Origin of the sequence: Brucella sp. TWI432 (assembly GCF_039674445.1) — a bacterium.
GTDB classification, from domain to species: domain Bacteria; phylum Pseudomonadota; class Alphaproteobacteria; order Rhizobiales; family Rhizobiaceae; genus Brucella; species Brucella chromiisoli.
This window is the reverse complement of the sequence record NZ_JBDJNL010000016.1, coordinates 1-57671: the sequence shown is the minus strand read 5'-3', so window position 1 is coordinate 57671 and position 57671 is coordinate 1. Positions and strand designations below refer to the sequence as shown.

The window sequence follows — 57671 nt, the reverse complement described above, 5'->3', positions numbered from 1 at the left end:
AGTGCGCGCAGCGTATAAGTCGAACAAGCAATTAAGATTATGTGAGACAGCACCATCACCACATCACAATCCCTGCTGATCCGATCAAAACTCCCGCAACCGTGACCGATGCCCTCAAGCGGAGCCATCGCAAAGACGCACAAAGCCCGGCTCAGCCGGAAAACAATCTTCATCATAAGAGGATTTGAATGAACAATCGCGACAACGCTGCTCTTACTGACATTGGCGGCTACAAACTCAACAGCCTTCTTCTCCCATCCAAGTCATTGCAATCGAGCGGTACGGTCGTTTTTATCCATGGTGCAAGCACCAGCCTTCTCGACCCGCTTTACACATTTCACGACAAGTCTCCCGAAAACATCCAGATGCTTTTTGTTGACCGACCCGGACACGGAAGATCGGAGTTTGGCCCCGCGCAAAACATTTGCCCCGATGCCCAGGCTGATGCGATCGCGAAACTCATGCAAATACGCGGGATAGAAAGCGCGACGATCATTGGTCACTCTTACGGCGGCGCGGTGGCTGCAGCTCTGGCAGTTCGCCACCCCGATAGAGTGACAGGTTTGATTTTCATCTCGCCCGCTGTCTATCCTTGGATCGGCGGTATCGCATGGTACAATACCGTTGCGCGGATGCCATTCGTCGGAGCAATGTTCAGCTTATTCGTCGCTCCAGCCTTCGGCCTTTTGAGCCTCAAAATGGCGATGAGGTCAGTTTTTACGCCAAATACATATCCAGAAGATTACGTAGAACGAACAAAGGCATGGCAGGCGCTGCGCCCCCGCACATTCCGACATAATGCACGCGAGCTTGGCGCATTATGCGAATGGGCAGAAAATTCTTATAAAAACTACAAACATATCGTTGCGCCGACAATTATCATCACCGGCGACACAGATGACATTGTGTCACCCGATATTCATGCCAAACAACTGGCTAAGGACATCGAACAAGCATCTATATTTGTCATAAAGGGAATGGGGCACAAGTCAGACTATGTGGCGCGAGAGCTTGTTGTTGCAGCCATCGAAAGACTTGCTGAACGCGACATGGACTTAATTGCGATTGCGCGGCGCATAGAGCATCAGATTTCAGAAGAGGCAAAGATCTGAAAAAGCGCCCGTCTCATTGAGGACTTGAACATGCACATCTACACTGCTGAGAGGACCAAACCTGCCCCTGCCGCATGGGAACACCTTTATGAACGCACTTTAAAGCCTGGTGGCTGTTCACCAACCGGACGTCCAAATGGACCAATTCTCTCAAAGGGTTATACGCCCCCTTTCTGGAATTGTTCACTCAATAAAAACTTTCACGCTTACAGCGCGTCCGCCTGCATCAACGACGGTCAATGTCGAATAGCCGGTGCCATCCGGCAGCCATGTGGCCGTGCGGCGGCGATTGGGTTCGGCAATGGGTTTGCCATTGGCAAGCCAGCGAAACGGTGCGCGTCCGCCCTGTAATTTCAGCACCAGCGGCGAGGCATTGTCGGTCAGGGCTTTCAATTCGACATGCGCGCCATCCGGCGGAAACACGATGCGCGGTGCAGGCTCAATCGTGGCTTTGACAACCGGCAGAGGATCGCTCGCAGACGAAAAACGTATCTGCGTCACAGGAAGATCGGCGCGTGCCGTGCGGAATGCGCCAGCAGGCGCACGCGGTAACGGTACGGAAGCAACGCCCGAACGCACAAAGGCTTCAAACAGAATGGGCGCTGCCGAAACATAACCGGCAAGGCCGGGCACCGAGCCACCATCGGCACGACCGACCCAGACACCCAGCACATAACGCCCGTCATAACCGACCGACCATGCATCGCGATAACCATAGGAGGTGCCGGTCTTGTAAGCGAGACCGAGGCGTTTCGCGCCTTGTGGCGGCACGACACCGGCCAGAATATCGCCAATCTGCCACGATGCCTGCTCGCTCAGAATAGGGGCCGACGGCTGCACAGGCTCTGAGCCTTCCGTGCCGTCTCGAAGGGCTGCCCCTCGCCCGCTATTGGCAAGGCCAGTATAAAGCTGCACCAGATCGCGCAGGCTGATACCCGCACCACCAAGGCCGATAGCCAATCCCGGCGCTTCACCTTTCGGCAATTGCAGATTGACCGCCGCCTGACGAATACGCGTGGTGAGCCGTGCAGGACCGACTGCATCAAGAAGGCTGATGGTGGGCACATTCAGCGACATTTGCAGCGCCTGACGGATGCTGACATCGCCCTGATAGCTCATATCGAAGTTGCGCGGACGATAGCCTGAAAAATCCTGCGGGCGGTCCTCAATAATGGTTTCCTGCGCAATCAGGCCCTGCTCGAAGGCCAGCCCATAGATGAAGGGTTTGAGGGTGGAGCCGGGCGAACGCACGGCGCGCGTCATATCGATCCAGCCCTGCCGCTTGCCATCGAAGTAATCAGCGGAGCCGACTTCGCCTAAGATATTACCGTTACGGCTGTCGGCCAGCACCATGGCGACCGATACTTTTGGCCCAAGCTTGGCGGCAGCTTCACGCGCCACAACTTCAAGCCCAGCCTGCACCGACTTTTTAAGCGTCAGATGATGCCGGGCCTCGGTCGGTGCCCGCTTCAATGCGAGATCGGCAAAATGAGCGGCCAATGAAGGCAAGGGATGACGCGTCGCGGATATGCGCTCACGCGATGCCCGCTCGGCTTCTTCGCTCGTGAAAACATCCGACGAAACCATGCGTTTTAGAACGCGATCCCGCGCGGCAACCGCGTTTTCCATCTCGCGATCCGGGCGGCGGCGCTCCGGCAATTGCGGCAAAGCCACAAGAAGCGCTGCTTCCGATATGGTGAGGCGCAGCGGCTCTTTGCCAAAATAGGCTAACGATGCCGACCGTACGCCTTCCAGATTGCCACCATAGGGCGCGAGTGTCAGATAACGTTCGAGAATTTCAGACTTGCTCAGGCGTCGTTCAATTTGGACGGCACGCGCAAGCTGCCGGAATTTTGAGCCAAAGCTGCGGCTTTCGCGCGGCTCAATCAGTCGCGCCAGCTGCATGGAAAGTGTGGAGCCACCGGAAACAATACGGCCACTGCCTGCAAGCTGATACGCGGCCCGCAGAAGCGCGGTGAAATCAATGCCGCCATGATCGTAAAAACGCTTGTCCTCATAGGCGATCAGCATTTTCACGAATTTTGGGTCGACATCTTCGATGCGGGTATTCAAACGCCAATAGCCGTCCGGCGTTGCATAGGCACGCAGCAAAGCGCCGTCGCGATCCATAACTTCGGTGGAAATAGTCAGCCGTTCCGGCAAAGGCGGCGGATAAGCACGGTCGAGCCAATCAAGCCCGACCACGGCTCCGACAGCGGCGATGCCAAGAAATGCGGCACCGCCAATCGCTATTTTCCAGCCTGATTTCATTGACCAGAAGTCACCTCCATCATGCTTGTCGCCGTGCGCGCTGCAAATTGCGGACGATACATGTCCTCAACCGTTGCTGCCGGATGGGTATAAAGACCCGGCGTCACAGCACGCACCACATAAGCCAGCGTAATCGGCTTCTTCTCGCCTGCCGAACGGTCGAAAGCGGCCACAAAACGATCATTGCGGAACTCAAGATGCGCTGCCTGTGTGCTGTCGAGCCATGGAAAATTGCCAAGGTCAGCACTGGAAACAAGCCCCGGATTGTCGATCTCGAAACCAGCGGGCAGCAGATCGGTCACAAGCAGACGCGACTGCCATTCCTGCAAATCGTCGATTTTCAGAACAACCACATAGCGCTCATTCTGATTGACCCCGGTGACATTGGCCGGTTCACCATCAAGCGTATAATAGGTGCGCTCGATGTTGAAACCTTCGCCACCCGCAGGCAGCGATTGTGCAGGCGGCGCAACGGCTGTCACAACAGCATCAACTGAACCCTGACCTTTGTTGGTGACGACCAGCGGCTGCGCTTCAAGGCTTGCACCATTGAGACGCTCGGAGAACGCGCCCTGATACGCTGTGCCATTGATGTCGAGGCTGATTGCGCCATTGTCATCCTGAAGCCCGCGGGCTGCAAGCAGCATCCATGCCTGATCCTGCGTGCTTAAGTAACGCGCCTTTTCGCGCTGGAACTCGACCAGCGTAATGAGAGCGGGAAGCACTTTCGGCGCAGGCTTGGTTTCCGCAGCCAGAGCCAGCATTGCCGCGCCATCACGCAGCGGCGAGCCATAATCAGAGCGATTATAGTCAAAGCTCGACTGGCTGGTTGCAAGCTGGAGCGACGCATTGAACACGCGTTCCGAACGCGGCTGGTCACCATAAAGCGCTAATGCTGCACCAAGCTGGGCAACGGCCATCGGGCTTGCAAAGTTTTCGAGCTGGGTATCGGCAAAGTAACGCAGATCGCCAACTGAAGCCTTCTTGTTGCGTGCCAGAACATAAAGCGCATAGGCAATGTCGTTGCCGCGTTCCTTGACGTCGGTGGTGTAGCCGAGCGCATTTTGCAGGTTAGAAAGCGCTGACAGCATTGCCTGCTGCGGCACGTCATAGCCCTTTTCGCGGGCACGCGTCAGGAAGTCGGTCACATAGGCGTCCATCCAGAGATCACCCGATCCCGGCGACCAGAGGCCAAACGAACCGCTTGAAGACTGGTTGTTGAGCACACGGAAGATGGAATCCTGTACACGCTTCTTGAGTTCTTCCTGGCTTTCCAGTCCCGCAGCCGCTTCCGTACCGGCTGCCATTTCGCTCAAATAAAGCAGCGGCAGTGCGCGGCTGGTGGTCTGCTCTGTGCAGCCATAAGGATAACGGTCGAGCGCCATCAGCAAAGCGGGCACATCAAAGGCCGCACTGCGCGTCACACCAACGCTGACAAAGGCGCCATCAAGCAGGCTTTCCGACAGAAGGCCGCCATCTACCCGCACACTTCCGCCATTGGCCGTGAGATTGACGACATGACGGGTCGTGACCGGCAGATCAACCGGACGCACCGGCAATGCTAAGGTCTGTTCAACATTGAGGCCTTCATCATTGGAAAGCCGGATCGTGACGCCGCCAGCACCCGTAGCGATTGCATTGAGCGGCATGGTGATCGACTGTCGTTTGCCACCCGCGAGCGCAATGCTTTCAGGATAGGAGCCAACCTCGACGCCGAGATTATCGGTGGTCTCAAGGCTCACACGATAATCGCCATCCGGCGCATCTGTATTGGCAATATCGAAGCGGATATTGGCCTGATCGCCAGGAGCCATGAAACGTGGCAAACCAGCGGTGATGACTACTGGATCACGGATGATGACATCGGCGACCGCGTGGCCGACAGCCTTTTTGGTCCATGCAACCGCCATGACACGCGCGGTACCGTTGAACTGCGGTATGTCGAAATCGATGATCGCCTTGCCGTCGCTGTCGAGTTCAACAGGACCAGAGAACAGCGCAACCAGCTTTTCGGTGGGCGGGCTGCCTTCCGCTGCCATATTGCCACCGTCGCCACCTGTGCGCAGCTTGCCGGTAACACCGAGCGAACCGTCGATCAGGCGACCATACATATCGCGCATTTCAAGGCCCAGCTGACGCTGACCGAAGAACCAGTTTTCAGGGTTCGGCGGCTGATAGCGTGTGAGATTGAGAATGCCGACATCGACCGCTGCAACCATCACATAGGCCTGTTCGCCACCCGCATTTTCAACCGAAACAGGGATGGAAAGTGTCGAGCGCGGCGCGATCTTTTCAGGCGGGGTGAGCGAAACGGCTAGCTGCTTATCGGCTGGATCGACCTTGAGCCATTTCAGACCAATCGCACGCGCAGGCATACGGCTTTCAATAGCCTCACCTGGACGGAACAGGGTTGCGGTAACATAGGCGCCCGCACCCCAATCCTCGCCGACCGGAATATCAATGGTCGTGCCACCTTCCGGCACGCTTGCGGTGATTGTCTTAAGCAGCTTTTCAGCACCAATGGTGATGAGCAGTTCACCAGCAAAACGCGGCGAGACTTTCAGTTCAGCCGTGTCGCCTGCCGCGTAATGTTCCTTGTCGAGCGCGATTTCGAGCCCGTCCGGCGTTTCGGTCGAGGTTGAGCTGACAAACCAGCCTGCATCAAACTCATAGCTTGTGGCCGGACCTGAAGCATCGGCAGTTTCGATTTCCAGACGGTAACGGCCCCAATCGACCGGCAGACTGATTTCAGCCTCGCTATCGGTTGTAAGGTCAATCTTGCCGTTGGCAATCGCCTTGGTGAAAGTCACTGGTTCGTAGTTCCAGCTGTTGCCACTGCGATACCACTGATAATTACGCTCGATCTTGACCAGCGACCATTGTGCGCCATCAAGCGCCTTGCGATCACCCTTGCTGTCAGAGGCGATCAGGCTGAACTTCGCGGTTCCGCCCTGTGGGACTTCATCGCCGGAGAACTCAGGACGAATGCCGATGAGATCGGTTTCCGGCTGAATAGCAAGATCAATCTTGCGCTCAACCGCACGACCACCCGTTTCGCGCATACGAACCGTGACGGCTGCATTGACGAGACGCGTCGTTGACGGCATTTCTTCAACTGCAACCGGGAAAGTCGCCTTGCCATTGTCATCGACTTTTGACAGGCCATCGAGCGGAAGCCGTGTGGCTTCGCCCTGATCTTCATCAGCGAGGCCGAAATAATAGCCCTTGAAGCGGTCCCACTGACGCTTGGTCGAAAGCGTGACTTCGCCTTCTAGCGCAAGACCGGCGGCAGGCGCACCATAAAGGAAACGACCATCCACGGTGATATTGGCGGTTTCACCCACTGCGATTTCCGGCTTGTCGGACGTCAGGTCGAACTCGATCCGGTCCGGCACGAAATCTTCAACCAGAAACATTTGCGTGGCAATCGCTGGCTGCTTGGGATCGGTGTAGATCGCTACCGTCCAGGTACCGCGCATGGCGTTCGACGGCAAGGTCAGGTCGATGGCATGACCACCCGCCAATTTGCTATCGGAAACAAGACGGCGATCTTCTACGCCATCGGGGCGCGTGAAGATGAAGGTGAGCGGCAGATCATCGATTGCGGTTGCGGTGTCGTCACGCGCAAGCGCGCCCACATGCACAACTTCGCCTGCACGATAGATGCCGCGCTCTGTCCATGCATAAAGATCAAGCGCTTTCGGCACGGCACGGCCCGTCACACCACGATCGGAAAGATCGAAACCGGCGCGCGCCATATCGAGGAATGTGAAGTCTTCATCATCTCCGCTCGCCATCAGCACCGCTGGCACCATGCCGTCCGTGCCGCGTGTCAGTCCCGGTGTAAACGTCGCCCGGCCATCGCGGTCGGTGGTCGCTTCGCCCAGCACTTCGTTGTTGCGTGCAAGCAGCGTCAGCTTCACGCCTTTAAGCGGCTCTGCGCTTTCGAGCGACCGGGCAAACACATTGATGCCGTCCTGTCCGGTATAGGTCGAAAGGCCGATGTCGGAAACGACAAACCATTGCGTGGCCTTGGTGCCATATTCATTATCGGACTTCTGAACCAGCGGTTCAGCGGTCAGCACATAGACGCCGGGCTTGCGTTCTGGCAACGCTTCATCAACCGGGAAACTGGTCGTCGCTTCCTTGTTCAGCTCATTGCCAGCAACATCGATTTCGCCTTGCCAGACAGGCGCACCCATCTGATCGGAAACCGTGCTGATGTCATAGCTATCGAGTTGACGCAGGAACTGATAGCCGGAAAGAAGCTGTGCCAGCGAACGGTCGCCAACGCGGTAGAGCTTCACCTTCGCTGCATCCAGATTGACGCTGACCAGCGGAATGCCGCGACGGGCTTTCGCAGGCAGCACAAAACTGTCACCTGTAAAGCGCACGGATGGCGCCCGGTCCTGCACATAGATCGAAAGCGTGACCGGTGCTGGAAGCACTTCGCCAACAGACGATGGCAGACCCTGACGGAACGTCACATTATAATTGCGGCCATGTTCCAGACCTTCGACGCAAATCTGGCGGTCCTTGGTGTCAACAGCCTTTGGCGCACCATTATCGAGCGTAACGAAGCTCGAATAATCGACACCGCTTTTTACCAGATCTTCTGAGAACTGCGCGCAGATGCGCGGCGCGGCATTATCATTATCGACCGTATTATTGACGATGCGGAAGCCTTTGCGGGCTTTGAGATCTTCATAGACTTCACGAACCGATGCGGAATTGACGAGATCAAGGCTTTCTTCATAGGCCTGCAAAGCCGGGCGCGACGCATCGCGCTTTTCCAGCGCCTGCGCCATGATGGCGAGCGCTTGCGCACGGTCATCCTTGGTGCGGGATGTCTGGTAAGCGAACCATGAGGCCGATGTCGCATCGCGCTGAAGTTTTGCGCGTTCCTGATAATTGGAGGGTTCGATCAAAAGTGCTGACAGCGCATATCCGGCCCATAATTGGCTGTCGTCCGGCGCCATGCTTGCAGCTAAGCGGAATTTTTCCATCGCCGTTCGCGGATCGCCATTCATGCTGGCAGTGCTCGCCTCATTGCGCAATGTGGGCAGTCCTTCAGAGTTTTCAAGGCTTGCCATTTCACGCTTTAGACGCCGGGCTTCGTCAACCAGATTGGCGGCAAAGAACGAGATTGCGGGAGGCGCACCAATATCTTCAACGGCGACCGCGGCAGGCGTTTCCGTCACGACCTTGCCCGCGATGGAACCGACAGACTCGTTGAGCTTATTGAAATCGGCTTTCAGAAAGCACCATTTGACCTTTGGATTATAGGTGAAGGCCAGACAGGCATTATCGCCAAGACAGATGCTTTTGCATTGCGCGAGCGAGACATTCTTTTCGGTTCGAAGATCGAAGCCGAAATAATCGGCATCCTGCGTCGTTTCAATGCGCCGGGTTTCGGTGGCATTGGCACTCAATGATGTCGCAAAACAAAACGCAGTCGTAAAGGCCAGTAACAGCCGATTGAACCGAACAGACATGAATGTCTCTCTTCTATGGTTGTCGCTCATCCCACGCGGCAGTCTTCAAACGAAGATCCGCATGCTCTCCAGATGAAACCTTAGCAATTTCTCAAAGGCCGGGTAACTGAATTTATGCCCGAACATATCAATAAGTTCTCACAAAGGACGCTATCGAATAGCGTCCAAGAATTTCGTTCCATGTTTCCACTTTATTAGAATGATATTCTAACCTGGTTTTCAGGAATGGAATTCTGTTCGTCGTAAAGAGAGGGTGGCTTCCTTAAATTCGCACCAGCTTAAACCAAGGAATTCCCCCATGCGCCTCAGCGTCCAAAACATTACAAAAGCTCTCATTGCAGGCTCGCTCATGGCGCTTGCGACCTCCGTCTCCGCCCATGCGGACGCAACGCTGGATCGTATCAAAGCCAAAGGCAAACTAACCGTTGGCGTCATCCTTTCGGGCGCGCCCTTTGGCTATATTGATCCCAAGACGCAGGAACAAAAGGGCCTCAACATCGATATCGCCAAAGAACTCGCAAAGGGGCTGGGCGTAGAGCTTGCAACGCAGACTGTCACGCCGCCCAACCGGGTGCAATTTCTGCAGCAGGGCAAGGTCGATATTCTGATCGCCAACATGCAATATACAGAAGAGCGCGCCAAAACACTGGGTTATGTAAAGACGCCTTATGATCGCATGGGTGGTGCCGCCATTGGTCGTAAAGACAGTGGTATCAAAGACTGGAAAGACCTCAAGGGTAAGGTCGCCTGCGTTTCGCAAGGCTCCAATTATGCACAGCCGCTGGCCGAGGAATATGGTGCCAATGTTAAAGCACTGCCAAGCCAGCCGGAATCACTTCTGGCACTCAAGGGCGGCAATTGCGATGTTTCGGTGCACGTAAGCGGCACACTCGGCCTGTTGCTTCAGGATCGCGCCGATGAATGGAAGGATTACGGTCTTCTTACCCCAACCGACCTCATTCCATCGGATTCTGTCATCTGGCTCAAGAAGGATGAAAACGATACCGAAGCAGCTCTCGACAAGATCGTCCGCGATCTGCATGCGTCGGGAAAAATGATTGAGATCGCCAAGGCTAACCGACTGCCAAACCTCAGCTATCTGGAAGAAGAGCACAACAAGCTCAAGTCTCAGTGAGTTTCGACTTTATCAGGCCAGACGATTTGCGGGCGGTCGATCCGTCCGCATCTCCAGAGCGTTTACGGAAAATTACCGGATAGTTTCAATGGAAGAAGCTCTGATTTCGCGCTTTATCGAACTGACAGGCGCAATCGGCCTCAATTATGAATTTCTCAACAGCAGTTATGAACGCGGGATCTGGTTTCATGGCATGGTCACCACGCTTGAACTGGTCATCATTACGATTCCGCTCAGTCTGTTTTTCGGCTTTTTGTTTGCAGGGGCGCTAACCTCCAACAAACGCTGGCTTTCGGTGCCAGTGCGCGGCTATGTCGAACTCACCCGCAATACGCCGACACTCGTTCAGCTCATGTGTGGATTTCTCGTGCTCAACATGCTGATTTCCAATGCAATTGGCGGCGCGCAGAAAAATCCCCTGACACCGTTTTTCTGGCTGATAACAATCACGGCTCTGCATAGTGCCGCTCTTCACGCCGAAGCATTGCGCGGCGGTATTGAAGCCGTGCCCGGCACGACAATTGAAGCAGCCAGAGCCATCGGTTTTAATTCTTTGCAGGTGCTGATCTATGTGGAACTGCCGCTTGCAATCCGCACCGCACTGCCTGCAATCGTCAATAATCTCGTCAATCTGGTCAAGCTGTCCACCGTCGGGTCGGCCATTGCCGTGGGCGAAATCACCTACGCGTCGATCCTGATCTGGACCCAGCGTGACAATGTGGTCGAACTGATGCTGGTCATTCTTTTGTTTTTCAGCATCATCAATCTCTTCGTCGCACGCCTTGGCTACTGGTTTGAAAAACGCCTTGCAATTCCGGGATATGGCCAATGACGATCGCAATTGAACAAAAGCCCGGCCTCAGGCTTTCGCCAGCAACGCTCACATTCACGGCCATTATTCTTGCGGTTGCGTTCTGGTTCTATATTGATCCGTCGCTCGGACAGATTTGGCTCAGCTGGCTGCCTTATCTTGGCAAAGGCTTTGCCATGAATGTGCTTATCAGCATCTGTGCCATCACGCTTGGCTCGCTGGCAGGGATTATTCTCGGCATCATGGAGCTTGCGCCCTATAAAATCATCCGCGCACCGGCAATCACCTATGTGCAGATTTTCCGCAATGCACCGCATCTCGTGCTGATCTTTGCCGCCACCTATATTTTCCCGTTCGAGCTGGTGGTTTTCGGCAATTATGTCCCCTTCCCCGACTGGATCAAGGCGGTCGTTGGCCTGGCGATCCCGGCAAGCGCACATATTGCAGAAATTACGCGCGGCTCTATCCAGTCAATCCCGACCGCGCAATGGGAAGCGGCACAGGGCTTGGGCTTTTCGCGCCTGCAATCGCTGCGCTGGATCATTCTGCCACAATGCATCAAGCGCTCGCTGCCACCGTGGATGAATCTTTATACGTCCATCACCATGGGGACGGCCCTCGCTTCGCTTGTCGGCGTGCATGAATTGCTGCATTCGGCAACCGATGCCAGCACCGCTGTGCAGCGCAATGATTTCACCGTCATCATCTATCTGAGTGTGCTGATGGCGTTCTTTCTCTTTTGCTATCCCGTGTCGCGCTTCACACAGCGGCTCGAAAAGCGGCTCTCCTCCCGCTGACAAGGATCTGGAATTCACATGAGCGACACCACCAAAACTACATTGGTCGAACTGGAGAACGTTCATCTGTCTTTCGGGCAGAATGAAGTGCTCAAGGGCATCGACCTCAAGATCAACAAGGGCGATGCGGTCTCGATTATCGGCCCATCAGGCTCGGGAAAATCGACCATTCTGCGCTGCATCAATGGTCTGCTGATCCCACAATCAGGCAAGATCACCGTAGGTGCAACCCGCGTGGACGCGCTTAAAACCGAAGCCGAGCGCATTAAATTGCGCAAGCGCATCGGCATTGTGTTCCAACAGTTCAATCTGTTCCCGCATCTGACAGTTCTTGAAAACATCACGCTTGCGCCGGTCAAAATCCTGCGCACGCCCAAAGCCGAAGCCGAGCGCCACGCAAAAGAACTGCTGAAAAAAGTGCGGCTCGAACATAAGACCGACGCCTATCCGGGCGAACTTTCCGGTGGTCAGCAACAGCGTGTCGCCATTGCCCGCGCGCTTGCCATGCGCCCGGAGCTGGTGCTGTTTGATGAAGTCACCTCCGCGCTTGATCCGGAAACCGTCGGCGAAGTGCTGTCGGTCATTCGCGATCTTGTCAATGAAGGCATGACGAGCATTCTTGTAACCCACGAGATGCGTTTTGCCGAAGAAATCAGCGACACGATCGTATTTACGGAAAATGGTCGCATCATCGAACACGGCACGCCGGAGCAGCTTTTCTACAAGTCCACAAACCCGCGCATCCGTGCGTTCGTGAACGGTCTTGGTGGCAATGCAAACCGCATCAATGAAGGCGGTGAAGGCATCTGATATGACAGATCATGTAACGAAAGCCTTAAGCCAGGCGATTGTTGGCTCTGAACCATCGCCCGATGCAATCGTGATTGCCCGCACGGCAATTGTTGATTTTCTTGCCTGCGCACTTGGCGGTGCAAATGATCGCAGCACGCTTCTGGTCAGCAAGGTTCTGGGTGTGGGCGGCACTGTCGCGCTCATTGGTCAGAGCGGAAAAGCCGATCCTTTCTCGGCAGCACTGATCAATGGTCATGCAGCCCATGTGCTGGATTATGACGATGTGCATGGCAGTGTGCGCGGACATCCGACGATTGCAATCATTCCCGCACTCCTTTCGGTGGCCGCAGAAAGCAATGTCAGCGCGCACGGATTCATTGCCGCCTATATTGTCGGACTGGAAACCATGGCACGCCTTGGCCTTGCCATGGGCACAAAACACTATGAAACCGGCTTTCACGCGACCGCAACGCTCGGCACCATCGGGGCTGCGGCAGCCATTGCGCATCTTCTCAAATTTGATGCGACAACCACAGCCATTGCTCTTGGTCTCGCGGCCACACAATCAGCAGGGCTTCGCCTGCAATTCGGCTTTGACGCAAAGCCGCTTCATGCAGGATTTGCCGCGCGCGCCGGTCTCACGGCCGCCCGACTGGCCGAAGCTGGCTTTCACGGTGCACCGGATTTCATCGACAACGCAAACGGCTTTTTCAAAGCCTTTGCCTTTGGTGCGCAAGATCTATCCCGCGTGAGCCAAGGTTGGGGTGCGCCATGGCAGATTATCGTTCCGGGCCTGACGCTGAAAGCGTTCCCCTGCTGTACAGCGGCGCATCCGGTTGCTGTCGGCGCTTTAGCCTTGCGCCATGAAAACGCGCTGCAACCCGATCAGATCGCCTCCGTTTCCATCACCTTCCCCCCCGGAGGCGATGCCGCACTGGTGACAACCAAGCCTGTGACGGGCATTGATGCGCGGTTCAGCCCGGAATATATTTTTGCGGCTGCTTTACGGGACGGAAAACTGACAATTGCGCATTTTGATGAGCGGCCGGTCGATGCCGATCTCACGCAGCTCGCAGCGAAAGTAACGCGACACCATGACGAGCAAGCAGCGCGGCTCTCGCCCGATCCCAAAACACGCTTCGTCATGATCGATGTAACGCTGAAAGACGGCTCGATGCTTTCCAAGCGTGTCGATGGTCTGCCGAGTATCAGCGATCCAACCGACAAATTCAAAGATGCGACAAAGGATGATCTGCGCTTTGCAGGCATCCCCGATCTCGTCCAATCCATGACCAGCGCAGACGACTTGCAAAAGCTTATCGCGTGGCTCAACCAATCCCCGGAGTAAAAGACATGACCAAGAAACAAATGCATCTCGGCCTTTTCCTGCAAGGTGCTGGCCACCATGTTTCCGGCTGGCGTCACCCGGATGCGGAAGCGGGCAGCGAGAATTTTGATCTGCTGCGCCGTGTGGCACAAGAAGCGGAAAAAGCGAAATTCGACATGGTATTTCTGGCCGATGGCCTGACCAGCGGCGTCGATGCGCATCCGTCGATGGTAGCGCGGTTTGAGCCGCTGACCTTGCTATCCGCACTTGCCATGGTCACAGACAAGATCGGGCTGGCAGCCACCGCTTCGACCACCTATGGCGAGCCTTATCACACAGCCCGCGCCTTTGCGTCCATTGACCATTTGAGCCATGGACGGGCCGCGTGGAACATCGTCACCACATCCTACGCCCGTACGGCAAACAACTTCTCCAAAAGCCATCCCGAACATGATGAGCGCTATGCGGTCGCTGAAGAATTCGTCGATGTCGTGCGCGGTCTTTGGGATAGCTGGGATGATGATGCTTTTCCCAAAGACAAGGAAAAAGGCGTCTATGCCGATCCGAACAAGCTGCATGTGCTCAATCACGCCGGCAAATATTACACGGTGCAGGGCCCGCTCAATATTCCGCGTTCTCCGCAAGGTCATCCGGTGCTCATTCAGGCTGGATCGTCCGGCCCAGGCCAGGATCTGGCGGCACGTATCGCGGATATTGTTTTCACAGCACAGCAGAGCCTGCCGGAAGCACAGGCATTCTATACAGGCCTGAAAGAACGCGTGGTCAAAGCAGGCCGGGACGCCGACAGCGTTGCCGTGATGCCGGGCTTCATGCCGATCATTGGCAAAAGTTTCGAGGATGCTGCCGAAAAGCTGAAAGAACTCAATCGCTGGACAGATATCAAGAGTGCCATGCCGCTTCTCGAAGAGCGTATCGGCCACAGCCTTGCCGAATCTGATCTGGACGGCCCCCTGCCCGACCTGCCGATTTCTGATCAGCTTCGCAGCCGAGCAGAACTTTTGCGTGATCTGGCGCGCCGCGAGAATCTCACCATCCGTGACCTTGCTCTTCGCGTCGCGGCCGGTCGTGGCCACCATATTGTGCTTGGAACGCCCGAGCAGATTGCCGACCGCATGCAGGAATGGTTTGAAGGCAAAGCTGCCGATGGCTTCAATGTGATGCCTCCATATTTCCCCGGCGGTCTTGAAGATTTCAACACAAAGGTCGTGCCGATCCTTCAGGAGCGTGGGCTTTTCCGCACAGAGTATGGTGGCTCGACATTACGCGAACATCTCAATATTGCACGGCCAGGCATGACACCAAGGCACTAAGGTGCTCACGCAGCACACAAGTTTAACCGGGTATCTATGAGCCATACTCACCGATACCCGGTATAAGATAGACACGATACGCCTCCCCCAAAACAAAGGCCAGAAAGCCTGCCCCGCAGGTTTTCCGGTTGGCATGAATAATGGCACATCCAAACAGACTGAATTTCGAAACGCCCGATGCGCCCGGCGCAATGGCCACAGCGGATGAACTCAAAGCTGCGATGCGGCAGCTTGCTGCCGGCATCTGTGTTGTGAGTGTTGGCACCGGCGAAGCCAAAACGGGGGCAACGGTGACATCTGCGACAGCACTGTCCGTTGAACCGCCCACCATCATCGTCAATATCAATCTCACTGCATCTGTCTGGCCGGTAATCAATGCTGAAGGTTGCTTCTGCCTCAATATTTTATCCGATGCGCAACAGGCCATCGCCGATCGTTTTGCAGGCCGGAACGGTGAAAAGGGTGCACGCCGCTATGAAGGCGCCGAATGGTACAGGCTTGCAAGCGGTGCATTGGCGCTCAAAGGTGCACTCGCTTCCATTGATTGCGAAGTTGAAGACGTCATCACGCGCCATACCCATGCGATTGTTATTGGTCGTGCACTCAAAATCGTGACCGGCAGTGGCGAACCTCTGATCTATCATCAAGGACGCTATCACAGCTTACAACGCTGATATTTTCTTAACGCATAGGCTCTATCGAGATGAAGTGCGACTTCGTTTCAATCAGATCGCAGCGCGCTATGAGCCTGCATCTTACCCGAAAACCGCTTTGCGCCTTTGTACATGTGCTTGCCAACCCGCATTATACCTAAAACAGCTGTTGCCTTGATTTCACAAATTGCCTAGCTGTTAGACAAGTTGCGTGAAAGCGGAGGAGTGAGCATCATGATTGACTGGGTATCCAATAGTACGCCGGTTAACCGAAAAAATGCTGCTGAAATCGTATTTGAGGATATACGGTCAGCCATAACGACCGGACGCCTGCAGATCGGAATACGCCTTCCCTCTGAAGCCAAGCTCGCGGAAAAATACAGCGTCAGTCGTCCAATCGTGCGCGAAGCACTGCGCTCGCTTCAAACGCTCGGCCTCACCCACACCCGCACCGGAAGCGGCACTTATGTGCTGAAATCTTCACCGGGCCCGGAATTAAGTTATGGCGGCTATTCGGCGAGTGATCTTATTGAGGCGCGTCCGTTTATTGAAGTGCCCGCAGCAGGCTGGGCCGCATCACGCCATACGCAGGATCAGATCGAAAAAATCCTCGATATTTGTGAGCGCATGGACAGACAGACGGACCTTCATAAATGGGTTCTTCTCGACACCGAATTTCACAGCATGATTGCTACAGCTTCCGGCAATACGGTTTTCGCCAATATCGTAGCAGATGCGCGCGATGCCCTTTCGCGCCAGTCGGAACTCGTCAATCTGATGGCTGGTCGGCGCACCGCGTCCAATATTGAACATCGCCAGATCGCCGAAGCGATCAAATCCGGCTCTCAGGAGCGGGCACGGCTTGCCATGCAAAACCATCTCGGACAGGTCGAACTGGCCGTGACCACGATTATTGCAAAAGAAAAATAATGTAAAACAGCTCGTTCTCGGAGTGATTTATGCCGTGCTCTGGCAGAGCATACCAAGGCATAAAACCGAATTTAAAATTCTGAATCTACTGTATAATTTTTATAGCAGTGACGCAGTGGACCCTAAGTTCCAGCTGCCCCACGCCCTGCAATTCATCAAAAACATCCGCTCCCGCGCCTGCTTGACTGCCGATTTCTGATATGCGTTAAGAGCTTCAGAAATTTGTCATACAGCATTACAGAATATCAAAAACGCAACGGTCCATCGTCGAAAGCATTTCATCAAAGCTATTTCTTCATAGAAAATCTGGCTCTCAGGGAGGAGCGATGACAACGGAATTTATCAAGGCGACGCCATCTGAATGTGAAGTCTACAAAGAAGAAGACAGCGGCTATCACAAAGCGCTTAAACCACGTCAGATCCAGATGATTGCCATTGGCGGTGCCATTGGTACGGGTCTGTTTCTTGGCGCGGGCGGACGGCTGGAACAGGCCGGCCCTTCACTGGTGCTTGTTTATGCTGTGTGCGGCTTTTTCGCATTTCTGGTACTGCGCGCCCTTGGCGAGTTGATCATGCATCGCCCGAGCTCCGGCTCTTTTGTCTCCTATGCACGCGAGTTCTACGGCGAAAAAATGGCTTTTGCAGCGGGGTGGATGTACTGGCTCAACTGGGCCATGACGTCGATTGCGGACGTGACCGCTGTCGCGCTCTACATGAATTTCTTCAAGCATTATGTTCCATGGCTCGAAGGCATTGACCAGTGGGTGTTTGCGATGACCGCGCTCATCATTGTGCTCTCGATGAACCTGCTCTCGGTCAAAGTCTTTGGAGAGCTGGAATTCTGGTTCAGCCTTGTCAAAGTGCTCTCGCTTGTCATTTTCCTGATTGTCGGCATTTATTTTGTCGTGACCGGCACACCAATTGATGGTCATCAGCCGGGTTTCCATCTTATTCGTGAGAGCGGCGGCTTCTTCCCCAACGGGATATTGCCTGCACTTGTCATTATACAAGGTGTCGTGTTTGCCTATGCCTCGATTGAGCTGATTGGCACCACGGCTGGCGAAACAGAAGATCCACGCAAGATCATGCCAGGCGCGATTAAAACAGTCGTTTTCCGCTTGCTGGTTTTCTATGTCGGTTCTGTCCTGCTTCTCACCATGCTGCTTCCTCACACGCTTTATTCGGGCGGAGAAAGCCCGTTTGTCACCTTCTTCAGTAAAATTGGCGTCGAGGGTGCTGATATTATCATGAACCTTGTGGTTCTCACTGCGGTTCTGTCATCCCTTAATGCCGGTCTCTACTCAACCGGACGCATTCTCCACTCCATGGCTGTTTCCGGTTCAGCACCTGCGTCTCTTGCCAAAATGAACAAAAATGGCGTGCCCTATGGCGGCATCGCTGTCACCGCCGCAGTGACCGCGCTTGGTGTGGTGCTCAACGCCTTTGTTCCGGCGGCAGCGTTCGAGATTGCACTTAATCTGGCTTCACTGGGGATTATCACCGCCTGGGGCGTGATTATCCTGTGCCAGCTCAAGCTTTGGTCTCTTTCGCGCAAGGGTGAAATCGCCCGTCCGGACTTCCGCATGTTCGGCGCACCTTACACCGGCATTCTCACGCTTTTGTTTTTGTTCGGCGTTCTGGTGCTGATGGCTTTCGATTATCCTATTGGCTCATATACCATCGGTTCGATGATTATCATTGTACCTGCGCTGGTTATTGGCTGGTATTGTCTGCGTGACCGAATCTATCGTCTGGCAGCCGAACGCGCAGCCGAGGCGGGCCATGCTGACAAGTGAGGGGCAGAGTGAATAAGACGCAATTCCAACCATTGGTGGCGGTTATTGCCACCGGTGGAACTATTGCAAGCAAGCGCGGGGAAGACGGGGCAAGCACACCGACGCTGAACGGCGGAGATCTGCTCGCAACTCTTGCAGGGCGTGATGCCAGCCTGCGTGCAATTGATCTGATGGCCAAGGATTCTTCAAGCCTGACGCTCATCGATATGCAGGCCATTAGCGATGCCGTTCAAGTGCAGCTCGACGACCCGCAAATCAGCGGCATTGTTGTGCTTCATGGCACGGATTCCATGGAAGAGACCGCCCTTCTTGTTCATCTGCAACGGCATATTTCCAAGCCAGTCATTTTCACAGGCGCACAATTTACAGCTGATCATCCCGATGCTGACGGTCCTGCCAATCTGGCCACAGCAATCCGCCTTGCCGCTGATCCTGCCAGCAGGGATAAGGGCGTGGTGATTGCCTTTGGTGGCCGGATTGTTCCTGCATGGGGTGCTTTCAAATACAGCAGTGACCACGCTGACGCTTTCAGATCGGTGCGCGCGCTTAAAACACCCGACGGCATTCACCTCCCCGCGCCGGTCGCTGGCAAACGTATCGACATCGTTGCCATTCATCCCGGCTGTGATGATCTGCATATTCAGGCCAGCATACAAGCAGGCACAGATGGCATCATCCTTGCAGCGCTTGGTTCAGGCAATGCCAACGCGGCTATCGTTGAAGCCGTGAAGCAATGCTCAAAGCATAATATTCCGGTCGTGGTTTCAAGCCGCGTTCCAACAGGTGTGCTGGTGGCAGGCTATGGCGGCGGTGGCGGTGGTTTTGATCTGGTTACAGCCGGTGCGATCCATTCGCAAACCCTACGCCCCGGACAGGCACGAATTCTATTGGCCAGCATGATAGCGAACGCATGCCCGAAAGAGCTGATCGTCAAAGCTTTTGACGATGAGGATTTTCGGCTGGGCACTCAATCTCAAAAAAAATCTCTTGAGACTTGAATCCAAACTTTCGATTTCTATTTAAACAGTGTGGACCGGGCCCCTCTGGCGGTTTCCTTGAAACCGTGATGTCGGACCACTTCGAGTAAGCTCGAGGTCAGCCCGGTCATATCCTCGCCGACCTTGTTAAATGAAACAGAGGTCGGAAATGGAAATTTTCACAACACTCTTTATGGGAACACCGCTCTGGATGTGGCTGGTGTTCATCGGCATTGTTCTTGCACTTCTGGTGCTGGATCTTGGTGTCTTCAACAAAGAAGACCATGAGATCGAGATTGGCGAAAGCCTCAAAATGTCAGCGTTCTATATAACGCTTGGCCTGGCTTTCTCCGGTTTCGTCTGGTGGCAGATGACCAGCGAGGCGACAGCACAATATCTCACGGCCTTCGTGGTCGAAAAGACGCTGGCGCTTGATAATATCTTTGTCATTGCGCTGATCTTCAGCTTCTTTGCAATCCCGAGAAAATATCAGCATCGCGTGCTGTTCTGGGGTATTCTTGGCGTTATCATCCTGCGCGGCATCATGATCGGTCTGGGTGCCACAATTGTCGCAAATTATCACTGGGTTCTTTATCTCTTTGCGATCTTCCTGATTGGCACAGGGATCAAGATGCTCTTCTCTGGTGATGATGAAGAGCCTGATCTGAGCCGTAACCCGCTTCTTCGCTTTGCCCGCAAACACATGCGTGTGACGGATGAGCTGCATGGCAATGCATTTTTCGTGCGTATCAAGGATGGCAAAACGGGTAAGATGCTGCGCTTTGCAACGCCGCTTTTTCTGGCGCTGGTCATGATCGAATTTGCCGATCTGATTTTCGCAGTCGATTCAGTGCCTGCTGTGTTCACAATCACCACCGATCCGTTCATCGTCTATACCTCCAATATCTTTGCGATCCTTGGCCTCAGAGCGCTGTTCTTTGCCTTGTCGGCTATTCTGCATCGTTTTGCCTATCTCAAATATGCTTTGTCCATTCTGCTGATCTTCATCGGCTCCAAGATGTTCATTGCAGACCTGATGGGCTGGGAGAAATTCCCGCCAGCATGGTCGCTTGGTATTACCTTTGCCATTCTGGGCGCTGGTATTGTGGTTTCGCTGGTCAAAACCAAGGACGATAACAAGGCTGTTATAGACACACAGTCTTAAGCAGTTTTTTGTCTATGTCGGGCGTCAGGGAGAACTCTGGCGCCTTTTTCATTGCAGTTGTGCTTGCATATCACGATGTCTGCCGTGCAGAGCGCTGCTCATCAAAGCTCTTACAGAAAATCCGTCTTCAGCGGCCTTTTCCACCAGGATACGCAGATAACCGCTGATGGAGCGAATTTCGCCATATCGCTGTAGGAGATAAGCAATAACAATGGCTGTGTTTTCTCTTCCTAAAATTTTCAGAGCGAATTGATGCAGTCGGGTATCGATGCCGATAAACCCGTGAACTTTATCGGTTGCATCTATAAGATGCTGCCATTGAGTAATCGGTTGTTGAGCATAGGATGTTATTTCAGGACAGGCTCGTAGGACGAAATCAAGCGAGACAGTCCTTTCTGGTAACGGTTTGTCAGTTGAGGAACACTGTTTAGTTCTCATGTTTGCAACGGTTCTATCAATATAGGAATCTGGTTTTGATTCATAATATTGCCGCTCATTTTGAGACTCTCTGCCGCCCATATTTTGATTTTTTTCGTTGTTTTTCAGAGCGTTATCAACAGTGGCGTAAATTTCATTCAGCTTCTTGATTAAAACAAGCAGTTCTTGTGCACTGGCACGGCGTGGAATTATGTCCACGACAGTTCTGAAAACTGTACTGATATCAGTCCATGATCCGTCCAGTTTTTGTTCGACGGCATATTCAAGTGTTTTGGCTATATCGCGGCGTAGCAAAGTTAGCTGCTCACGCAATTCGCGTAGCAGGGTCTTATCGGCTTTGACTTTTTCGGCGGCAGCTTCAATTTCGTCTTTGCGTGCAAGCAGTGGGGCAAGAGAGAAACCAAAAGCAAGTTTGACATCGCCTGTTTTCGTACGGCGGGCATAGCGTTTGCCATTGGGGCTGTCCTGGCGCGCAACAAGACCTGCATCGACCAGCGCTGCAAGATGTCTGCGTAAGGTTGCATCGGCCATGCCATGGGCGCGCAAGGCGAGTTGTTTGTTGGAAGGAAACACAATGAGGCCATTGGTTTCGCTCAAAATATTCTCAGGATAAAAGGATAGCAGCGCTGCAAGAACTGCAAGCGTGCGGTCACTGATACCAAGAATGCTCTTGCCTTCGCAGAGCCAACGATGAAGCTGCCATTTATCGACAGCTGATCCTTCAGGAATTTCCCGTGCCTTTTGCTGCATTGTCAGCAAGGCATGAGTCATCCTTTGACGACCAAAGGGCGTCAAGCCGAATTGAGACTCCATTTTCTTCCACCTTCCACAAGGCAAAAGAAATTCAACCGCCAAAATGACGCTAATTACACTTGACAGTGATTCGTAGATTTGCGATTCTCTAGCTGCTAAACCAATGAGAAGGGCTTCCACGCGGCGACGTTTGGGGGCCTTTTTCTTTTGCTTCGGTTTCCTTTTCGTTCGTTCGTGCAAATGACCATCACTTGCATCCAACTCAATCTTACCCGCTACTCAGAAGACAGGGATAAGTTTCCCTGAATTTTTTAAATGCACTGCCTCTTGATATCTGGGCGATGCGATGAAAACTTTATACTGGCCAGTTCTGAAATAGGTTATGGGCTTTTCAGAACTGGGATTACGCTTACGCACTCACTTTTCCTCATCCCGAAATGACGCATAAAGCGTATCGAGATTACGGGAAATCCATTCAGCAAAACGTTGTCCATTTGCGGCACCAAGCGCCAGTGTGGCCGTTTTACCTGTTTTTTTGACCACGACACTGATGCTCTTGTCGTCTGATGCCCATGTGGTTCCAGCGCGCGAAGCAGCCTTTGTGACAGGCTTGTTTTGCCGTGACCCTTTCAAATAGCCATAGAGCTGCTCAAAGCGTGTGGCAGACTGCGCATTTTTAAAAGCATCTGTTGCGATCAGTTCACGCGCGGCATCCGCTTTGCTGGGCATTTCGATCAGCTTGCGCAATTCCAGCCAGCGATCCCGTCCAATACCCTTTGCAGGCCCAATGGCCACCAGCATATCTTCGGGAATAGACCGCGGGATTGTCAGCATCTTCGACAAGGTCTGATAATCTACCGACAAGGCTGCCTGTATTGCTTCGCGATCAAAATTCATCGCTTCAAGGCGCGCTGCAAACAGTACGCGTTCAATGAAGCTGAGATTGGCACGGGCTGAATTTTCCTGCCCCTGGCTCAGAATATGTTCAAGATCTTCCAGTGGCTTGATGACGGCCTTGACCTTGATACCGAGCTCTTGAGCGACACGGGCGCGGCGATGGCCGAAAACGATCATATAGCGGCCGCTGGTCTGCGGGTGAGGGCGAACAAGAATTGGACTGTCCTGCCCTCTTTCCCGAATGGCTTCCAGCAGCTCGGCATATTCCTGATCGTTCGCTTCTTGCAGACGGTCCGCTATAAAAGAAACATCAAGAACTGCCGGGTCCAGTTCAACGATCGTTTCACCATCCAGCTTTTGTGCAGCCTGCTTTGCGAGTTCGTTAATAGACGCGGAGAGAGACTTTGCGGCACCGAAACGACGAGTCACGCTTTCTACGGGGGCTTCGGATTGTTCTTCCGTTGCTTCCGGGCGCATGACGCTTTCAAATATGTTCTTTCGTGCCATTCTCATATCCTCAAACCAGGCATAAGACTGATTTTACTTCATTATTTCAAAATTAGACGGCAGTCTAACGTCCCCAGGCTTCATGTATAAGCCCACGTATCTCCGAGTTTACCAGCTCCATGGCTTCCATGGCGCGATCATAAGTTCCGCGGTTCATGGACGAGCGCTCAACTTCGTAAAGCGTTTGCTTGGTAAGGCCTGCATCCGAGATTGCCGTTGATTTGAGCATTTGATGCTTGAGCATATGGGATGCCAGCATGCTTTGCATGAAGCCAACCATCTGCGCCTGAGGCACATCTGTTGGCTCATAGCGGGTGATCAGATATCGGAACCAGTCGAGATGCACGGCACCACCTGCTTGACGGACGGTCTTGAGGATATCGCCAAGCATCAGCAAAAACTGCGACATCGACATGAGGTCGAGCATTTGCGGATGAACCGTAATCAGAACCGACGTTGCCGCTGAAAGGGCGGTGAGCGTGAGATAACCAAGCTGCGGCGGACAATCGATCACAACGACGTCGTAATCATGATCGACCTCCGCCAGCGCCATGGCAATACGGCTAAAAAAGGTTTTACCCTCCCCGCCGTTTTGCATGGCAAGCGGTGTATCATACTCATATTCCTGCAGCTCAAGCATTGCAGGAATGATATCAAGCCCCGGAAAGTTCGTTTGACGAATGATGTCACGGATCGGCTTGCGCTCGGAGTCGTAACGAATGGCCTCATAGAGCGATGGGAAATTGTCGAGTTCCGGCTGAATGCCATGCAAGGCTGACATTGATGCCTGCGGATCCAGATCAATAGCCAGAACGCGATGGCCGGTGAGGGCAAGATGCTGCGCCAGATGCGCGGCAGTCGTTGTTTTACCCGAGCCGCCCTTGAAATTCACAACACCAATGACCTGGAGCTTCTCATCACCGCGCCGATGCGGTACATAACGCTTAACCTCAGCACGACCATTTCGATCAAGCCAATGGCGCAGTTCCTGCATCTGCTCGATAGAATAGGCCCTGCGTCCGCCGGAAAGGATGGTAGGCTCAACGCCCTTGCCTTCCAGATGAAGCTTTTTGAGATTGCTCGGAGATACACCAAGAAAATACGCAGCTTCAGCCATAGAAAATTGCCGCAACTGCTTGCGCGCATCCGGAGGGAAGTTTTCATGGCGCAGCAAATTGAGCTTGTGCGATATTTCGCGCCCTTGCATCAATATCATGTCGTCGAACGACATCGGTGCTGTTGAATTTGCGATATTCATTACCTTAAGGTCCCTAGTGACGGCACTGGAACTAATACCGCCTAAATACCGTCATTATGTCCGATTCTTATTTTGTCGCAAGAGGCTCTGTTAACAAAGCGTTACTCCACGCAATTTAGCCATTTCATTGTTTGCCTTCCTACGAATCGGTTTTCATCTATCACATTGAAACTTATGAGTTTTGTCGAAAATAGACGGCAGTCTATCGGAATCAGTTCAACGCATACCCGTTTATGGGCGTTTGTTTGAGCAAATCTCAAGCTCTGCTCTGCGGTTCCGCTGTGGAGGAATCACCAGCCAATCGGTCTTGGTTAAGATATTGGAACGCTTCGAATGGGGCTCTTTAGAAATGCGTTTCCTGACGTCTTGCTGTGAAAGCGTATTTTGCGGGTCATCTCCTCCGGCAACATTGTGTCAGCGCATTCAAAACGTAAGCTGTGCGAAGAGGACCGACTTCATTGCCTGTGCGGATGCTGAACCTATCTCATCCATCGAACATATTGCCATTATGCGATAACGATATCGAAAAAGGCGCGACGCTGCAGCAACAGGAGGACGTTTAAGAATTGGGTTGGGGGCAAGATAAAGAACGACGGTCAGATCTATAGGGTAGGCCCTGCCTTCAAAGGAGGTGCGAATTATCACCAAAGCCGGTCGGTCTTTGGAGGCGGCTTTTTGCCTGAGCTTGTATCCGGGCACTCAACGATACGTCTCACAAACAGGGGCCGAATGTTTTTTGCCTTGGGCAATGGAATTCGGGTCAAAACGGCTCTAGGACTAGACAATCGTAACCAAATCAACATATGATTGCGAATGGAAGGCAAAGTATTATTTGCTTCTTATAAAGCGGAAGATACCGCGAGAGATGGCTTTTAGAGTCAGTCACACCAGTGAAATAAAAACTGGGTTTAATTTTCAAAACGCTGAATAAACCCTATCGTTTCATACTGATAGTTTTTTTCGAGTTTTCATCATAAGCGGGTCAGATTTGTTGGCAGTGTCATTTTGCCGGGCAATTGCGCACTTGTTCATATCCTATCATAATCCGGTCTGTTGCAGAATGGACTTACCCCGATTTAGTGGAGAGGTTCTGCCAATAATTTACGTTCTATCATCTCGAACTTGATCGGCGATTTATACCCGAGTGCAGAATGTCTGCGCACAGGATTTGAGAGTCCGTCAATGTATTCGCCAATGGCTTTGATTGCGTCATTTCTGGTCTGGAATACAGTGCGCCAGATCAGTTCTGATTTGATGGTCTTGAAGACGGTTTCCACCATTGCATTGTCATAGCAATTTCCTTTGCCGCTCATGGATGGAAGCATTTTGTGAGCTTTGAGGATTTTGCGATACTCATAACTGGCATATTGGCTTCCCCTGTCCGAGTGCTGGATCAGCCCCGGCTTTGGTTGCCGGATTGCAATAGCTCTCTTTAAAGCACTTATCGCCAGATCCTTCTTCATTCAGTTCAACATGCATTCGAGGGCTGCCATAAGTTTCACGTGACAGCTCAAACTGGTTACGAATGTGAGCCAGGATGATCATATCGTCGAGTTGGCGACGACTGGGCAAACGATGCTTCCATGCATAATAACCGCTGATGCTGACGCCGGTGAAAGCGCACAGCCGTGACAGAGACATATGGGCCTTCTCCGTGTCGATGAACGCAAACGTCATCGACTGTTCGGTGGGAAAACAGTTCACCGGACTGTTTTCTTATCCGCCTCAACTCGAGCGAAGAAGGCTGTCGCTTTTTTTAGTAGGTCACGTTCGTGTCGCAGAAGTTCGTTTTCTTTACGAAGCCGGGCAAGCTCCTGGCCCATGTCTTCATGCGGATCGGAGAGCAGATATTTCTCAGCAAAATTGCGCCGCCAACGGTCAAGCGTTGACTTACCAATCCCAAGCTCCTCAGCAACCGACGACATGCTTCGACCACTCGTCGTTAAAATCCGAACGGCTTCGCGCTTGAAATCTTCTGTAAATTCTCGCTGCTTCAATTCTAAGTCTCCTGTCAGTCTTGTCTAACAGAAGCCCTCCACTTTTGAAGGGGAAGTCTAGGGAGCCGTGTTGGCAAGGCACTGCGCCGTCTGGTCTCAAGTCCAAAGGCGGAGTTCCGGTAGCGGAATCCGGAGATAACTCCATACATCTTCCGGATTGAAACTCGTAACACCATCACCTCATGCTATCATGATGTTGCTATAGCCATGGGCCAAGGCTGAATGGAGAGCCGTATGCGTTGAAAGGTGCACGTACGGTTCGGAGAGGAGAAGCGCAATTGCGCTTCTCACTCTACTCAAGGTGAAAGGCGATTGGTTGTATCTGTACCGTGCGATAGACAGCAACGGTGATACGGTTGAATTCTATTTCAGCAAGGAACGTGATTTGAGCGCTGCCAAGCGATTTCTGCGCAAAGCTCTGGCCCGTCACCGCAGACCAGAGCGAATTACCATCGATGGAAGCCAGACCAACAGAATAGCTATATTGCAATGGGATACAGAGAGCCGGCTTCGACAGGCTGGCAAACCGATTGCCATTCGCTCCAGCAAATACATGAACAACAGCATTGAGCAGGATCATCGCCGCATCAAACGACGCACACGCTCCATGCTTGGTTTCAAGTCAGAAATCTCAGCCAGCATCACGCTCTCTGGCATCGAACTCATTCACATGATGCGTAAACAACAAGGCATCTTTGAATATCAAAAAGCACTCTCTATCAAACAACAGTTCGAAGCACTCGCGGCATAACTGTGTCCAGAGTTAAGCCGCACTTCGTTCAAATCGAATTTTTGTAACACAACCGCCACGGGAACGTCCCATGCAACCATCGTTGGCATCCCCTTTTTTCCTGTGGCTCCGTGCTTGTGAACGCGGACACAGGTACTGTCGATCATCACGATATCACCGTCATAGGCTTGAGAGACGGCCTCCAGCAGTCGACCCCAGACACCAGCACGTCGCCAACGAAGGAACCGGTTGTAGCAAGTCGTTGCAACACCATAGCGCTCACGGATTTCAGACCATGACGATCCTGTGCGGAAGCGCCATAGAATGCCATTGAGTACCATGCGATCATCGACGCGGGGTAAACCACGCGGTTTGCATGGCAACAGCGGCGCAATAATCGACCATTCGCGTTCTGTAAGTTCATAGCGGCGACGTGACATCAAAGATCTCCAAATCCGAGACCTTTGAATCACTAATCCATTCAAATAGCTAGACTATTTATGAGTGCACGACCTAGGATGAGCCGAAATAAGCTACGTTTGTTTCAAAGGTGTTGATGCCGAATAAGAGTGCATTAATTTTCCGATATCATGGATAAAGAACCAATAATTAAAGCTTTGACACCTAGCGTGTATTTATTTTTAATTTCGCTGTTTTCTCTATGAGCACTGTTTTGGTTCATTTCTTCTTTGGGAATAAGCGTATCAGCAACAGAAACACACACATGCGCGACAGTTTGGAAAAGCCACTGAGCTTGCTCATTTGTAAGATTATAGGATTGCACTAATAATTTTTGGTGGTTTTGAATTTTTGAAATCATATCTGATGTGATCAAATCTTCACGCAGTAAATAAGGTGCGATGCCCGGATGTCTTTCCACAAAGTGCCACATACAAGCACCGAAAGTTTCCATGTATTCTTCCAGTGGCTCATCATGTGGGGCAGGAAGCTGCCAGCGTAGGAAAATTTCGCTGGCAACTAACTGTTTGAGTTCATCTAAAGAAGATACATATGTGTAAAGCGTCATATGACTGAGGCTAAGTGCTGCTGCAACACCGACGATAGAAATCTTTGGCAGTCCCATAGCAATTCCGGCATCTGCAATTTGCGTCCGCGTGATTTCCCGCCGTGGCCGGCCACGGGCTGATTTTATGGCACTCATCATATATTCTCTAGTTTCTCAGAACGGGCAAATGACGGTAACACGGGCTGCGTCATCCTGGTATTCGAATAAACTTATATACCAGTTTTGTGCGAAATGAATTGCAGCCCGCAAAAATGACTGTCATAAAGACACGCTACCGGATTATACATGTTTTAAATATTTTAATAAGTTATATAGAACCAGCAGGCAGAGCTACGCATGTCAGCACAAAATTTTGCATGAAATGTAAGTGTACAGCGATTTCCTGACCACGTCGCCAGTGTTGCGACCAATCTTTTGTGAGCCTTAACCGGCCTGCGCGTCTGCTGAAGTCCACTGTCATTTCTGCTGCATAAAATCCGTAGAAACGGCCTGTCTGCGGGTGGAGCGCTTTATAAAGACTCTCTTTGGCTGAAAAGGCTGTGGTGACGGCAAGGCCTTTGCCCTGCTGTGGCAGGCGTTGTATTTCGTCCGGCGTTAAAACCAGAGCGGCAATTTTTGCTGCCTCGTCTTCAGTTTGCAGCGTTTCAATATCAATGCCGATAGCGCAATAGCGGGCATTTTGTGCGGCAATGGCAAGGGCATAGCCGTCACAATGGGAGATGGAGCCTGTCGTGCCCTTCGGCCATACCGGCACATGATTGGCAGCGCGGTGCGGGGTAGCAACCACACCGGTTATTGTGCGCAGTGCTTCACGGGCGCAGCATTGTCCTGCAATAAATTCTGCTTTGCGGCGCGGGGTAAAAGCCTTAAATGTATCCGGTAAAGTCACGGCTTCCATATCCTGAAAATCCGGGTTCAGGGGCAGATCATGGCAGGGATAGCGGCACATAAACAGGCTGGTATCTCCGGCCAGCTCCGGCCATGGCGCAAGGCTAAACGGTTGCGTGTCCGGTCGAGCAGGGGAATGTCCGTCAGCAGCCAAGGGTTGCTCCTCCGTCTACAACAATATCCTGCATGGTCACGTGCCCTGCCAGATCAGAGGCCAGAAATAGCACAACATTGGCAATGTCATCCGGTACCGCAATTTTGCCGAGCGGTATGCCAAGTTTGAACTGCGCCGGCAGGCCGTCAATCAGCTGCTGTTCACCGGAGTTGTTCTGCAACATGTCTGCCAGCATGGGCGTGCGGGTTGATCCGGGGGAAACCACATTGCAGCGAACACCATAAGGTGCAAGCTCCAGTGCTACGCAATGGCTGAGGCTGGTCATTGCCGCTTTAGAGGCGCAATAGGCCGCCATATTGATGCGCGGCACATGGGCGGCATTGGAGGCAACATTGACAATCGCCCCGTGTCTTTGTTTGCGAAAGACCGGCGCCCAGTTATGCAGCATGTAAAATGCGCCGCTGGCATTCACGTCCATGCAGGTTTGCCAGTCATCGGCGGAAAGGCTCTCCGTGGTGCCGGGTTTCAAAACGCCTGCAACATTGACCAATATATCCAGCGTATTATCTTCCGCTTTCAAATGATCGCAGAGTTTTCTCACTGCTGCTGCATCGGCAATATCGGCTTGCAGCAACTGGAAACTGCAGCCGCTGCTCTGATCCGCAGCTTTGCAGTCAATGCCGGTGACACGGGCACCCTGACGTATAAATTGCTCGGCAATACAGCGCCCGATGCCTTGTGCAGCACCGGTGATGATGACACGTTTGCCAGCAAAAGAGGCGTATTTATTGATATCCAGAAGGCTCATTTTCAGGCTGCCTGTTGCTGCTTTTCAATCAGTGCCCACCATGCTGTCAGGGTGGGGTCACGTGCCAGTTCCTCAAAGCTGATGTCCAGCCCGCGCTCTTTCAGCTCTGCAGAAAATTTCATGACTTTGAGCGAGTCCAGCCCGTAAAAAATCAGGTTTTCATCGGCATCAAACTCACTGGCGTCCTCGACTAGTTGCAGTACACGCTGCTGCAGCCAGCTGCGGGTGGTGCCTGTGGCAGGCTCCTTAACCAGATTATCGGTCCCGAACACGCAACCGCAGCGTGTAGCAACATATTTTAGCGCGAGCCGGTGCTCATCCTCGGAAAAATCTGCTATCGCATCGCCCACCAAAAATGGCTGTATATCGCTCATAAAAGCTTCAACCGCCGTGATCATACAGCCGATATGGGCATAGACCCCGCCGATAATCAGCTGGTCGCGGTTCCAATCTTTCATTTGCTGTTTCAGGGTGGAGCGCTGAAAAGCGCTGTAACGCCATTTGGTCAGCACCAGATCATTGCTGTCCGGTGCCAACTCATCAATAATCTGCTGCGCTTCCGGCTCTGCCACGGTAAGACCGGGCCCCCACATATCGTTCAGCAAAGCGCGGTCTTCGGCGGACTGATTATGGGGCTGGGCGGTATAGATGACGGGGATGTTATGGCTTTTTGCCCATTGGCGCAGGCGCACCAGATTATGCACCAAAGTCTGCATCAATGTGCCTTCCGCATCATAGAAACGCAGGAAATAGCGCTGCATATCATGGATCAGCAAAACAGCGCGGGATGAATTGATGGTCCATGCAGTTTTATTGGCGGGATAGGTCGCAGGCAGCGGAATTGCATAATCAGCAATTTTAGGAATTGTCATAGCTGGCTTTCTGATGGTGATACGGGAAGTTTAAGTTCAGCGCTAAGCTGCTTTCGCGCTTAGCGCTCAGACCGCGCTGGCATTTTGTGCGAGAAGCGAACGCAGATGTTTCTTGTCGATTTTACCGACAGGTGTGAGCGGCAAATGTTCGATGAACTGAATGCGATCCGGCAATTTATATTCGGCGATACCCAGTGCTGCGAGATGGCGGCGCAGGGCAGGTGCTTTCAGTTGTGGGTTACGGGAGACGACAAAGGCGCAGCTCTTCTCGCCCAGCAGCTCATCATCCATCGCCACAAGGGCAGCATGGGTCACATCATCATGCAGAACGATCAGATTTTCGATTTCTTCTGAGGCGACTTTCTCACCGCCGCGATTGATCTGATCTTTCACTCGGCCGACAACACGCAGATAGCCCTGCGCATTGCGTTCAACAATATCACCCGAATAATAGAAACCTTCCTTGTCGAAGATACGGGCATTATGCTCAGGGCTGTTATAATAGCCGCAAAATGTATAGGGCCCGCGTGTGGTAAGCATACCGGCCTCACCATCAGGCAGCTCATTGCCGTTTTCATCAGTAATGCGGATTTCATCATCGGGACTGATCGGTCTGCCTTGTGTGGTGAAGACCAATTCTTCATCATCTCCCGCTCTGGTATAATTCACCAGACCTTCCGCCATGCCGAAAACCTGCTGCAAACGGCAGTGCAGAATTTCTGGAACTTTGCGTGCCAGAACCTCGGCAAAACTGGCGCCACCCACCTGAATCAGCCTGAGCGAATGCAGCTTTTCCTGATGTTCGGGGGCAGCCTGCAACCAAAGCGCTACGGCTGGCGGTACAATGGCAGCCATATCAATGCGGTGACGCTCAATCAGGGTGAAACAGCCAAGCGGTTCAGGACTTGGCGCAAGAATAACGCAGCCGCCGGCATGAAAGACGCCAAGTGCGCCGGGAGAGCTGAGGGCATAATTATGGGCTGCGGGCAGCGCGCAGAGAAACCGCGTCTGCGGTGTTAATTCGCAGATATCCGCACTGGCACGTACGCTGTAATCATAATCATTATGGGTGCGGGGGATGAGTTTGGGTGTGCCGGTACTGCCGCCGGAAAGCTGGAAAAAGGCAACCTCATCCGCCGGTGTCGGTGCCAGCGTCGGGGCAATGATGTCGCCATCCGGTTCTTGCAGCCAGTTACCGAGATGGTTGGTTTCATGCGCATCGCTGTCATCACCGGCGAGCAGTGTGAGCTGCGGGCGCAGACCTTCCGCATCCAGTTCTTCCAGAAAGCGGTGATCCTTAAACAGCTCATGCTGTTTGGCACCTATGATCAGTTTGGGCTTGATCTGGCTGGTATAGGCGGCGAGCTCAAGTCTGCGATGGGAGTAAATCGCATTAACCGGTACAATGCCCGCTTTAAGCAATGCGAAAAATACGATGTAAAATTCCGCAATATTGGGCAGTTGTACCAAGGCAGTATCGCTTTGGCTGATACCGGCAAGGCGAAGGCGGGTCGCCAGGTTGCCGGAGAGCTGATCCAGCATGGCATAGCTGATGCAGCGCTCACCGCAGAGAATGGCCGGTGCATCCGGTCGTGTCAGGCTCTGGTTCTGGAGAATGCGGGTGAGGGGCTGATCAATCCAGTAACCTTTGCGGCGATAAAGATCGGCTCTTTCCTGCGGCCAGCGTGTGAATTCAATTGTCATTATTCTACCAGTCGAAAAGTTTTGGACCAGAGCATAATTCCTTAAAATTGAACCAGTCTAAGGTGAAATTATGCTATGCTTTTAACGCGTCAGAGTGAGTTTGTGCGCCCGATTGGTTGCATTGTGCTCTAATTATCCAGGCCACAAGCGCGCAGCATGGTGCCGAGTTTGGTTTGCACCTCGTTCCATTCCGAGGCGGGGTCGGAGGCCTCAACTATGCCCGCACCGGCAAAAAGCTGCACAATATTGCGCCGCACGCTGCCGCAGCGGATGGTCACCACCCATTCCCCGTTGCCCTGTGCATCTGACCAGCCAACCATGCCGGTGAAAAAGCGCCGCTCGAAAGGTTCGATAAAATGGATCAGCCGTCTGGCACGTTCGGTCGGATAGCCGCAAACCGCCGGTGTGGGATGCAGCAGACAGGCAAGCTGCAAGGCTGTCAGTGACGGATCGGCAATGGTGCCGTGAATGCGCGTTGAAAGATGCCAGAGCGCGGCTGTGCTGATCAGCGAAGGCCGCGTCGGCACATCCAGCCAATCGCAAACCGGTTGCAAATGGGCGGCGATGTCCTCAATCACCAACCGGTGTTCATAAAGGTCTTTTTCAGAGTGGTTGAGTTGCTGCGCATTGCGCTGATCGGCAAGCGGATCGCTCATGCGTTTTGCCGAACCTGCCAGCGGATTGGAAATGATGTTGCGGCCGTTTTTCCGGATTACAAGTTCAGGGCTGACACCGACAAGCACCGCACCATCATTCAATAACAAGCTGAACTGATAGCCCTCGCGGTTTTGTGCGCGCAGATTGGCGAGCATTTGCTCCGTATCGACATCCTGTTCGAACGTGATCTCACGCATCACGGAAAGCACGGCTTTGCGTACATCGCTGAGGCGGAAATTGGCAATTGCCTGTTCCACTGCACGTTTGAAACCGGCTTCATCGGGGAGGCTTTTCTGTGCGGTGGGTTTTAAAATGCGAGGGGCGGCGACAGAAACGGCAGGGGCAAGATCGTGCCATTCATAGGATTGCGGAATGAAAAGGCAGGATGGTTCTGCAGGGTTGAAGGGAATAGCGCCGACAATGACCGGATTATCCTGTCCGTTTTTTTGGGCTTCCCCCAATGCGGCTTTTATAGTGCGTTGAAAAACACTGTTGGTGTCGCTACCGTTTTCTGCAGGGGTGTTAATTTCGCGGTGTAGACCGCGGGTGCACAGTTGTTTATTTCCGGACGTAAAGGAGAAAAACCTTTCGCCATTAACATTAGATTGTTCTTCAGACACATCGGTTCTGAGGTGACTTGTTCTCATGCTCATTACACTCCAGTGACGGATGTAAGGGGAAAATACCTGCAGCGCAGAGTGAACCGGCTGCGGTATCGGGCAGAAATTTCAGATCGGAATGAAACGCCCTCACAATTTATCGCTAAGCAATCGGGTTCTTTGGTGAGAAAATTTGCGGATAAGCGGTTTTCGTTTCGCTGACATGCATATCCTGCCCATATCCATTATTGGGAAATCTCCGGCTGGAAGAGGCTATGCACCGGCGAGACCATTCAGTTTTGTTCTGCACAAAGGTCAAATTAAAACTTGAATATTTTCATCATATATTCATAACTTGAATAAAGCAATCAAGTTTTTGAGGCGAGTGTGATTATCATGACCCATCCAGCAGACGGCACGATGTTGAGAGAGTTAAATTCGATGCAGGCGGCTTGTTTTGTCGGCCGTGAACCGCAGACGATGCTCGGCGGTGTTGCCTCCCATCTTTACACCGAGTTTAACGGTTGCGGCATTGATGCGGACAGACTGCAACAGGCGCTTGAGCGCCTTGCAAAACTGCATCCGATGATGGCACTTCGCGTAACAGATGACGGGCAGCAGACAATCGCTGACACGCCACAATTTCCGGTGCTTGAAATTGATGATCTGCGCGGCCAACCCTTATCCGAAAAGCAAGACTTTTTGGAGAAAAAGCGGCAGATCTGGACACATCAGAAGCTCGATTTGCGTTCGGGGCAGGTGGTACGATTCTCTCTGACTTTGCTGGATGACGGGCAGTTTCGCTTTCATGCTGATACGGATATGATTGCCATTGATCCGTCTTCTTTCCGTCTGTTGATGCATGATCTGGCGGCGCTTTATCAGGCACCGGAAACTGTCTGTCAGCCGGCCGCAACATATTTTGACTGGCTTGACCGGTATCGTTCGGATAGCGCGCAGAAAAAGACGCGTGAGCGTGATAAAAACTGGTGGCGTGCCAGACTTGCGACCATTCCGCCTGCACCGACTTTGCCCTTACGTACTGATATGGACCAGCCGCAGAGTCACAGGCTTTCACGGCAAATCGATGCTGTACAATGGCAGTCCTTGCAAAAACTGGCGCGCCGCTACCGGGTAACCGCAGCAGCCATGATGCTCGGCCTGTTCGCCACGACCTTGGGGCGTAAGATCGGCGACCGACAATTCCGTCTCAATGTGCCGATGTTCTGGCGCTTGCCGCTGGTGGAGGATGTCGGCAATATTGCCGGTGAATTTACCAATATTCTCATTGCAGAGATTGATCTGGATGCGGCGCCCACACTTGCGGATTTATGCCGACAGCTGCAGTCCCGGCTGATCAGCCAGATGGAACACTCCGCCTATTCCGGTGTCAATGTGATGCGCGATCTTTCCCGACATCACGGCAGGCCGCAACTGGCGCCGGTGGTGTTTACCGCAGCCCTTGATCTGGAAGGTGGAGCACTGTTTTCCGATACCGTGCGGCAGGTCTTCGGGGTGATGGATTGGGCAGTTTCGCAAGGATCACAAGTGGCGCTGGATGTGCAGATGGCCGCTTATGAGGACGGCCTTCTGGTTAATTGGGATATCCGGCTGGACGCTTTGCCTGCGCAATGGGTAAGCGATTTGTTTGATGATTTTATTGCCTGTCTCGACAAGGCGGCTGATGTGCCTGATTATCTGGAAGCGGTGCAGATTGTGGCCCCGAAAAAGAAGCATCAGCCTTTGACTGCATTGCAGCGTGCTTATCTGGCGGGACGCGGTGAAAGTGTACCGCTTGGCGGCGTGGCAATGCAGGAATTTCGTGAATATCGCGGTATCTTTGATCCGGCAGTTCTGAAATGCCGCCTGCAAGAGATGGTAGAGCGCCATGCCTGCCTGCGCACGTGGATTGAGCCACAAGTATTCATGCAATCTATACGGGCTGATGCGCAGGCCAACTGGGAGGAGATTGATTATCGTGGTCTGAGCCGTGCGGAAGCGATCTGCCGGATTGAGCAGCAACGGGAAGCTTATGCCCACGAGATTATGGGGGCGGAGCGTGCGCCATGGCAGATCACGCTGTTCCGCCTGCCGAAACTTGAGGGCGCGGCTGAAGATTACATTCTCTTTGCGCGGTTTGATGCCATGATCGCTGATGGCCGGTCAATTGCGCAACTGATGCGTGAATTATTTGAAGGCGGAAGCGGGACTGATCAGGATGACGAAACGGCGGCCGCGCATTATGATGATGTGCAGCTCAATGCTGATGCCGCTTACTGGAAAGACAAATTGCAAGCGGTTGAAGCGCCGCTGCGCCTGCCTTGGAGAAAGCCGCTCGACCAGGTCATGCAGTCGCACTACAGGCGGGAAAGCATGGTCATTCCGGCTGCAATTTTCAGTGCCTTGAATCGTGTCGGTGCACGTAAAGGCCTGTTTAAAAACTCGGTGCTGACAGCGCTTGTGCTTGAAGTTTTGTCTTGCCGCACAGAGGAAAACAGTCTTTGTGTCGGCATTCCTGTTGCGCCAAAAATAACCGCCACGCTTGCCAATCATTCCAGTTTTATTGCTGTGAACTGGCAGAAACAGGAGGGTGATTTTGCCACCCGTGCAGCAGTTTTGCAGCAGGATGTGCTGGAAGGGCTCGGCCATCCGGCATTTTCGGGTGTAGATATCGCACGGTTATTGTTTGAAAATACCGGAAGCCTGCCGGTTTTGCCGGTCGTGATTACCAATGGTTTATCCTGGCCGGTTCTGTCGCAAGATAGTTCGGTATATTTGTATAGCGGACAGACGCAGACACCGCAGGTGGCGATGGATATTCGCTTCTCAGCCAATGCTGCCGGTGATCTGGTATTTGATATTGATTATGCGCGTGAAGCTCTGGATCAGGCAATGGTGCAGGATATTTTGCAGGCGCTGAGCAAAGCTGCACATAAGATTGCCGCCAGCGGCGAGTTTGCAGTGAGCATTCGTGGGATAACTGATCTCAGCCATTATTGTTTCAACAATATGCCGGTGATAGCGCAGGATGCACCTTTTCTGCGTCGTATTGCTGATCATATTTTTAATGCCGATAACAACGAGATTGCGCTGATTTGCGGACAACAGCGTATCAGCTATGCAGAGATTGGCGGCATTGTGCGCCGCATCACGGGCGGTCTGCAGGCGCGGGGGCTGGCGCAGGGCAGTGTGGTTGCTATTTGCCTGCCGCGCAGTCCCGAACACACGGCCATGGTTCTTGCCTGTGCATTATCGGGTATAATCTGGGTACCGGTTGATGCCGCATCACCGCAGGAGCGGTTGGATTATCTTCTCGAAAATTGCTGTCCTGATCTGGTGGTTAGTACAGAAGATGTGGCCACCGCGCATCCTGTGGTCACGTTTGAGGTTTTGATGACGGCAGAGCCTGTGGCAAGTTGTTCTCTTAGCCCTGCCACACTTTCGCTCAGTGAAAATCCTGCCTATTATCTTTATACATCTGGCACCACGGGCAAGCCGAAATGCGTGGTACTGACCAACCGCTCCACCAATAATGTGATCACCTGTACGCTGGAAAACTGGCAGGCGACAGAGCGCGATGTGTTTATTTCTGTTACGCCGCTGCATCATGATATGTCGGTCTTTGATGTTCTGGGCGCATTGACGGCCGGTGCCACACTGGTGCTGCCGGAGGCCGGTGAGGACAAGAACGCCATCCGTTGGAACCAGCTGGTTGCCGAACATCGGGTAACAATATGGTGTTCCGTGCCGGCAATTTTGGAAATGCTGCTGGCCTGCAGGCGCGGGGATGAATTGACAAGCCTGAGGCTGATTGCACAGGGCGGGGATTATATCAAGCCGGTGATTATTGCCGGGTTACGTGAATTGCTGCCGCAAACGCGGCTGGTATCGCTTGGCGGGCCGACGGAAACGACGATCTGGAGCATCTGGCATGAGATCAGAGCAGAGGATGTGCACATTATTCCTTATGGTATCCCGCTGCCTGAAAACAGTTATTTCGTACTGGATGAACAGGGCGAACATTGCCCTGCCGGTGTTGCTGGGCGGATCCACACGGCCGGTGTGAATGTGGCGTTGGGCTATCTGGAAAGCGGCGAAATTATCCAGACGGATTTTGTGACGGTGCGCGATGAAAAGGGCAAAGAGTTGCGGGCCTTTAAAACCGGAGACCGCGGGCGCTACCGCCATGACGGCGTGATTGTTTTTGACAGCCGCGTCAATGGCTATGTGAAGATACGCGGTGTGCGCGTGTCGCTGCCGGATGTGGAGAATGAGCTGATCACACATCCGCAGCTTCGGCAGATTATAGTGGTTGATATAGGTGATCAAAAACAGGGCGAGGCGACGCTGGGCGCAGTTTATGTGGTGGAGAGCGGAGCGCAATTATCGTCAGCCGCCTTGCGGGATTTTGCCCGTGAACGCCTGCCGCAATCTCATGTGCCATCCAATTTTATGCAACTTGATGAATTGCCGTTTTCGCGTAATGGCAAGCCGGATCGTGTTGCTGCCCGTAAAATTCTCGAAGCGGTGCAACCAGCAGAGAAGACAAAACCGGCCGTGCCGGAAATATCGCCAGCACAGCGCAAGGTACTGGAGATTTATCTGGATGTACTGAAACCGGAAGCGGCGCAACCCGTCTGTGCGACTGCAGATTTTATCGGGCTGGGATTGCGCCCGCAGCATCTGAAACTAATTGCGGCACGGCTGAGTGAAAGTTTCTCTGTGTCTCTGTCGCCGGCACAATTGATGCGCTGCCGCAATGTGCAGGATGTGTCGGCGTTGCTGAAGGCCTGATAATTATTAAAACAGCGCCGCATAAAAATGCGGCGCTGTTTTTGGACTCTGAAATTATGGTCTTATCAAAGGCCGAATTGCTGGAATGATGAATTTACCGGCACCGGATAATGAATTTGTCCTAAAAGCTGGTTGATAATGGTGGCATTACGATAGGCACCAAGGCCGAGATCTGGTGCACCCACACCGTGGTGAAATGTTTCGGCATTCTGGATGAAGATTTTTCCTGTGCCGTCATCGCAGCGTGCGGCGCAGAAATTTTCATCCACAAGCATGTCACCGTCTTCATCCGTTGCCAGCACTGTATCTTTCAAACGGGTAAACCATTCCGGCCAGACATGATGATAGCCGGTGCCAAGAATGACAGCATCGGCTTCATAAATGCCGGTAGCACCACTTTCCGGATTATTGACGGACAGACGGAACACGCCGTTTTGCGGGCTGTAGTCAGCATTATTGACATTGCAATTGGCGATCAGTGTCAGGCCGGTTGTCGCACCGCCGACAGAGCGTTCATAAAGTAGATCAAAGATTTCCGCGATGGTTGATATGCTGATGCCTTTATAAAGTAGGCCCTGTTTTCGGGTAATGTCGCGACGTTTTTCGCGCGGCACTGTGTGGAAATATTGCATATAATCCGGCGAAAAATATTCCAGCCCGAGTTTGGAATATTCCATCGGGAAAAAACCAGCAGAGCGCGAGATCCACTGAATGGAAGCGCCATTGCTGACCATATCCGGTGTCAAAGCGCTATAGAGCGCCAGCACACATTCTGCCGCACTCTGGCCGGAACCGACGACAGTGACGGTTTTGCATTTTTGCAATTGTTCGCGGTAATGGTTGAATTGCGAGCTGTGCAGTATCAGGCCGGAATTTTGCTGCGCCCATGCCGGATAATAAGGCACTGTGCCGATGCCGAGCGCAAGATTATGCGCGAGATAGGAACGGCTGCTGCCATCCGTCAGCACGGTTTCGGTTCTGAAAAGGTTTTGTCTGTCGTCGTAAGACACATTCTCTACCGTCTCGCCAAAACGGCAGGAGGCAAGCTGCTGTGATGCCCAGCGGCAATAATCATCATATTCCAGACGAGGAATTAAAAAACGCTCATAGAAATAGAAATTATAGAGCCGGTGATGCCGGCGCAGATAATTGAGATAGCTGAGCGGATGGGTGGGGTCGGTCATTGTGACGAGATCTGCCAGAAAAGGCACCTGCAATGTAGTGCCTTCCATGAGCAGGCCGTCATGCCAGCGAAATTCCGGTTTACGCTCAAGAAAGACGCTGCTGAGACTGTCATGGGAAGATAACAGCGCCGCCAGACCGAGATTAAACGGCCCGAGGCCGATGCCGATGAGATTACAGGCTGTCATTTTTTATAGTCCACATTTCTCGGTAAAGTGCTTGCGGTGGCAGAACATCAGCTTGGCGCGTTTGTCGGGCAGGTCGATTTCGCCTTGTTCTTCAAAGGCGCAATCCGCTGCATAGCGCAGCAAACTGCGCGCCTTCACGCTGGGCTCACCGACAATTTTTTCCGTTGCGGGATTGTCCAGAAACAGAAAACGAGTGAAACCTGTAATCACAGCGCGGGCGGTATTGCGACCGAAATAGGCCTTTTCGCCCACCAGCATATGCCAGCCGCGATCATTCTCCAGCGCATCATAATAGCGTCCGAGAATATCGTCTTTCGCCCAGTAGGCTTCCCAATAGCTCATTGCTATGCCGTCGATGAAACCAATATACGGGTCCTGATGCGGATCGGCGAAGTTCTTGTCGATATAGGCGGCAATCTCCTCAATCGGCACATTCATTTTCCACTGGGTGACGACGTGGGGCATGTTCATCCAGCGCCAGAGCAGTTCTATGTCTTTGTTCTTATCCAATAAGCGAAAACTGACGGTTTTCCAGATCAGGGGATCAAAGCGGGAATATGCATATTCCGTGGTGTCGGGTTGAAAAATATCCATGGATATCTTCTCCATGCAGAATGTTTTGTGGGTCAGAGCATTCAGGCGGAAGCCTGCTGTGAGTGCGCAAAGTCTGGGGATTGTTGCAGTTCTTCAGCCAATGCCACTATGCGGTTGAGGATGCGGTTGACGATATGCGCATCGGAAAACGGGTTCAGCATTGTGAGCTTGAAGCAGACACGCCCCTGATACACCGTGGTAGCAATGGCGGCTGTCCCTTCATTGAAAAGCTGCTCGCGTATTTTGAGGGCAATGCGGTTGCCACATTGGCTGCTGTCACGCGGCACATAGCGGAACATAACAGTGGAGAGCGGCGGGTTTTGTATCAGTTCCAGCTGGTCGCGTGCTCTGATGGCCATTGCCGCAGCCTTGGCATTTTCCAGCGTCTTGCATACCATTTCGCTGATCCCGTCACGCCCCACGGAGCGCATTGTGATGGCCACTTTCAGCGCATCGCCGCGCCTTGTGGTTTGCAGGGAGCGCTCCACAAGATTGGGCGCATGGGCAAAGACTTCCTCTTCCGGATTAAGATAATCAGCCTTTGATGCGAGTGGCGAAAAGAATGTCTTATCCTTTACTAGCAACACACCGCAACTGATTGGCTGAAATAGCATTTTATGGAAATCAATTGTCACAGAATGCGCGCGTTCGATGCCTTTAAGCTGGTCGCGGTGCGGGGTGAAAAGCAGTCCGCCGCCATAGGCTGCATCAACATGAAGCCAGAGATTATGCAATTTCGCTATATCGGCAATCTCGGACAGAGGATCAATCGCACCCAGATCGGTGGTGCCTGCGGTAGCGACAACTGCAAGCGGTACTTTATGATCCTGCCTGCTTTTGATAATGGCCGGATGCAGTTGCGCGGCAGACATGCGACCGTTTTCGTCTGTTGGCACCGGAATAACCGCATCGGCGGCAAGGCCGAGAATACGTGCACTTTTGAGGATGCTGAAATGAGCATTTTCAGAGGTAAAGATGACGAAATTTTTGCGTTCAATTTCCGGCATCTGTTCAATGGCAAGATAAAGCGCCGTCATATTGGACTGGCTGCCGCCGCTGTTGAAGCAGCCGCTGGCCTGATCTGATGCGCCGGCCAGCTCAAGCAGCCATTGGATAACACGTTCCTCAAGCAAAGTTGCAAAAGGTGACTGATCCCATGAATCCAGCGACTGATTGGTGGCGCTGATCAGGGTTTCAGCAGCAAGGGCAGGAATTGCCACAGGGCAATGCAGATGCGCCACAGCTGCCGCTGAGCTCACTTTCAGCGCATGTTCCACTGACGGTTTGCCAAGTTCTCTGAGCGCCTTCATCACACCGGTGCCGTTTTGCGGCAGCATTTCAATATCCTGCAAAAGCTTGCGAATATCGGCAATAGTCGCGCCGGAATAGGTTTTGGCGTCATTATTGCAGGTTTGCAGCAGATCAATCGCATAATGCATGATGCTTTTGTAAAAGACGCTCGATTTAATGTCGGAAGAAAATACGTAATCGAGGTAATTGCCGTCACAGCGGTGGGTGCTGCAGCGACCGCTATCGGCGGGTTTTGTATCAAGCATCATGCAACCTGTCGTTCCAGTGAGGCGAAAATATCGGAGAAGATGGTGGCTACGCGTGTCGCTTCTTCCCGTGTCATTATGAGCGGTGGCAAGAGGCGCAGCACGCTGCCGTAGCGTCCGCCGGTTTCAACAATCAATCCGCGATAAAAAGCTTCACGTTGCACGAGCGAGGCGAGTTCGGGGCCGTGCGGATGATGGCCGAGCTGGTCGGCAGCACCTTGCGGATCAACAATTTCCAGCCCCAGCATCAGGCCGCGCCCTCGCACATCACCGATATAGGGCGTTTGGGTTGCAATATGCTGCAATGCGGCTTTGAGTTCAGCGCCGATAATGGCTGCATGGCTGGCGAGGTGGTCGCGCTCGATGGTTTCCAGTGTTTTGGAACCGGCTGCCATAGCCAGCTGATTGCCGCGGAAGGTGCCGGCATGGGCTCCCGGCTGCCAGAGATCAAATTTTTCATGATAGATGATCACCGCAAGAGGCAGGCCACCACCAATGGCTTTCGACAGAGCGATGATATCGGGAACAATTCCCGATTTTTCAAAAGCATAGAAAGTTCCGGTTCTGCCCGCGCCGGTCTGTACCTCGTCAATGATTAGCAAAATGCCGAGTTCCGTAGTGAGGCGGCGCACGGCCTGCAACCATTCTGCGGGAGCTTCAATTACACCGCCTTCGCCTTGTATGACCTCCAGAATAATGGCAGCGGGGCGGTTGATGCCGCCTTCCGGATCAAGCAGTGCGCGTTCCAGATATTCAATGGCAAGCCCAGTGGTTTCCGCACCGCCACGCCCGAACGGACAGCGGTAGGAATAGGGATAGGGGAAGAAATGCGAACCGGGGAGCAAGGCACCGATAGCGGCTTTGGGCGACAGCGAGCCCATTAGCGACAGCGAGCCTTGCGACATCCCGTGATAGGCCCCGCGGAAACTGATAATATCACTGCGGCCGGTAACGGTTTTTGCCAGTTTGATCGCGGCCTCAATGGCATCGGAACCGCTGGGAGAGCAGAACTGGATTTTTGCCTCACCGTTTAAGCCGGCCGGCAGCGTATCCATAAGATCGGTGATGAAATTGTCTTTGACTGATGTTGCCAGATCAAGTGTGTGCAGCGGCAGGCCGGAATTCAGCACATTGCGCAATGTATCCAACACTTCAGGATGATTATGCCCGATAGCGAGCGTGCCTGCACCGGCCAGACAATCAATATAGGTTTTGCCGTTGCTATCGGTCAGGGTACAGCCGCTGGCGGACTGAACCGCAATCGGGAAACGGCGCGGATAGCTGCGGGCATTCGATTCCCGCCGCGCCTGCCTTTGCAGATAGTAGCTGTTATCTCGAGTAGAAATTGCATCCATTGGGCATACTCCGGTCAATAACATGCTCTTGGGAAAGCATGATTTTCAGGGGACAAAGAAGTGTTTTCGCTTTAATCCGCAGGCCTTGCGCCAGAGGCACAAGGCATCGTTTCCTAGTGTAAACGCGAATAGAGATTGCGGGTTCTCACCCAGCAGAATCGCATCAGCAGAGCAGTGAAAGCCTTACTGAAAACGAAGATTTAAATCATGAGTCAATTTATCAAGTTAAATAAAATCGTCAACAGTTGAATTTTAGTGAAAAGAGATTTCACTTAGTTCGCGTGGCAGAGTGGTGGTTAATTATGAGAAGCATCTGCGCCGATTATTGTCTTGTGATGCTCCGCACCGGCCGCGAATCAAGTTGGCAAAAATGCTGAATAGTCGTCTTTGTGCGGCAGAAAATAGCTGCTAACGGGCGTAAATTTTATATTTTTCGACTTATCGATGCCCGGTTCTCTTTGGTTTCGTATAGAACTTTAGCCTAATAATGAGGAAAGCCTGTTTAAAAAAACAATAAAATATGGCCAAAAGCAGGCAATTTTGCGAAATCATGATTAAGAAACTCAACTATATTATAGCAAATTCAGTGGTGCTATTTTAATAATTGCTTGTGAATTTTTCGCTGCATTGTCTAAATCTTGTATTTTATATTCATGTTATAGGGCAACTTATCTTAAATAACTGTAATTATTATATTTTTTAATATGAATTTGCCCAGATTCCGTATTGTTGACTAAATATGTAAATTATTTTAGGGGTATGATAATAATTGTTGCCGAGGTCAAGTTTATGGTTTTTCCTGTGAATATCCGGTCAGTCTCATCTGTGAGGGTTGCCACATTCTCCCAACTTATGTTGTCCAGTGCGCTTGCCGGTTTGGTGGTGCTGAGCCCCGATACGATGCCCGCATTTGCCCAAACGGCTCAGGGCACAAAGAGTTTTGATATTCCGGCGCAGTCTTTGTCCTCAGCACTGGATGTTTTTGCCGGTCAGTCAGGTTTGTCTGTTACGCTTGCGCCGGATGTGGCGCGTAGTCTCCGGTCAAGACCTGTCAAGGGAAATTTCTCTTCCGCGCAGGCTTTACAGACAATGCTGGCGGGCACCGATATTCCGGTACGCGTTACGCCAAACGGTCAGGCTGTAATCGGTCATGTTAATGCGGGTGGCGGTATTGCTGCTGATGGCTCGGTGGTGCTTGCCCCAATTCTGATTGATACAGGCGGTAGTAAAGGTGATGTTCCGTCGGCTTATGCGGGTGGGCAGGTTGCCACGGGCAGCCGCGTTGGTTTGCTGGGCAATAAGGATGTGATGTCCACGCCGTTCAGCACGGTTTCCTATACGAAAGATTATATGGAAAACCGGCAGGCCAAGGATATTGGCTCGGTGATCGGCGCGACTGATCCTTCGATCTATGTTTCCAATACATCCAATATTTATGAAACATTCTATATTCGCGGATTTGCGGGTGCGGCGGATGATGTGAGCTATAATGGCTTGATCGGTATGGCGCCGAATATGCGCGGTTCAACAGAATTTGCCGAGCGTATTGAAGTGCTCAAAGGCCCGTCTGCTTTTCTGAATGGCATGCCTCCGGGCGGCAGTGTCGGCGGCAGTGTAAATATTGTGCCGAAACGTGCGCAGGATGATCCTATTACGCGTCTTACAACCACTTATGCTTCCGACAGCCAATGGGGCGTGCATGCTGATTTTGGCAGACGCTTTGGCGCGAATAATGAATGGGGTATCCGTTTTAATGGTGTGCTGCGTGACGGCAATACTGCCATTGAAAATGAAAAACACAGCATGAAAGTCGGCTCTGTGGCGCTGGACTGGCGCGGTGAGCGGGCGCGCTTCTCGGTTGATTATTACAAGCAGCGCGAAGATATGGATGGCGTGAATTATTTCGGTTTGTCCATTGCCCCAGGTGTTAAGAGATTGCCTCGGCCGCTCAATGGCAAGCACTCGTTGGCAGCCCCGTGGTCATTCAATAAAAATGACACGGATACCGTGGTGCTGAAGGGCGAATATGATATTACCGATGCCATTACCGCATATGCTTCATGGGGGCGGCGCAGCGGTGGTTACGATTCCCTGATCACCCGTAATGTTCTTATGGATGATATTGGAACTATGGCTATTTCAGGCAATCGTCAGGTGTCTGATGGTACGCAATATTCCGGTGAAATCGGCTTGCGTGGTGAGCTTGCGACCGGCAGTATCGACCATGAATGGAACCTGTCAGCAACACGCTTTACATCAAAAAACACTTTCACCACATTGCCGCTGCCTAATTTGGCGCTGACCAATTATTATAATATTGATTTTGGTCCCGCTCCTGATGTTAGCGCTTTTGCAAATATGGGTCCATATGCCGGGATTGAACAAAAGCTCACCGGTGTCGCATTTTCCGATACAATGAGCCTGTTTGATGAGCGGTTGCAGGTGACTGCAGGTGCGCGATATCAGAGGGTTGAAAACCAGCAATATCTGTTACCAAGCCATATGATGGCCGTGGACTATGATGAAAGCCGTGTGACGCCTGCTGTTGGTGTGCTGTATAAGGCAACAGATAATATATCTGTTTATGCCAATTATATTCAGGGATTGAGCCAAGGGGAGGCTGCACCTGAGGGGACAGACAATTTTGGCACTGTGCTTAAACCATATAAAACCGAGCAATATGAAGCCGGTGTGAAATGGGATATTGGCACGGTAACCACCACGCTCAGCATGTTCCAGATCAGCAAGCCGAATGCGTATGTTGATCCGATAACAAATCTGTTCGGCGCCAATGGTGAACAGCGCAACCGTGGTGTGGAGCTCTCCGTCTATGGTGAGCTGGCTTCCGGCCTGCGTATGCTCGGTGGTATTTCCTATATTGATGCCAAGCTGAGAGATACTGCCAATAGTGCTGAAAGGGGCAATAAGGCTCCAGGTACGCCGTCTTTCATGGCCAAGATGGGGCTTGAATATGATGTGGCGTATATGCAGGGGCTGACTGTTACCGGTAACATCAATCATGTCGGCAAGCGTTATGTGAATAATACCAATACGCTTTCGGTGCCTTCCTACACCACGCTCGATCTCGGCTTGCGCTATCTGACCAAAGTGGCTGACAAGCCGCTGACATTGCGCGCAAGTGTGCTCAATGTGACCAATGAATCCTATTGGGGATGGAGCAGCCTGAGCGGCGGTCTGGGTAAGCCGAGAACATTCCTGCTGTCTGCATCGGTTGATTTCTGACCCTGATAACAGCCGGAAATTTACCGGACCGGCGGGGCATTGCACAAGACCTCCGTGCAATGCGTCGCTTGTTGCGGCTGTTGTTTGATATGTGAGCTATCAAATATAACAGTCTGAAATTTATATAAAAATTTCTCCGTTGGCGATAATGCCGGAGGCTAACTTGGTTCTCAGCATTCACAATATCTCTGCAGGATATGGCGGTAGACCGGTCCTGGCTGATCTTTCGGTGCAGTTTGCAGCGGGGCGTGTGACTGCGCTTGCAGGCCCTAATGGCTGTGGTAAATCCACGTTACTGAAAGCGATAATGGGTTTTGTGCCGGTTTCAAGCGGCAGGATTTTGCTGAATGACGAGCCGGTCAGTGTCATTGGCAGACGGGCGCTGGCGCGCAGTTTATCATATCTGCCGCAGGAAGCGCATTGTCCTGATTATGTGACGCTGGGTGAATTGGTCGAGATGGGTGGCTATGCGCGTCGTTCGCTGCTGGGCGGGCCATCGAATGAAGACCGCAGATTATATCGTGATGTTCTCGAGATCGTCGGCCTGTCTGCCGAGGCGTCCCGTCCTGTCAGTTCGCTGTCCGGCGGGCAGCGGCAACGCGCATGGGTAGCCATGGTGCTGGCGCAGAATACCGACATTATTCTGATGGATGAGCCGGTTAATCATCTGGATGTCAAATATCAATATGCCGTGCTGGATCTGGTGCGCAAACTCTCGCAGCAATATGGCAAGACGGTTCTGGTGGTACTCCATGACATCAATCTCACCGCAACATTTGCCGATGATGTGGTGATGCTCAAAGACGGACAGATACGGGCAGCAGGCTGTGTTGAAGATGTGATTAATGCCGCCAATATTGAGATGGTTTTTGACATTTCGGCGGATGTGTTTACCCGCAAAGGCCGTATGATCTGCCAGCCTTTCCCAATTGAAGATGACGGGCAGGTGCGATGATGCGACGGTACCTGTTTCTGCTTCTCTCCTTGGTTGCTTTGTTGCTGAGTTTTTATGCTGCACTGGCAACGGGAGATAAATATGCCGCGCCGCAGGAAATTTTAGCTGCACTGAAAGAGGCCGCACCGACAAATTATGAAGAGGCGGTTATTGTCCATCAGCGGTTGCCGCGCAGCCTGATTGCTGTCTATGTCGGAGCGTTGATGGCCTGCAGCGGGTTGGTCTTTCAGGGGTTGATCCGCAACCCGCTGGCAAGTTCCTCCACAATGGGGGTCAATGCCGGTGCCACGATGTTTGTGATTGTCGGTGCGATCTATTTCAAGCTGACACTTGAGCAGCAAGGGCTTGCTGCATTGCTGGGCGGGTTCACCGGTTTTGCAGCGTGCCTTACAGTTTCGCGTCTGGCCGGGGGCAGCGCCGCGCCGCGTGGTCTGATGCTGATTTTATCCGGCACGCTGATTGCCATGCTGTTTTCCGGTGTCAGTAATGCGGTGCTGCTCGGACATCCGACCTTGCGCATGGATTATCTGCCCTGGCTGACCGGCAATATCAATCATGCTTATAGTGAGAGATTATATAGCTATGGCTGGATCGGTATTGCAGTTTTACTGGTGCTGCTGGCATTGGCGCGTCCTTTAACGCTGATTCTGCTCGGAGAGGATAAAGCGCGTTCGGCCGGTGTGAATGCGCCTGTTGTGTCTGGTATCGGGCTGTTTTGTGCTATTATCGGTGCAAGTTCTGCGGTTGCCATTTGTGGGCCGATTGGCTTTGTCGGTCTTGTTGTGCCGCATATTGTGCGCCCCTTTACCGGCCAGCATTTCATCTATGCGCTGCCTGCCTGCGCCATGATCGGCGCGGTGATTACCCTGATTGCCGATATTGGTGCGCGCATCGCCTTTCTGCCTTATGTGGTGCATACCGGCGTGATCATGGATCTGCTGGGCGGTCTCGCCTTTATCTGGGTAATACGGCGCTATTACCTGTCCGTATCGGCTCCGAGGCTCTCATGATCCTGGATGTGGCAATAGACGGACGCACAATCATTCGCCTGCACAATGGACTGGCACTGCGGCAGCGTGATCTGCTGGCTGGCGCGGCGCTGTTTCTTATCATGCTGGCGCTGATCATACTGTCGCTGAATGTCGGGGATATTCATGTTGGCCTGACAGATATTCTGCCGGTGATTTTCGGGCAGGCCGCAGATCATGATCAGAATTATGCCATTCTCACCGTGCGGCTGCCGCGTATCATTCTGGGTTTTATGGCTGGATGGAGTGCGGCACTGGCCGGCGCAGTGCTGCAATCGGTTGCGCGCAATCCGCTGGCCGAGCCGGGATTATTCGGCATCAGCGCCGGTTCCATGACCATGATCCTCATTCTGCTTGCCTTTGCGCCTGCCGCGCCCAAAGCCTATGTGGTACTGGCCGCACTCGGCGGCGGTCTGGCGGTTACCTGTGTGTTGCTGTTGTTGGTTGGCCGCGGCCATGTTGACGGGCTGGCAATCCTGCTGATGGGGATCGCGGTGGGCACGGTTCTTACCTCGGTGGATTCATTTCTGTTGCTCTACTTGCCTGCGGAGCTCTCCTATAATCTCGCAAGCTGGATGGCAGGCTCGCTGTTTCAGGCGAATTGGGAAACGATCCTGTTTTTCCTGCCATTAATCGCTTTAAGCATTATCGGTATCGTGATTTTTGGCGCAGCGCTGAATTGCTATGAGCTGGGCAATCATCTTGCCATGGCACTGGGAGAGCCGGTGCATTTCTCTCGACCGGTCATTTTGTTTTTTGCTGTTCTGCTCAGCGCTTCATCGGTTACAGCCGTAGGGCCGTTGTCTTTTCTTGGCATCCTCGCGCCGCAACTGACCGGTTTTCTCACCGGCGCTACAGGCAGGGCGCGTTTGTTTCTCGCAGCACTCATGGGCGGCAATTTGGTGATTGCTGCCGATATTCTCACACGTCTGTCATTCGGGGGCAGGGTTTCTCTGCCGCTCGGCCTGAGCTTTACCCTGATCGGCGTGCCTCTGTTTCTCGCAATTTTACGCCTCCGGTCTTTTTACCGGAAACGGCAGCAATGAAAGGAACTTCCAGTGATCAAAGTTTTGACAATGGCACTTCTTCTGGGCATGAGCAGTCTTGCAATGGCAGACAGTCACACGCTGACCGATGCCACAGGACGAGAAGTTACCCTGCCGCTTGAGCCGAAACGGATTGTGGTACTGAATGAGCCTGTGGCCACAGTGCCGCTGATTGAGCTTGGGCTGGATCCGGTTGCCAGCCTCGGACGCAATGATGACGGTTCTTACCAGTTCGGCGCGGATTTTATCGACTCCGTGCTTGGCAAAGGAAAAAGAAAACCGAAAGGCTTTGGTCTGAACGGGCAAATTGATCTTGAACGGCTGACAGCACTGAAACCTGACGTGATTGTCGGCACGGAATTTGACCTTGATAAAGCTGGTCAGCTTTCCGGTGTTGCACCGGTTTATCTGCAGAAATTTGCCAGCGGTGACCTGAGCAATTTTGCTATTGAGAGAGAGCTGGCGCGCATAACCGGCCGCGAAAATATTTTTGAAACTCTGTTGGCGGATTATCAGAAACGGGTAGGCGAAACAAAAGCGCTGGCTGCCGATTCTTATGCAGGCAAGACCTATCTGCTCATTCTGGTGGCCGATCAGCTGAGCGTCATCGGCAGCGGTTCCGGTGCCACACAGGCGCTGGAAGATGCCGGTTTCAAGAAATTCACTGTCGATGAAAGTGCGGCGGTCAATGGCCAGCCGACTTTGATGATGAAGCTCAGCCCTGAGCGTTTCGGTAAGCTCAATCCCGATTTGCTGGTGATTATCAGCAGCTGGGCGCAGACCGAACATGATGAGGTAACGATCAAAAAAGCCGTTGGAAAAGTGGTGCCGGGCTGGGAGCAATTTGTACAGCCGGCCAAAGAAGGGCGCGTTCTCTACTTGGATTCTTCCAAAGTTTTCACGCCGAGCTTTGCCAGTGCCAAACACACGCTGGATGCGCTCGATGCATGGCACAAAGCGAAATAAACGCTGCTGATCAGCACCTGTTTCAAGCATCTTATGCAAATGTCAAAGTTGGAAAACCGATATGAGTGATCCTCAAAAGACACAGGCTGCGCCGGGTATATGGCAGATCATGAATCCTGTGCGCGGTAAAATCTATTATGCCATGTTTTTATCTGCACTGGCATCGCTGGCCACAGTGCTTGCCCTGATTGCGCTGGCATGGGAGGTGCATTTGCTGCTGGGCAGTCGGCAGGCTTTTCCGTGGCAGCCGCTTGCCGCTGCTGCCGTTTTTACCGCTTTAGCCTATGTGTTGCGATTGCTGGCTTTCAATCAATCGCATTATGCAGCTTTCCGGCTGGAAACCGTGCTGCGTAAAGACTTGTCCGATCATCTTGCACAGGTGCCGCTCGGTTATGTGCAGCAAAATGGTGCAGCCGGACTTGCCAAGGTGATGATGGATGATGTGAAAAACCTGCATGCTTTTGTTGCCGACAGCACACCGCTTTATGCCCGCGCCTATGTATCGCCGGTGCTGACATTTATCGCGCTGTTTATTCTCGACTGGCGGTTGGCGCTTGCGGCCACGGCTGTGCTGGTTGTGGGGCTGGGGATCATTGCCCGCACCATGCGTAAGAGTGGCGAGGTCATGCATGAATTTAACCTTGCCCGCGAGCAGGTCAGTGTCTCGGTGGTTGAATATGTGCAGGCGATGCCGGTGGTACGTACTTTCGACAGCGGCACGGTGACTTTCGGGCGCTATCAGCGTGCTTTGCAGGTCTATCTGGATATTGTGCTGAACTGGTATCGCATGGCCGGTTTTCCTGCCCGTTTTTCGCAGGTTATTCTCAATCCCATGCCAACAGTGGCGGTGATGGTCTGGCTTGGTGGCTGGCTGGTAACGCGTGATGCACTGGCTGTTTCCACTTGGGTGGCTGTGCTGTTGATCTGCACCGGCATGGCGGAATCTCTGCTACCGCTGATGTCGTTGAAACATCTCATTGCCCGCACAGAAATTAGTGTTCACCGTATTAATGAGGTGATGAGCCAGCCGGCTCTGCCGGAAGCAGATGCTGATGCGGCGCAAATGCCCGTTGATGCCAGCGTGCGCTTTGAGCAAGTCGGTTTTCGCTATACAGCTGATGGAGCAATGGTCCTTCAGGATATCAGTTTCACGGCTGCGCCGGGCACAATCACTGCACTTGTCGGACCGTCTGGTGCGGGTAAAACTACAGTCGCGCGGCTGATACCGCGTTTCTGGGATGTAAGTGAAGGAACAATTTTTGTTGGCGGTGCGGATATCCGTAAGATCAGAACCGATGTGCTGATGCAGCAGGTTGCTTTTGTATTTCAGGATACTTTTCTGTTTGCCGATACGATTGCGGCCAATATTCGTTTAGGCCTGCCTGATGCCACGGATGAGGATGTGATCGCTGCGGCAAAAGCCGCACAGGCACACGAATTTATCATGGAACTGCCTTCCGGTTATAACACACTGACGGGGGAGCGTGGTGTGTTTCTCTCCGGCGGACAACGCCAGCGGATTACGATTGCCCGTGCGATTTTGCAAAACCGTCCGATCCTTGTCCTGGATGAGGCAACGGCTTTTGCTGATCCGGAAAATGAGGCGGCATTGCTGGCAGCGCTGTCGCATCTGATGCGGGGCAAGACGGTGCTGATGATTGCGCACCGGCTTTCAACCATCCGCGATGCTGATCAGATACTCGTCTTTGATCATGGGCGTTTGAGTGAAAAAGGCCGTCATGATCAGCTGGTTGCCAATGGCGCTGTCTATGCCCGTTTGTGGGGGCATTATGAAAAAGCACAGGGCTGGGCTCTGATGGGAGACCGCAAATGAGCATGACCACACCCCAAATTACGCCGCTTAAGGATACATGGCGGCAATTAATGCTGACAGCCCGCCATCGTGCACCGCGCCTGCGTGCCAGTATGATCGGTCTCGGTCTTGCGGCCGTTCTGCAAGGTCTGGCGCTGGTGTGTATCATTCCGGTGTTTCGTGCGATTATGCGTGATGGTCAGTGGGCGACAGCGCTTCCATGGGCAGCGCTGATGACTGCTTTTATGGTTGCCAGCACTGTTGTGCGCTGGATGGCACAGAATTTCGACTATGCCGGTGATATGGTGCTCAACACCCATGAATTGCGCACAGAACTCGGGCAGCAATTGCGTCGTATTCCGCTGGAAGAGTTGCAGGATAAACATTCCGGTGAAATCAATGCCACGCTGCTTGGTAATGTGGATGAAAACCTGACCTATGTGCTGACCATTGCCAATCTGATCGCCAATGCAGTGATTACGCCTTTGACAGTGGCTGTGGTGACACTATTTATTGATTGGCGCATCGGACTGCTCTTGCTGCTGATCTTTCCTGTATTGCTGCCATTTTATCGCTGGAGACGGCCTGCTTTCGGGCGCGGTATGCGCGCGCTTGCCGAAGCTAATGCACAAGCCAGTGCTGAAATGCTGGAATATACGCAAGGGCTGGCTGTGCTGCGTGCCGCCGGTTGTGCTGGTAAAAAATCCGTGCGTCTGCAACACAGTATCGACCATCTGGAAAAAATACAGGCGATTGGCCAGCGCAAAGGCGCAAAACCCAATCTGATGATTGCATCGGTTATGGAGCTGGGGCTCTTACTGGTGGTGCTGATCGGCGCCGTTCTGGTCTTTCAGGGTTCACTCGAAGTCGCAGTTTTGGCTGCTGTGGTGGTGATCATTGTGCGCTTCAGTGAGCCCTTGAGCAGTGTTATTCTGATGACGCTGATTATTGATCTCATGGAAGCTGCATTGCAGAAAATCCAGATTCTACTGGATATTCAACCGCTCCCGCAGCAAGCGCCGGAGGAAAAGCCAGAAGCCTTTGATGTGAGCTTTGATAATGTGAGTTTCCATTATGCCAGAGCGCCGGAAAAGGCGGCGCTCAAAACCATGAGTGCCACTCTGACGGAACGCAGCCTGACGGCACTGGTCGGACCTTCGGGCTCCGGCAAAACTACAATAACGCGGCTGATCCTGCGCCATGCCGATCCGCAGCAAGGCGTGGTGCGGATCGGGGGTAAGGATATTCGCTCCATTGCGCCGGATGTGCTCAATAGTCTGGTTTCTGTGGTATTTCAGGATGTGTATCTGTTCGACGACACGGTGATGAACAATATCCGTATGGCCAGGCCCTCCGCCACGGATGAAGAGGTAGAATCCGCCGCACGGGCGGCGCATTGCCATGACTTTATCAGCCGATTGCCGGAAGGCTATCAGACCCGCATCGGTGATCTCGGCGGACGTTTATCCGGCGGCGAGCGTCAGCGTATCAGTATTGCTCGCGCTATGCTCAAAGATGCACCGATTGTTATTCTGGATGAGCCGACCGCTGCCCTCGATACGGAAAGTGAGGTGGCGGTACAGGCGGCAATTGATGCGCTGGTGCGCGAACGCACGGTGATTGTGATTGCGCACCGGCTTTCAACTATCGCTGCGGCAGACCATATTCTGGTGATTGAGGACGGTCAGCTTGCCGAGCAGGGCACGCAGCCGGAACTGCTGAAATCCGGTGGTCGTTTCGCCAAAATGTGGCAGATCCAGCAGCAGACGCAAAGCTGGCACGCAACCAACTGAAAGCCGGAAATACCGGGCTGATCACAACAAATGGCGGTTGAAGAACCGCCATTTGCTCTACCATTTCTGCAGGAAATATGTACTGCCGGCGAGTGCGGTCTCTGTTTTGTGCCAAGGCGGAATCCGCTAATCTAGCATTTAAGCAACGTCTATATTTTCTGGACTTGACTTGCCTAATAAAACCTGATGAAAATTGTCATATTAAATTTATGCGCCACCGTAATGTGGTGTTAATCTGTGCATATTGCGCTTTGAATTTCAGAATTTTACGCAAATGCAATGAGATGCGGAAGGCAAAATCCGTAGCATATCTTAAAGCCGGTCAGCATCCTTTAGCCGGCTTTTCATAAAGGTGATCACATGGAAAAAGACACGAGCCTGTCCCGTATTAATGACGGGATTGATCCGTTTTCAGGTGTTGCGGATTTTTCTGATGAAAAGCGGGCGGCACCGGCCGTGTCTGATTATGAGCAGCAGATCTGGTTGGTGCAGCAGCAGCAGCCCGATCGGGTGCTGAACCGGATTTCAGCATGGCGGCTGGCGGATGATGCGGATATGGCACAGCTGGAACTGGCTGTGCGCCGCGTGGTGCAGAGTGAGCCTGCCTTGAATATGCGCTTTCAGTTTAATGATGATTTTGAACTGGTTAAGACGCCTGCACATAATGCCGTACCTTGCGTGGAAAATATTCAGCTGCTTTCGGCGCAGCATGTGAGCGAGCTGCTGCTGGTGCGGCAGGCAGCACCGTGTGATCTACAGCAGCAGGCACCCTGTCAGGTGCTGCTGACCAATGCAGGTGGGCAAAAGCAGATTGCCTTTATCCTGCATCATATTCTGGATGAAAATATTGATGCCGGTATTTTACTGCAAAAGATTGCGGCAGTGAGCCGCGGCGAAAAGCCATCTCTGCCGATTCAGACATATAAAGCTGTTTTTGTGTCTGCACAGAGCGGCGATACTGTGCTGCCATTTTTGGAGCGCAGCACAAAAGCGGGTATGATCTCAACCGCCGGTCAGGTGTTTAAATCCGGTGCCAGTCAGGCATGGCAGATGTTGCTGCATCAAGATACGCTGCGTTCAGAAAAACTTGAGTTGCAGGATGCCAGTCAGATCAGTGGCTTTATTGCCGAGCAATTTGCCCGGCTGATCAGTCGTCTCGGTGCGCATGAGCGGTTGGTTCTGCGGCTTAATCATGCGGGTAGTCTGAGCAATTTTGTGTTTGGCCGTCATGATGCTGCGGGTCATCTGGCCGGTCAGGTTCGCGAGGTTTTGCAAAAGAGCGGAGCGGCAGGCAATCAACAGAAAGACGACAGGACGCTGCCTTTGATTGATCTGTCTTTGAGCGGTGAGAGTGATACAGCGTTTCAGGCGGGCTATCCAGTGGTGGAAAAGCTGCTGCTGCCATCCTGTGAGGCGACTGCCGATATTGCGCTGGATATCAGCCGTAAAGATGATCAGCAGCTTTTGCTGACATTGCGCACGGGGTCGAAACTGCTGGATATGGCTGGTGAATTGTTGCTTGATCGGTTGAGTGCTGCCCTGCAAGGCCAAACGTCGGCGGCGGCTGCAACCAGTGCTGCGCAGGCCGAGACAGCACAGGAAAGCAGTTCATATACGGATATTATCTTGTCGGAGTTTCGCCGTGCGCTTGGTGATCCGGCTATACAGGCCGGTGATGACTTTTTTGACTGCGGCGGTCATTCCATGCTGGCAACAAGGGTGATCGGTCGCTTGTTGACTGAGCATGGGCTGGAAGTGCAGTTCAACGATTTCTTTAAATATTCCACGGCTGAAAGTCTGGCATCCCGTATTGTGCCGGTCGGCCCGGCAGATGCCGAGGCACAGGATCAGGCCAGTGCCGGTAATACAGAAACACTTGTGCCTTTGTCCTTTGCACAAATGTCGATGTGGCGCGGTTATGAAGTGTTTGATTATGGTGCGGTTTTCAACCTGCCATTTGCGTTGGATTTCCTTGATGAGGTTGACGAGCAGATTTTTGCCCGTGCTTTTGAGGATATTCTGGTGCGCCATGCCGGTTTGCGCAGTCATTTCTACCGTTCCGGCGACAGTGTGTATCAGCGCGTTGTGCCTGCGGTCGATCTGGATAATTATCAGTGGTTCTGGACCAGCCGCGAGAGTATTGGTGTCGGACTTCATGATGAGATAGGTTACTTGTTTGATCTGTCACGGGAGTTGCCGTTACGACTGCGTTTCATGCGCGATGAGCAGACCGGACGGCAGATCCTGTCTTTCCTGTTCCATCATCTCGCACTGGATGAATGGTCGCTGAACCTGATGATGGATGAGCTGGGTGCAGCCTACCAGGCGCGACTTGAGGGCAGGGCACCGCATTGGGAGCAGGCTGCGCCGTCAATGGCGGCCTTTGCTCGCCGTCAATATGAACAAGGGCTGGATCATCGCCATATTGATTACTGGAAAAATATGCTGAGCACGGCTACGCATGGGCTGAAACTGCCACAAATTGCCGAAGCAACTGGTGCCGAAACAACAAGCGGTGATGTGGACTGGATGGACTGCGCCATTGATCCGGAAACCGCCGAAGGGCTGTATAGTCTGGCGCGTGCCAATAATGCTTCGTTGTTCAATGTGATCTACGCCATGATTGCGTTGAGCCTGCATAAAATCGGCAATCTCTCCGATCTTGTTATCGGCACCTCGGCAGACGGGCGTACAGATGCGCATTTCTACGACACGGTCGGTTATTTTACCACTATGGTTGCGCATCGTGTGCCGTTTGATGCGGATATGACCGTGGCTGAACTGATTGAATCCTGCCGCGATATTGTGGTCGGTTCCATGCCTTATACCGGCATTCCCATTGATATTATTGAGGAATCTTTAGGGATTGTTCCGGGGCGGGATCGTTTCTTTGAAGTCTATGTGCAAATTCATGCGCAAAACAAGCTCAACGGTGCTTTGCCGGACGGGCGGGGCGGCGCCATTCGTTATCGACAGGTCGATCCGGATAAAGATGAAGCCATGCTAGGCATGCAATTTGAAATTATGGAAGAATATGTGGGTGATAAGCGCGAGATCAGGCTGATTGTGACTTATCGCGGCGATCGTTTCAACCGTGCGCAGGTACAGAATGTTTGTGATACGTTGAGTAGGATACTGAAGACGGCGGTGCTTAGTGATATGATGAATGAGCAATTATCACAAATAATGATTTAGGAGCGTTATACTACGGCGTAGACTCATAAACTGATGCACCAGATGCGGACAGCGATGAGTTTGACAGCAGCCAGGAAATTGGCCGGGTTTTTGTCGTAACGTGTTGCAATGCCGCGATAGT

The 57671-nt window shown here is 52.7% G+C and carries 36 protein-coding genes and 4 pseudogenes; 22 read left to right on the top strand and 18 right to left on the bottom strand.

Annotated elements, in window-relative coordinates:
• Positions 1–188 precede the first annotated feature (188 nt).
• Positions 189–1112, top strand: a complete 924-nt coding sequence (locus ABE527_RS17285) for an alpha/beta fold hydrolase (protein ID WP_499697681.1) — start codon at positions 189–191, stop codon at positions 1110–1112.
• Positions 1113–1295: 183 nt separating this feature from the next.
• Here the strand turns inward: ABE527_RS17285 and pbpC are convergent, their stop codons facing one another.
• Both pbpC and ABE527_RS17275 read right to left on the bottom strand, forming a co-directional pair.
• A complete protein-coding gene (gene pbpC, locus ABE527_RS17280; protein WP_499697680.1) occupies positions 1296–3383 on the bottom strand; it encodes a penicillin-binding protein 1C in 2088 nt (695 codons plus the stop codon).
• The gene (locus ABE527_RS17275; protein ID WP_499697679.1) at positions 3380–8878 is read right to left on the bottom strand and encodes an alpha-2-macroglobulin family protein; all 5499 of its coding nucleotides are present in this window, start codon (positions 8876–8878) and stop codon (positions 3380–3382) included. Before ABE527_RS17275 ends, pbpC begins: the two co-directional genes overlap by 4 nt.
• Before the next feature lie 349 nt (positions 8879–9227).
• On the opposite strand from ABE527_RS17275, the gene ABE527_RS17270 reads away from it, so the two are divergent.
• From ABE527_RS17270 to ABE527_RS17220, 11 genes are all read left to right on the top strand, one after another.
• Positions 9228–10013, top strand: a complete 786-nt coding sequence (locus tag ABE527_RS17270; RefSeq protein WP_396996850.1) for a transporter substrate-binding domain-containing protein — start codon at positions 9228–9230, stop codon at positions 10011–10013.
• 88 nt (positions 10014–10101) lie between these two features.
• Positions 10102–10845 carry an amino acid ABC transporter permease gene (locus ABE527_RS17265; RefSeq protein ID WP_499697678.1) on the top strand — a complete coding sequence of 248 codons (744 nt, stop codon included), beginning with the start codon at positions 10102–10104 and terminating at the stop codon, positions 10843–10845.
• Entirely contained in the window at positions 10842–11621 is a 780-nt protein-coding gene (locus ABE527_RS17260) for an amino acid ABC transporter permease (RefSeq protein WP_265984985.1), read from the top strand. The genes ABE527_RS17265 and ABE527_RS17260 overlap by 4 nt, the downstream gene beginning before the upstream one ends.
• Before the next feature lie 18 nt (positions 11622–11639).
• Positions 11640–12431: an amino acid ABC transporter ATP-binding protein gene (locus ABE527_RS17255; RefSeq protein ID WP_499695136.1), complete on the top strand. Its 792-nt coding sequence runs from the start codon at positions 11640–11642 to the stop codon at positions 12429–12431.
• A 1-nt stretch (position 12432) separates the two neighbouring features.
• Positions 12433–13761: an MmgE/PrpD family protein gene (locus tag ABE527_RS17250; RefSeq protein WP_499697677.1), complete on the top strand. Its 1329-nt coding sequence runs from the start codon at positions 12433–12435 to the stop codon at positions 13759–13761.
• 5 nt (positions 13762–13766) lie between these two features.
• Complete coding sequence (locus tag ABE527_RS17245; RefSeq protein ID WP_499697676.1) at positions 13767–15071, top strand: LLM class flavin-dependent oxidoreductase; 1305 nt, start codon at positions 13767–13769, stop codon at positions 15069–15071.
• Positions 15072–15211: 140 nt separating this feature from the next.
• Positions 15212–15745 carry a flavin reductase family protein gene (locus tag ABE527_RS17240; RefSeq protein ID WP_499697675.1) on the top strand — a complete coding sequence of 178 codons (534 nt, stop codon included), beginning with the start codon at positions 15212–15214 and terminating at the stop codon, positions 15743–15745.
• A gap of 213 nt (positions 15746–15958) precedes the next feature.
• Positions 15959–16654: a FadR/GntR family transcriptional regulator gene (locus ABE527_RS17235; RefSeq protein WP_499697674.1), complete on the top strand. Its 696-nt coding sequence runs from the start codon at positions 15959–15961 to the stop codon at positions 16652–16654.
• A gap of 326 nt (positions 16655–16980) precedes the next feature.
• The gene (locus ABE527_RS17230) at positions 16981–18450 is read left to right on the top strand and encodes an amino acid permease (protein WP_265984979.1); all 1470 of its coding nucleotides are present in this window, start codon (positions 16981–16983) and stop codon (positions 18448–18450) included.
• Between the two features lie 8 nt (positions 18451–18458).
• On the top strand, positions 18459–19448 hold the full coding sequence (locus tag ABE527_RS17225; protein WP_499697673.1) for an asparaginase: 990 nt from the start codon (positions 18459–18461) through the stop codon (positions 19446–19448).
• A gap of 148 nt (positions 19449–19596) precedes the next feature.
• Entirely contained in the window at positions 19597–20592 is a 996-nt protein-coding gene (locus ABE527_RS17220) for a TerC family protein (protein ID WP_265984975.1), read from the top strand.
• A gap of 48 nt (positions 20593–20640) precedes the next feature.
• Here the strand turns inward: ABE527_RS17220 and repC are convergent, their stop codons facing one another.
• From repC to ABE527_RS17200, 4 genes and pseudogenes are all read right to left on the bottom strand, one after another.
• On the bottom strand, positions 20641–21843 hold the full coding sequence (gene repC, locus ABE527_RS17215; RefSeq protein ID WP_499697686.1) for a plasmid replication protein RepC: 1203 nt from the start codon (positions 21841–21843) through the stop codon (positions 20641–20643).
• Between the two features lie 357 nt (positions 21844–22200).
• Positions 22201–23187 (bottom strand): plasmid partitioning protein RepB, encoded by a 987-nt coding sequence (gene repB / locus ABE527_RS17210; protein WP_499697672.1) that lies wholly within the window; start codon positions 23185–23187, stop codon positions 22201–22203.
• Between the two features lie 64 nt (positions 23188–23251).
• Positions 23252–24445: a plasmid partitioning protein RepA gene (gene repA / locus ABE527_RS17205; protein WP_499697671.1), complete on the bottom strand. Its 1194-nt coding sequence runs from the start codon at positions 24443–24445 to the stop codon at positions 23252–23254.
• Between the two features lie 1076 nt (positions 24446–25521).
• A pseudogene (locus ABE527_RS17200) lies at positions 25522–26460 on the bottom strand (transposase).
• Positions 26461–26731: 271 nt separating this feature from the next.
• On the opposite strand from ABE527_RS17200, the pseudogene ABE527_RS17195 reads away from it, so the two are divergent.
• Positions 26732–27193: pseudogene (locus tag ABE527_RS17195) on the top strand (IS6 family transposase); the annotation flags it as partial.
• A 36-nt stretch (positions 27194–27229) separates the two neighbouring features.
• On the opposite strand, the pseudogene ABE527_RS17190 reads toward ABE527_RS17195, so the two are convergent.
• The 7 genes and pseudogenes from ABE527_RS17190 to ABE527_RS17160 all read right to left on the bottom strand — a co-directional run.
• Positions 27230–27612, bottom strand: a pseudogene (locus ABE527_RS17190) (IS5 family transposase); the annotation flags it as partial.
• 134 nt (positions 27613–27746) lie between these two features.
• On the bottom strand, positions 27747–28337 hold the full coding sequence (locus ABE527_RS17185; protein WP_499695143.1) for a TetR/AcrR family transcriptional regulator: 591 nt from the start codon (positions 28335–28337) through the stop codon (positions 27747–27749).
• Positions 28338–28506: 169 nt separating this feature from the next.
• Positions 28507–29241 (bottom strand): 4'-phosphopantetheinyl transferase family protein, encoded by a 735-nt coding sequence (locus tag ABE527_RS17180; protein ID WP_499697670.1) that lies wholly within the window; start codon positions 29239–29241, stop codon positions 28507–28509.
• Positions 29231–30010 carry a 2,3-dihydro-2,3-dihydroxybenzoate dehydrogenase gene (dhbA, locus tag ABE527_RS17175; protein ID WP_499697669.1) on the bottom strand — a complete coding sequence of 260 codons (780 nt, stop codon included), beginning with the start codon at positions 30008–30010 and terminating at the stop codon, positions 29231–29233. The genes ABE527_RS17180 and dhbA overlap by 11 nt, the downstream gene beginning before the upstream one ends.
• A gap of 2 nt (positions 30011–30012) precedes the next feature.
• Positions 30013–30882, bottom strand: coding sequence for an isochorismatase (locus tag ABE527_RS17170; RefSeq protein ID WP_499697668.1), 870 nt, complete (start codon positions 30880–30882; stop codon positions 30013–30015).
• Between the two features lie 66 nt (positions 30883–30948).
• Positions 30949–32586 carry a (2,3-dihydroxybenzoyl)adenylate synthase gene (locus tag ABE527_RS17165; RefSeq protein ID WP_499697667.1) on the bottom strand — a complete coding sequence of 546 codons (1638 nt, stop codon included), beginning with the start codon at positions 32584–32586 and terminating at the stop codon, positions 30949–30951.
• Positions 32587–32714: 128 nt separating this feature from the next.
• Positions 32715–33890, bottom strand: a complete 1176-nt coding sequence (locus ABE527_RS17160) for an isochorismate synthase (protein ID WP_499697666.1) — start codon at positions 33888–33890, stop codon at positions 32715–32717.
• 348 nt (positions 33891–34238) lie between these two features.
• On the opposite strand from ABE527_RS17160, the gene ABE527_RS17155 reads away from it, so the two are divergent.
• A complete protein-coding gene (locus ABE527_RS17155) occupies positions 34239–38636 on the top strand; it encodes an amino acid adenylation domain-containing protein (protein WP_499697665.1) in 4398 nt (1465 codons plus the stop codon).
• Positions 38637–38701: 65 nt separating this feature from the next.
• Here ABE527_RS17155 and basC read toward each other — a convergent pair whose 3' ends face one another.
• The 4 genes from basC to rhbA are packed head-to-tail and all read right to left on the bottom strand — an operon-like array spanning position 38702 to position 43511.
• Positions 38702–40006, bottom strand: coding sequence for a putative histamine N-monooxygenase (gene basC, locus ABE527_RS17150; protein ID WP_499697664.1), 1305 nt, complete (start codon positions 40004–40006; stop codon positions 38702–38704).
• Positions 40007–40009: 3 nt separating this feature from the next.
• Positions 40010–40600 (bottom strand): GNAT family N-acetyltransferase, encoded by a 591-nt coding sequence (locus ABE527_RS17145; RefSeq protein WP_499695151.1) that lies wholly within the window; start codon positions 40598–40600, stop codon positions 40010–40012.
• A 41-nt stretch (positions 40601–40641) separates the two neighbouring features.
• Positions 40642–42159: a pyridoxal phosphate-dependent decarboxylase family protein gene (locus ABE527_RS17140; RefSeq protein ID WP_499697663.1), complete on the bottom strand. Its 1518-nt coding sequence runs from the start codon at positions 42157–42159 to the stop codon at positions 40642–40644.
• A complete protein-coding gene (rhbA, locus tag ABE527_RS17135) occupies positions 42156–43511 on the bottom strand; it encodes a diaminobutyrate--2-oxoglutarate transaminase (RefSeq protein WP_499697662.1) in 1356 nt (451 codons plus the stop codon). Before rhbA ends, ABE527_RS17140 begins: the two co-directional genes overlap by 4 nt.
• A 789-nt stretch (positions 43512–44300) precedes the next feature.
• Here rhbA and ABE527_RS17130 point away from each other — a divergent pair.
• From ABE527_RS17130 to ABE527_RS17095, 8 genes are all read left to right on the top strand, one after another.
• Complete coding sequence (locus ABE527_RS17130) at positions 44301–46754, top strand: TonB-dependent siderophore receptor (protein WP_499697661.1); 2454 nt, start codon at positions 44301–44303, stop codon at positions 46752–46754.
• Between the two features lie 148 nt (positions 46755–46902).
• The gene (locus ABE527_RS17125) at positions 46903–47709 is read left to right on the top strand and encodes an ABC transporter ATP-binding protein (protein WP_499695155.1); all 807 of its coding nucleotides are present in this window, start codon (positions 46903–46905) and stop codon (positions 47707–47709) included.
• The gene (locus ABE527_RS17120; protein ID WP_499697660.1) at positions 47706–48719 is read left to right on the top strand and encodes a FecCD family ABC transporter permease; all 1014 of its coding nucleotides are present in this window, start codon (positions 47706–47708) and stop codon (positions 48717–48719) included. Before ABE527_RS17125 ends, ABE527_RS17120 begins: the two co-directional genes overlap by 4 nt.
• On the top strand, positions 48716–49783 hold the full coding sequence (locus ABE527_RS17115; RefSeq protein ID WP_499697659.1) for a FecCD family ABC transporter permease: 1068 nt from the start codon (positions 48716–48718) through the stop codon (positions 49781–49783). The genes ABE527_RS17120 and ABE527_RS17115 overlap by 4 nt, the downstream gene beginning before the upstream one ends.
• A 12-nt stretch (positions 49784–49795) precedes the next feature.
• Positions 49796–50749 (top strand): ABC transporter substrate-binding protein, encoded by a 954-nt coding sequence (locus tag ABE527_RS17110; RefSeq protein ID WP_499697658.1) that lies wholly within the window; start codon positions 49796–49798, stop codon positions 50747–50749.
• Positions 50750–50810: 61 nt separating this feature from the next.
• The gene (locus ABE527_RS17105) at positions 50811–52583 is read left to right on the top strand and encodes an ABC transporter ATP-binding protein (protein ID WP_499697657.1); all 1773 of its coding nucleotides are present in this window, start codon (positions 50811–50813) and stop codon (positions 52581–52583) included.
• Positions 52580–54355, top strand: a complete 1776-nt coding sequence (locus ABE527_RS17100) for an ABC transporter ATP-binding protein (protein ID WP_499697656.1) — start codon at positions 52580–52582, stop codon at positions 54353–54355. Before ABE527_RS17105 ends, ABE527_RS17100 begins: the two co-directional genes overlap by 4 nt.
• Positions 54356–54715: 360 nt before the next feature.
• Positions 54716–57550, top strand: a complete 2835-nt coding sequence (locus ABE527_RS17095) for a condensation domain-containing protein (RefSeq protein WP_499697655.1) — start codon at positions 54716–54718, stop codon at positions 57548–57550.
• Positions 57551–57573: 23 nt separating this feature from the next.
• On the opposite strand, the pseudogene ABE527_RS17090 reads toward ABE527_RS17095, so the two are convergent.
• Positions 57574–57671 (bottom strand): annotated as a pseudogene (locus ABE527_RS17090) (IS5/IS1182 family transposase); the annotation flags it as partial.

What these genes read in the sequence shown, in the direction of transcription:
- ABE527_RS17285 (WP_499697681.1), top strand. Translation starts at nt 189, where the DNA reads ATGAACAATCGCGACAACGCTGCTCTTACTGACATTGGCGGCTACAAA.
- pbpC (WP_499697680.1), bottom strand. Translation starts at nt 3,383, where the DNA reads ATGAAATCAGGCTGGAAAATAGCGATTGGCGGTGCCGCATTTCTTGGC.
- ABE527_RS17275 (WP_499697679.1), bottom strand. Translation starts at nt 8,878, where the DNA reads ATGTCTGTTCGGTTCAATCGGCTGTTACTGGCCTTTACGACTGCGTTT.
- ABE527_RS17270 (WP_396996850.1), top strand. Translation starts at nt 9,228, where the DNA reads ATGGCGCTTGCGACCTCCGTCTCCGCCCATGCGGACGCAACGCTGGAT.
- ABE527_RS17265 (WP_499697678.1), top strand. Translation starts at nt 10,102, where the DNA reads ATGGAAGAAGCTCTGATTTCGCGCTTTATCGAACTGACAGGCGCAATC.
- ABE527_RS17260 (WP_265984985.1), top strand. Translation starts at nt 10,842, where the DNA reads ATGACGATCGCAATTGAACAAAAGCCCGGCCTCAGGCTTTCGCCAGCA.
- ABE527_RS17255 (WP_499695136.1), top strand. Translation starts at nt 11,640, where the DNA reads ATGAGCGACACCACCAAAACTACATTGGTCGAACTGGAGAACGTTCAT.
- ABE527_RS17250 (WP_499697677.1), top strand. Translation starts at nt 12,433, where the DNA reads ATGACAGATCATGTAACGAAAGCCTTAAGCCAGGCGATTGTTGGCTCT.
- ABE527_RS17245 (WP_499697676.1), top strand. Translation starts at nt 13,767, where the DNA reads ATGACCAAGAAACAAATGCATCTCGGCCTTTTCCTGCAAGGTGCTGGC.
- ABE527_RS17240 (WP_499697675.1), top strand. Translation starts at nt 15,212, where the DNA reads ATGGCACATCCAAACAGACTGAATTTCGAAACGCCCGATGCGCCCGGC.
- ABE527_RS17235 (WP_499697674.1), top strand. Translation starts at nt 15,959, where the DNA reads ATGATTGACTGGGTATCCAATAGTACGCCGGTTAACCGAAAAAATGCT.
- ABE527_RS17230 (WP_265984979.1), top strand. Translation starts at nt 16,981, where the DNA reads ATGACAACGGAATTTATCAAGGCGACGCCATCTGAATGTGAAGTCTAC.
- ABE527_RS17220 (WP_265984975.1), top strand. Translation starts at nt 19,597, where the DNA reads ATGGAAATTTTCACAACACTCTTTATGGGAACACCGCTCTGGATGTGG.
- repC (WP_499697686.1), bottom strand. Translation starts at nt 21,843, where the DNA reads ATGGAGTCTCAATTCGGCTTGACGCCCTTTGGTCGTCAAAGGATGACT.
- repB (WP_499697672.1), bottom strand. Translation starts at nt 23,187, where the DNA reads ATGGCACGAAAGAACATATTTGAAAGCGTCATGCGCCCGGAAGCAACG.
- repA (WP_499697671.1), bottom strand. Translation starts at nt 24,445, where the DNA reads ATGAATATCGCAAATTCAACAGCACCGATGTCGTTCGACGACATGATA.
- ABE527_RS17185 (WP_499695143.1), bottom strand. Translation starts at nt 28,337, where the DNA reads ATGATGAGTGCCATAAAATCAGCCCGTGGCCGGCCACGGCGGGAAATC.
- dhbA (WP_499697669.1), bottom strand. Translation starts at nt 30,010, where the DNA reads ATGAGCCTTCTGGATATCAATAAATACGCCTCTTTTGCTGGCAAACGT.
- ABE527_RS17170 (WP_499697668.1), bottom strand. Translation starts at nt 30,882, where the DNA reads ATGACAATTCCTAAAATTGCTGATTATGCAATTCCGCTGCCTGCGACC.
- ABE527_RS17165 (WP_499697667.1), bottom strand. Translation starts at nt 32,586, where the DNA reads ATGACAATTGAATTCACACGCTGGCCGCAGGAAAGAGCCGATCTTTAT.
- ABE527_RS17160 (WP_499697666.1), bottom strand. Translation starts at nt 33,890, where the DNA reads ATGAGAACAAGTCACCTCAGAACCGATGTGTCTGAAGAACAATCTAAT.
- ABE527_RS17155 (WP_499697665.1), top strand. Translation starts at nt 34,239, where the DNA reads ATGACCCATCCAGCAGACGGCACGATGTTGAGAGAGTTAAATTCGATG.
- basC (WP_499697664.1), bottom strand. Translation starts at nt 40,006, where the DNA reads ATGACAGCCTGTAATCTCATCGGCATCGGCCTCGGGCCGTTTAATCTC.
- ABE527_RS17145 (WP_499695151.1), bottom strand. Translation starts at nt 40,600, where the DNA reads ATGGATATTTTTCAACCCGACACCACGGAATATGCATATTCCCGCTTT.
- ABE527_RS17140 (WP_499697663.1), bottom strand. Translation starts at nt 42,159, where the DNA reads ATGATGCTTGATACAAAACCCGCCGATAGCGGTCGCTGCAGCACCCAC.
- rhbA (WP_499697662.1), bottom strand. Translation starts at nt 43,511, where the DNA reads ATGGATGCAATTTCTACTCGAGATAACAGCTACTATCTGCAAAGGCAG.
- ABE527_RS17130 (WP_499697661.1), top strand. Translation starts at nt 44,301, where the DNA reads ATGGTTTTTCCTGTGAATATCCGGTCAGTCTCATCTGTGAGGGTTGCC.
- ABE527_RS17125 (WP_499695155.1), top strand. Translation starts at nt 46,903, where the DNA reads ATGCCGGAGGCTAACTTGGTTCTCAGCATTCACAATATCTCTGCAGGA.
- ABE527_RS17120 (WP_499697660.1), top strand. Translation starts at nt 47,706, where the DNA reads ATGATGCGACGGTACCTGTTTCTGCTTCTCTCCTTGGTTGCTTTGTTG.
- ABE527_RS17115 (WP_499697659.1), top strand. Translation starts at nt 48,716, where the DNA reads ATGATCCTGGATGTGGCAATAGACGGACGCACAATCATTCGCCTGCAC.
- ABE527_RS17105 (WP_499697657.1), top strand. Translation starts at nt 50,811, where the DNA reads ATGAGTGATCCTCAAAAGACACAGGCTGCGCCGGGTATATGGCAGATC.
- ABE527_RS17100 (WP_499697656.1), top strand. Translation starts at nt 52,580, where the DNA reads ATGAGCATGACCACACCCCAAATTACGCCGCTTAAGGATACATGGCGG.
- ABE527_RS17095 (WP_499697655.1), top strand. Translation starts at nt 54,716, where the DNA reads ATGGAAAAAGACACGAGCCTGTCCCGTATTAATGACGGGATTGATCCG.